This window comes from Alteromonas sp. W364, assembly GCF_031846205.1.
Classification (GTDB): Bacteria; Pseudomonadota; Gammaproteobacteria; order Enterobacterales; family Alteromonadaceae; genus Glaciecola; species Glaciecola blandensis.
In genome coordinates this window covers 57,672-115,342 of record NZ_JAVRID010000004.1, presented here as the reverse complement: position 1 = coordinate 115,342, position 57,671 = coordinate 57,672, and the positions used below count along the sequence as shown (strand labels likewise).

General features: G+C 42.7%; 53 protein-coding genes, 1 tRNA gene and 1 pseudogene (2 of these 55 cut by a window edge). 20 read left to right on the top strand and 35 right to left on the bottom strand.

The window, feature by feature from the left end:
- The 13 genes from RM556_RS07740 to RM556_RS07680 all read right to left on the bottom strand — a co-directional run.
- Positions 1–168, bottom strand: the 5' portion of a protein-coding gene (locus RM556_RS07740) for a GNAT family N-acetyltransferase (protein ID WP_311361593.1). It extends 420 nt beyond the left edge of the window; 168 of the gene's 588 nt are visible here — the first part of the coding sequence; the start codon lies at positions 166–168; its stop codon lies beyond the left edge, outside the window.
- A complete protein-coding gene (gene pseG, locus RM556_RS07735) occupies positions 165–1,304 on the bottom strand; it encodes a UDP-2,4-diacetamido-2,4,6-trideoxy-beta-L-altropyranose hydrolase (RefSeq protein WP_311374329.1) in 1,140 nt (379 codons plus the stop codon). The genes RM556_RS07740 and pseG overlap by 4 nt, the downstream gene beginning before the upstream one ends.
- Before the next feature lie 6 nt (positions 1,305–1,310).
- Positions 1,311–2,426 carry a pseudaminic acid synthase gene (gene pseI / locus RM556_RS07730; protein ID WP_311374328.1) on the bottom strand — a complete coding sequence of 372 codons (1,116 nt, stop codon included), beginning with the start codon at positions 2,424–2,426 and terminating at the stop codon, positions 1,311–1,313.
- A gap of 112 nt (positions 2,427–2,538) precedes the next feature.
- A complete protein-coding gene (locus tag RM556_RS07725) occupies positions 2,539–3,546 on the bottom strand; it encodes a hypothetical protein (protein WP_311374327.1) in 1,008 nt (335 codons plus the stop codon).
- Positions 3,543–4,247 (bottom strand): pseudaminic acid cytidylyltransferase, encoded by a 705-nt coding sequence (gene pseF / locus RM556_RS07720; protein ID WP_311374326.1) that lies wholly within the window; start codon positions 4,245–4,247, stop codon positions 3,543–3,545. Before pseF ends, RM556_RS07725 begins: the two co-directional genes overlap by 4 nt.
- Complete coding sequence (gene pseC, locus RM556_RS07715; protein ID WP_311374325.1) at positions 4,244–5,461, bottom strand: UDP-4-amino-4,6-dideoxy-N-acetyl-beta-L-altrosamine transaminase; 1,218 nt, start codon at positions 5,459–5,461, stop codon at positions 4,244–4,246. The genes pseF and pseC overlap by 4 nt, the downstream gene beginning before the upstream one ends.
- On the bottom strand, positions 5,458–6,456 hold the full coding sequence (gene pseB, locus RM556_RS07710; RefSeq protein WP_311361587.1) for a UDP-N-acetylglucosamine 4,6-dehydratase (inverting): 999 nt from the start codon (positions 6,454–6,456) through the stop codon (positions 5,458–5,460). The genes pseC and pseB overlap by 4 nt, the downstream gene beginning before the upstream one ends.
- A 2-nt stretch (positions 6,457–6,458) precedes the next feature.
- Entirely contained in the window at positions 6,459–10,220 is a 3,762-nt protein-coding gene (locus tag RM556_RS07705) for a 6-hydroxymethylpterin diphosphokinase MptE-like protein (protein WP_311374324.1), read from the bottom strand.
- 12 nt (positions 10,221–10,232) lie between these two features.
- Positions 10,233–10,541, bottom strand: a complete 309-nt coding sequence (locus RM556_RS07700) for a hypothetical protein (protein ID WP_311361585.1) — start codon at positions 10,539–10,541, stop codon at positions 10,233–10,235.
- Entirely contained in the window at positions 10,538–10,966 is a 429-nt protein-coding gene (fliS, locus tag RM556_RS07695) for a flagellar export chaperone FliS (RefSeq protein WP_311361584.1), read from the bottom strand. The genes RM556_RS07700 and fliS overlap by 4 nt, the downstream gene beginning before the upstream one ends.
- Before the next feature lie 143 nt (positions 10,967–11,109).
- Complete coding sequence (fliD, locus tag RM556_RS07690; protein WP_311374323.1) at positions 11,110–12,543, bottom strand: flagellar filament capping protein FliD; 1,434 nt, start codon at positions 12,541–12,543, stop codon at positions 11,110–11,112.
- Positions 12,544–12,558: 15 nt separating this feature from the next.
- Entirely contained in the window at positions 12,559–13,035 is a 477-nt protein-coding gene (locus RM556_RS07685; RefSeq protein WP_311374322.1) for a flagellar protein FlaG, read from the bottom strand.
- Positions 13,036–13,123: 88 nt separating this feature from the next.
- Positions 13,124–13,963 carry a flagellin gene (locus tag RM556_RS07680; RefSeq protein WP_311374321.1) on the bottom strand — a complete coding sequence of 280 codons (840 nt, stop codon included), beginning with the start codon at positions 13,961–13,963 and terminating at the stop codon, positions 13,124–13,126.
- A 256-nt stretch (positions 13,964–14,219) separates the two neighbouring features.
- Between RM556_RS07680 and RM556_RS07675 the strand changes: the two genes are divergently transcribed.
- Positions 14,220–14,525: a hypothetical protein gene (locus RM556_RS07675; protein ID WP_311361580.1), complete on the top strand. Its 306-nt coding sequence runs from the start codon at positions 14,220–14,222 to the stop codon at positions 14,523–14,525.
- Positions 14,526–14,610: 85 nt separating this feature from the next.
- Complete coding sequence (locus RM556_RS07670; protein WP_311374320.1) at positions 14,611–16,590, top strand: S9 family peptidase; 1,980 nt, start codon at positions 14,611–14,613, stop codon at positions 16,588–16,590.
- A 665-nt stretch (positions 16,591–17,255) separates the two neighbouring features.
- Here the strand turns inward: RM556_RS07670 and RM556_RS07665 are convergent.
- The 3 genes from RM556_RS07665 to RM556_RS07655 form a co-directional block, all read right to left on the bottom strand.
- On the bottom strand, positions 17,256–18,086 hold the full coding sequence (locus tag RM556_RS07665) for a flagellin (protein WP_311361578.1): 831 nt from the start codon (positions 18,084–18,086) through the stop codon (positions 17,256–17,258).
- Positions 18,087–18,472: 386 nt separating this feature from the next.
- The gene (locus RM556_RS07660) at positions 18,473–19,300 is read right to left on the bottom strand and encodes a flagellin (RefSeq protein ID WP_311374319.1); all 828 of its coding nucleotides are present in this window, start codon (positions 19,298–19,300) and stop codon (positions 18,473–18,475) included.
- 424 nt (positions 19,301–19,724) lie between these two features.
- A complete protein-coding gene (locus RM556_RS07655; protein ID WP_311361576.1) occupies positions 19,725–20,564 on the bottom strand; it encodes a flagellin in 840 nt (279 codons plus the stop codon).
- Between the two features lie 247 nt (positions 20,565–20,811).
- Here RM556_RS07655 and RM556_RS07650 point away from each other — a divergent pair, with 247 nt between their 5' ends.
- From RM556_RS07650 to RM556_RS07640, 3 genes are all read left to right on the top strand, one after another.
- Positions 20,812–21,936, top strand: coding sequence for a hypothetical protein (locus RM556_RS07650; protein WP_311374318.1), 1,125 nt, complete (start codon positions 20,812–20,814; stop codon positions 21,934–21,936).
- A 142-nt stretch (positions 21,937–22,078) separates the two neighbouring features.
- Entirely contained in the window at positions 22,079–22,732 is a 654-nt protein-coding gene (locus tag RM556_RS07645; protein ID WP_311374317.1) for a methylamine utilization protein, read from the top strand.
- Between the two features lie 4 nt (positions 22,733–22,736).
- Complete coding sequence (locus tag RM556_RS07640) at positions 22,737–23,981, top strand: hypothetical protein (RefSeq protein WP_311374316.1); 1,245 nt, start codon at positions 22,737–22,739, stop codon at positions 23,979–23,981.
- A gap of 21 nt (positions 23,982–24,002) precedes the next feature.
- Here the strand turns inward: RM556_RS07640 and RM556_RS07635 are convergent, their stop codons facing one another.
- Positions 24,003–24,686: a Crp/Fnr family transcriptional regulator gene (locus tag RM556_RS07635; RefSeq protein WP_311374315.1), complete on the bottom strand. Its 684-nt coding sequence runs from the start codon at positions 24,684–24,686 to the stop codon at positions 24,003–24,005.
- A 140-nt stretch (positions 24,687–24,826) separates the two neighbouring features.
- Between RM556_RS07635 and RM556_RS07630 the strand changes: the two genes are divergently transcribed.
- On the top strand, positions 24,827–25,606 hold the full coding sequence (locus tag RM556_RS07630) for a class II aldolase/adducin family protein (RefSeq protein WP_311361571.1): 780 nt from the start codon (positions 24,827–24,829) through the stop codon (positions 25,604–25,606).
- Positions 25,607–25,656: 50 nt separating this feature from the next.
- Positions 25,657–26,577 carry an alpha/beta hydrolase gene (locus RM556_RS07625; protein ID WP_311374314.1) on the top strand — a complete coding sequence of 307 codons (921 nt, stop codon included), beginning with the start codon at positions 25,657–25,659 and terminating at the stop codon, positions 26,575–26,577.
- 25 nt (positions 26,578–26,602) lie between these two features.
- Here RM556_RS07625 and flgL read toward each other — a convergent pair whose 3' ends face one another.
- The 13 genes from flgL to RM556_RS07560 form a co-directional block, all read right to left on the bottom strand.
- The gene (gene flgL / locus RM556_RS07620; protein WP_311361569.1) at positions 26,603–27,832 is read right to left on the bottom strand and encodes a flagellar hook-associated protein FlgL; all 1,230 of its coding nucleotides are present in this window, start codon (positions 27,830–27,832) and stop codon (positions 26,603–26,605) included.
- A 5-nt stretch (positions 27,833–27,837) separates the two neighbouring features.
- Positions 27,838–29,979 carry a flagellar hook-associated protein FlgK gene (gene flgK, locus RM556_RS07615; protein WP_311374313.1) on the bottom strand — a complete coding sequence of 714 codons (2,142 nt, stop codon included), beginning with the start codon at positions 29,977–29,979 and terminating at the stop codon, positions 27,838–27,840.
- Positions 29,976–30,929: a flagellar assembly peptidoglycan hydrolase FlgJ gene (gene flgJ, locus RM556_RS07610; protein WP_311374312.1), complete on the bottom strand. Its 954-nt coding sequence runs from the start codon at positions 30,927–30,929 to the stop codon at positions 29,976–29,978. The genes flgK and flgJ overlap by 4 nt, the downstream gene beginning before the upstream one ends.
- Complete coding sequence (locus tag RM556_RS07605; protein ID WP_409220066.1) at positions 30,929–32,044, bottom strand: flagellar basal body P-ring protein FlgI; 1,116 nt, start codon at positions 32,042–32,044, stop codon at positions 30,929–30,931. The genes flgJ and RM556_RS07605 overlap by 1 nt, the downstream gene beginning before the upstream one ends.
- A 6-nt stretch (positions 32,045–32,050) precedes the next feature.
- Entirely contained in the window at positions 32,051–32,758 is a 708-nt protein-coding gene (flgH, locus tag RM556_RS07600) for a flagellar basal body L-ring protein FlgH (RefSeq protein ID WP_311374311.1), read from the bottom strand.
- Between the two features lie 10 nt (positions 32,759–32,768).
- The gene (flgG, locus tag RM556_RS07595) at positions 32,769–33,557 is read right to left on the bottom strand and encodes a flagellar basal-body rod protein FlgG (RefSeq protein ID WP_195732029.1); all 789 of its coding nucleotides are present in this window, start codon (positions 33,555–33,557) and stop codon (positions 32,769–32,771) included.
- A gap of 38 nt (positions 33,558–33,595) precedes the next feature.
- On the bottom strand, positions 33,596–34,339 hold the full coding sequence (gene flgF / locus RM556_RS07590; protein ID WP_311361744.1) for a flagellar basal-body rod protein FlgF: 744 nt from the start codon (positions 34,337–34,339) through the stop codon (positions 33,596–33,598).
- Positions 34,340–34,913: 574 nt separating this feature from the next.
- Positions 34,914–36,299, bottom strand: a complete 1,386-nt coding sequence (flgE, locus tag RM556_RS07585; RefSeq protein WP_311361565.1) for a flagellar hook protein FlgE — start codon at positions 36,297–36,299, stop codon at positions 34,914–34,916.
- A gap of 15 nt (positions 36,300–36,314) precedes the next feature.
- On the bottom strand, positions 36,315–37,007 hold the full coding sequence (gene flgD / locus RM556_RS07580; RefSeq protein WP_311361564.1) for a flagellar hook assembly protein FlgD: 693 nt from the start codon (positions 37,005–37,007) through the stop codon (positions 36,315–36,317).
- A gap of 32 nt (positions 37,008–37,039) precedes the next feature.
- Positions 37,040–37,462, bottom strand: a complete 423-nt coding sequence (gene flgC / locus RM556_RS07575) for a flagellar basal body rod protein FlgC (RefSeq protein ID WP_311361563.1) — start codon at positions 37,460–37,462, stop codon at positions 37,040–37,042.
- A complete protein-coding gene (gene flgB, locus RM556_RS07570; RefSeq protein ID WP_311374310.1) occupies positions 37,462–37,863 on the bottom strand; it encodes a flagellar basal body rod protein FlgB in 402 nt (133 codons plus the stop codon). Before flgB ends, flgC begins: the two co-directional genes overlap by 1 nt.
- Before the next feature lie 97 nt (positions 37,864–37,960).
- On the bottom strand, positions 37,961–38,791 hold the full coding sequence (locus RM556_RS07565; protein ID WP_311361561.1) for a protein-glutamate O-methyltransferase CheR: 831 nt from the start codon (positions 38,789–38,791) through the stop codon (positions 37,961–37,963).
- 3 nt (positions 38,792–38,794) lie between these two features.
- Positions 38,795–39,730: a chemotaxis protein CheV gene (locus tag RM556_RS07560; protein ID WP_311361560.1), complete on the bottom strand. Its 936-nt coding sequence runs from the start codon at positions 39,728–39,730 to the stop codon at positions 38,795–38,797.
- Between the two features lie 169 nt (positions 39,731–39,899).
- Between RM556_RS07560 and flgA the strand changes: the two genes are divergently transcribed.
- The 4 genes from flgA to RM556_RS07540 all read left to right on the top strand — a co-directional run bounded on the left by flgA (position 39,900) and on the right by RM556_RS07540 (position 42,956).
- A complete protein-coding gene (gene flgA, locus RM556_RS07555; protein WP_311361559.1) occupies positions 39,900–40,607 on the top strand; it encodes a flagellar basal body P-ring formation chaperone FlgA in 708 nt (235 codons plus the stop codon).
- A gap of 161 nt (positions 40,608–40,768) precedes the next feature.
- A complete protein-coding gene (gene flgM, locus RM556_RS07550) occupies positions 40,769–41,104 on the top strand; it encodes a flagellar biosynthesis anti-sigma factor FlgM (RefSeq protein WP_311361558.1) in 336 nt (111 codons plus the stop codon).
- A 7-nt stretch (positions 41,105–41,111) separates the two neighbouring features.
- Positions 41,112–41,543 (top strand): flagellar export chaperone FlgN, encoded by a 432-nt coding sequence (locus RM556_RS07545; RefSeq protein ID WP_311361557.1) that lies wholly within the window; start codon positions 41,112–41,114, stop codon positions 41,541–41,543.
- Positions 41,544–41,618: 75 nt separating this feature from the next.
- Positions 41,619–42,956: a magnesium transporter gene (locus tag RM556_RS07540; RefSeq protein ID WP_311374309.1), complete on the top strand. Its 1,338-nt coding sequence runs from the start codon at positions 41,619–41,621 to the stop codon at positions 42,954–42,956.
- Between the two features lie 18 nt (positions 42,957–42,974).
- Here RM556_RS07540 and RM556_RS07535 read toward each other — a convergent pair whose 3' ends face one another.
- Both RM556_RS07535 and RM556_RS07530 read right to left on the bottom strand, forming a co-directional pair.
- Entirely contained in the window at positions 42,975–44,549 is a 1,575-nt protein-coding gene (locus RM556_RS07535) for a bifunctional GNAT family N-acetyltransferase/carbon-nitrogen hydrolase family protein (RefSeq protein ID WP_311361555.1), read from the bottom strand.
- Between the two features lie 85 nt (positions 44,550–44,634).
- The gene (locus RM556_RS07530; protein WP_311361743.1) at positions 44,635–45,087 is read right to left on the bottom strand and encodes an LPP20 family lipoprotein; all 453 of its coding nucleotides are present in this window, start codon (positions 45,085–45,087) and stop codon (positions 44,635–44,637) included.
- Positions 45,088–45,374: 287 nt separating this feature from the next.
- Between RM556_RS07530 and RM556_RS07525 the strand changes: the two genes are divergently transcribed.
- The 9 genes and pseudogenes from RM556_RS07525 to RM556_RS07485 all read left to right on the top strand — a co-directional run bounded on the left by RM556_RS07525 (position 45,375) and on the right by RM556_RS07485 (position 55,489).
- The gene (locus RM556_RS07525; RefSeq protein WP_311374308.1) at positions 45,375–46,574 is read left to right on the top strand and encodes a flagellar assembly protein FlgT; all 1,200 of its coding nucleotides are present in this window, start codon (positions 45,375–45,377) and stop codon (positions 46,572–46,574) included.
- A 113-nt stretch (positions 46,575–46,687) separates the two neighbouring features.
- Positions 46,688–46,763 (top strand) — tRNA-Arg (locus tag RM556_RS07520).
- Positions 46,764–46,802: 39 nt separating this feature from the next.
- A pseudogene (locus tag RM556_RS07515) lies at positions 46,803–47,018 on the top strand (hypothetical protein); the annotation flags it as partial.
- Positions 47,019–47,993, top strand: a complete 975-nt coding sequence (locus RM556_RS07510; protein WP_311374307.1) for a PfkB family carbohydrate kinase — start codon at positions 47,019–47,021, stop codon at positions 47,991–47,993.
- 100 nt (positions 47,994–48,093) lie between these two features.
- Positions 48,094–48,951, top strand: a complete 858-nt coding sequence (locus tag RM556_RS07505; protein ID WP_311374306.1) for a hypothetical protein — start codon at positions 48,094–48,096, stop codon at positions 48,949–48,951.
- A gap of 532 nt (positions 48,952–49,483) precedes the next feature.
- A complete protein-coding gene (locus RM556_RS07500) occupies positions 49,484–49,897 on the top strand; it encodes a phosphate ABC transporter substrate-binding protein (protein ID WP_311374305.1) in 414 nt (137 codons plus the stop codon).
- Between the two features lie 10 nt (positions 49,898–49,907).
- Positions 49,908–51,026: a topoisomerase IV gene (locus RM556_RS07495; RefSeq protein WP_311374304.1), complete on the top strand. Its 1,119-nt coding sequence runs from the start codon at positions 49,908–49,910 to the stop codon at positions 51,024–51,026.
- Between the two features lie 155 nt (positions 51,027–51,181).
- On the top strand, positions 51,182–52,294 hold the full coding sequence (locus RM556_RS07490; RefSeq protein WP_311361549.1) for a hypothetical protein: 1,113 nt from the start codon (positions 51,182–51,184) through the stop codon (positions 52,292–52,294).
- A gap of 60 nt (positions 52,295–52,354) precedes the next feature.
- The gene (locus RM556_RS07485) at positions 52,355–55,489 is read left to right on the top strand and encodes a PAS domain-containing protein (protein ID WP_311374303.1); all 3,135 of its coding nucleotides are present in this window, start codon (positions 52,355–52,357) and stop codon (positions 55,487–55,489) included.
- Between the two features lie 80 nt (positions 55,490–55,569).
- Here RM556_RS07485 and RM556_RS07480 read toward each other — a convergent pair whose 3' ends face one another.
- The 3 genes from RM556_RS07480 to RM556_RS07470 all read right to left on the bottom strand — a co-directional run.
- On the bottom strand, positions 55,570–56,841 hold the full coding sequence (locus RM556_RS07480; RefSeq protein ID WP_311374302.1) for an FAD-dependent oxidoreductase: 1,272 nt from the start codon (positions 56,839–56,841) through the stop codon (positions 55,570–55,572).
- 180 nt (positions 56,842–57,021) lie between these two features.
- A complete protein-coding gene (locus RM556_RS07475; protein ID WP_311361546.1) occupies positions 57,022–57,234 on the bottom strand; it encodes a DUF2892 domain-containing protein in 213 nt (70 codons plus the stop codon).
- Positions 57,235–57,307: 73 nt separating this feature from the next.
- Positions 57,308–57,671: the final stretch of a DUF1302 family protein gene (locus tag RM556_RS07470; protein ID WP_311361545.1), read on the bottom strand. It continues 1,013 nt past the right edge of the window; 364 of the gene's 1,377 nt are visible here — the last part of the coding sequence; the start codon falls outside the window, past its right edge — the gene reads right to left on this strand; it ends in the stop codon at positions 57,308–57,310.

Below are 57,671 nucleotides of genomic sequence, written 5' to 3'. Positions count from 1 at the left end.
CGCTAAGCCTTCAAACCAAGCCAAATGATCTGACATCGAAATGATGTCTTGTGACTTCATCATACTGCGGATATCTTCACGGTTTCGCCACGCTAACAATTGTACTAAATCTTTTTCTTCAATCGGGCGAAGCACAAGCCCATAACCACTCAATTCATGTTTTATCATTGTTCGTTCGCCACAAACTTAGCTTGCGCGATACACGCGTCAAGTATGTTGTGTATACCAAAGCCTTGCGCTTGTCGCCCTTGCATCTGTTCAATAGCCATCTGCTGCGATTTTTCTAGCGCCTTGTCTTGATCGAACGCAAGTGAAAGCTGTGTTGCTAGGGCTAAGTAATCGTCCCAAGTGACCGGCTCTTTTCGCCAATCAACAGCTTCACACCAGCCTTGCTGGCTTGCCTTTTGCGTCGCCGGGTATTGGTTGTCAGCCACCACTAGCAAAAAGCTTGGAGTGTAACAATGGAGTAGCTCAAATTGACTACCTCCAGCAGCACACACCGCTAACTTGCTATGAAGCATCATATCGGCCATGTCTTGAGCATCATGAACATGCTGCACAGGCATAGAGATATCGAAAGCTTGATCGTGTGATTCTATGCGACCTTGTCTAATACATGCATCCAATTCGCCTGTATTTGCATACGCGGCGCCTGTCACTACTCGCACTGGTATTTCTACTCGCAAGGCACTTAATGCAGCGAGTAAATGTAAGGAGTGGTTTTGTGCATCTGCACCACCAAATGAGACAAGCATAGAATGACGCTCAGAAATAGGGATAGGGGCTAAGTCCAAAAATTCCAGACGCAAAGCTTGATAAGCATCGCCTAACAACAAAAGACTAGTACTCGCATTTTGCTCATAACCGAGTTCTGTGGCAGAAGGCGCGCCATTAATAATAATATTGGCTAGGTGTTGTTGGCCATTGGCTAAGAAGGTATTGATATCATCAAAGTAAGCAAAAGGGAGGTCTGCGGATTTGAGTTTTTTTTGATAATCGTAGTCAAACTGATAGCCATCTAGTACCAAAAATACAGGCTTATTGTTGATGGTATCCTTTCCCTGTTTTGCAGCGAAGAGCCCCTGAATAATATTAATTTCATCATCAATGCTGGCACCATTTGGAATAAGTGCAGTGTTACCCTGCCATTGGTGACGGCTTTGTAAGAAGCGCTGAGTTGACTCGGTACAAACAAATGTAAACTCGATCTGTGCTTCTTGAGCAGCCTGTGCGAGAGCAAAGCACCGCATTAGATGGCCAAGCCCCGCTTGTTGATTACCTTCGACTCGGAATATTAGCTGCATGACGTTTTACGAACCCTGTGTAGAAATCAGTGCCCAGCTTAGCGGAGTCCCTATATGCATATCTTCCTTCGCGATCGAACCCACAACCGTATCAAGATGTTTAGGCGCTAAGCCATGCGCTGGACGAACAATTTTCACATGTTCTCTGCTCAGAGTTTCACCCGCTTTGATTGGTTTGCAGATATAAATAGAACGACGATACTGCTTAGATTTTTCTTCTGCTTGGCTGCCACCATAAGTTACTTTGCCCATGGCTTGATGAACACGTTCAGTTTCAGACACCAATTGAGCCAGTTCGTTTGGTTCCATTGAAAACTCAGCATCTACGCCACCGGCATCTCGTGATAAAACAAAATGCTTTTCAATAACACTTGCACCGAAAGCAACGCTCGCTACAGACACACCAATACCTGCAGTATGGTCAGATAAGCCTACTTGGCAATCGAATGTGGTTCGCATGTTTGGAATGGTGGCTAAATTAGTGTTTTCCGGCAATGCTGGGTAAGTACTCGTGCATTTTAACAAAATAATCTGCTCGCAACCCCCAGATTTAGCTGTTTTTACCGCTTCTTCAATTTCGCTGATCGTTGCCATGCCAGTCGACATAATCATCGGTTTACCTTGCTTCGCGACTTTGCGAATAAGGGGAATATCAGTCAATTCAAATGATGCAATTTTAAAACAAGGTACATTTAAACTTGTTAAAAAATCCACTGCATCTTCGTCGAATGGGGAGCTAAATGCCAGCATCCCCAGACTATTTGCCAGTGCAAAGAGCTCTGCATGCCACTCGTAAGGCGTGGATGCTTTACCATATAAATCAAACAGTTTTTCTCCAGCCCATAAACTGTCTTTTTCCTGAATAACGAAGTCACCGGAGTCAAGGTCTAAGGTCATGCTGCTGGCTGTGTAGGTTTGTAGCTTTATAGCATGTGCCCCTGCTTTTGCTGCTTCGTGCACCATCTTTTTAGCTAAGGCAAAATCTTGGCTATGATTGCCGCTCAACTCAGCAATGATGAAAGGCTTGTGGCCTTTTCCGATGTCTACGAATAAATCGTCATCACCAATACGAATAGTCGCTTGTGCTGCGTTTTCGTGTTGTGTGTCTAATTTGCCCGACATATTACTGGTCCTTTTGCGCTTAGAGAGCTCACTCGAATGACTCTCTTAATGAATTAATAAACTTGACGCTGTTTTACTTTCTAAATGGCCTTTCTTAGTGGCCTATATCTACTCAATAGGTATTTTCTTTTGCACCATCTACACTACCATCAAATATACTCAACACACCCTCGACTAAACTATCGACTTCCGCTGGTTGATGTGACATGTCTGTGGCGTAATCCGGCATTAAGGTTCTAGGGTCAACCGTACCACTGATAATCATACAGGGACAGTTCACCGCAGTGGCCATCCACTGAGGTGCTGATGGCACTGAAATTAGCAAGTCACTGGACTTCAGCATGGCGAGAGTATCTCGCAAGGATTGTGTGCCATCAAACTGAGACCACACCTCAAAACCGGCGAGTTGAAGCGCGTTTTTAAGTGCCTCAGCATAAGGATAACTGCGTTCTGATGTTCTTGCTTCAGTTGCCAGGGCAATCACCTTTTTTTGTTTCCGTTTTTTGGCAAGAGCACGATCTTGAGTAACATCGATGTGCATATCGAGTGTTAAGTCATGCCAACCACAACATGTTTTTAGATAAAATTCAGGATACCCGCCCTCTGGCAAGTAATCCGTTTCCCACCAAGTAGTGTGCCACCGCATCATGCTAAACCAAGTGCTTTGCATATAATGACTCGGATCATTCACAAACGAGGGTTGCAGCGTTTGATTCTGAAATTGATCGATAAGGTCTGCGATAGACATGCCAATATAGTTACCTTGCACCGGCTCGCCAGCATCCTTTAGAAAACGCGCCAAGAAACAAGGCATAAACCAAGTATCCAAGTTGATGATTTTTGTGTAAGCCTCACCTATAATTTGCTCTGCTAAACCTAAGAACGACTCCATGGCTTGAATAATATCTTCCGGCCACTCTCCTTTATCCAAGCCAAAGGTTTTTATGCCCGGTTCAGCCAGTGCCATCATTTCTTTTCCGGCTGCGTAACTTAATACATGAATGTCTGCCTCAGGATGTTTGCGCTTGAGATAGCGAACAGCTGGCAGGCCAATACAGGTGACATCACCGAGTCCTAGCATTCTGATCACTAGAATTTTTTCTTTGTTTTCGCCGCTCATGACTTTGCAGCCTGTGACATCATATATGCTTGATACATCAATTCAGCTCTGTCCCAGTCTTCGGGTGTATCAATGTCTTGCACTAAATGTCTCGGCAATACAACAGGAATACCGTGTTCAGAGAAAATAGCTTTTGGGCTTAAGTAATCTTCGGTAGTGCCCCAATAAAACTGCCCAGCGTCATGATACGCTTCTGGCAAGTCCTGTGAGCGCTTATAAATATCTTCTTGAAATGCTGGGAAAGCGTAGTTTTCTTTTAGGAACAATGCTCGCTGGATCGGAAAAGGAAAGCTAGTGACTGAATATGCGAAGCCCTTACTCGGATCATCAAGTAAACCTTGAAGCCCTTGCTGAAGATACTTTGCTTGTAAAAAAGGTGCCGTTGCATAAATGCAGCAGCAGAATGCGGGTGTCGCGATATTGTCTCGGTACCACTCTATAGCATGGTTTGTCACCGGACGCGTGCCTGTCATATCATCGGAAAGTACATCAGGTCTCATGAAAGGCACTTTTGCACCAAATTGTTTGGCAAGCTCAGCAATCGCTTCATCATCTGTAGATACGATAATGTCATCAAACAGCCCGCTTTCTTGTGCCGCTTTTATTGAATAAGCGATGAGGGGCTGTCCAGCAAATGCTTTTATGTTCTTCTTGGGAATACGCTTACTCCCGCCTCGTGCCGGGATCACTGCTATCTTCACTGCAATATCTCCGTTAAGGTGTCCACTACTTTTTGTTGTTCTTGTTCAGTTAAGCTTGGATAAAGAGGAAGGGTAATGGCTCTATTATAAAACCGTTCAGCACACGGATAATCACCAGCTTTAAAGCCTAAGGATTGATAATAAGGATGCAAATGAATTGGAATGTAATGTACGTTAACGCCAATTCCTTTCAGTTGTAACTGCTCAAAAACGTGTTTTCGTTTAGCGGATATCGCTTCTGCGTTTTCGCAATTCTCATCATCGAGCAATTCAATCATGAATAGATGCCAACCACTTTGATTGCCTTTCTCATTTGTCGTAGTCGTTTGTTTTTCGTCAATTGGCAGGACGACCGGCAGACCTTTTAGCTTCTCAAAATAAAAGTCAGCACACTTTTGTCGCGCTGCAACAAAGCCATCAAGCTTCTTAAGCTGAGAAATACCCAGGGCGGCTTGCATATCACTCAATCGATAGTTGTAGCCTAATGTTAACTGTTGGTAATACCACGGGCCTTGCTGCAGTAGGGCTTCTGGGCTACCTTCAAATAAATCTTGATTCCGCGTGACGCCATGCTTGGCAAATAAAACCAAGCGCTCTGCGAACTCAGCACTATTGGTCATCACTGCGCCACCTTCTGCGGTGGTAATGCTTTTCACTGGATGGAAGCTCAATACGGACATGTCCGAAAACTCACATGAGCCAATTTTTTTACCGTGATAAGAACCGCCCAAACCATGCGCAGCATCCTCAATCAAGACAACATCAGTGTCCTTTAGTAAGCTCGAAATTCGCTGCATATCGCAACTAAATCCTGCAAAATGAACGACGATAATGGCTTTTGGTAAGGCGTTATCCCGTTTAGCTGCGTTCACTCTTTTCGCTAATTTTTCGATATCAATGTTACGCGTGGCAGGGTCCATATCGATAAAATCAACCTTCGCATTGCAATACAAAGCACAATTTGCCGATGCAACAAAGGAATTAGGCGTGCTCCACACAAGATCGCCAGCCTCGACGCCTGCGGCCAGACAAGCTACATGCAAACCAGATGTTGCGCTGTTCACAGCAGTGCAATATTTTGCCCCCGTGTAATCACATAAGGCTTGTTCAAACTCAGGCACTTTGGTGCCCTGCGTCAGAAAATGGTTTTCTAATACATCGACGACAGCGTCAATATCGTCGCTATCAACATGATGCTTGCCGTAAGGGATCATAAGGTTTGCTTGTCCAAATCTTTTAATTCATCAACGCTAAGGAAATGATGATTAGTACCAGAATGATACTCAAATTTATCATCTACTTTTTTGCCTTCTTCACCCAAGCTATTTTTAGCATAACTAACGGTTTTATCGAAGAACTTGATGGCTGGAGTAATCACAAAATGATCATCAAACTCATAAGAATGGTGCGCCATTTCAGCAGGAACCATAATTTCATGTAACTTTTCACCAGGACGAATACCAATAAGCTCATGTTCTCGATGACCACACATCGCTTCGACTAAATCGAGTATTCTGATGGATGGTATTTTTGGAATAAAAATTTCACCACCTTGCATGCGTTGAAAGTTTTTCAATACAAACTCAACGCCTTCATCTAGGGTGATCCAAAATCGGGTCATTTCGTCGTGGGTAACCGGCAATACTTTTTTGCCTTGGGCCAATAGTTGTCGATAAAACGGCACAACTGATCCTCTTGAGCCCACAACATTGCCGTATCTGACAACGGCAAATCGAGGACCATCAGCACCAGCTATGTTATTTGCAGCAACAAATAATTTGTCAGAAGCCAGTTTTGTTGCACCATACAGATTAACAGGGTTGGCTGCCTTGTCTGTAGACAGTGCAATAACGCGGTGTACTTTCGCTTCTATACACGCATCAATCACGTTTTGCGCGCCATTGATATTCGTTTTAATACACTCATTAGGGTTGTATTCTGCAGCGGGCACTTGTTTTAGTGCTGCAGCGTGGATCACATAATCCACACCGCGCATTGCACTGACAAGTCTCGCGGCGTCTCTTACATCGCCAATAAAGTAGCGCATACTTTTATGAGAAAACTCTTGCTGCATCTCAAATTGCTTTAATTCATCGCGACTATATATGATCACTCGCTTCGGGCTGTAGTTAGCGAGAATATGCTGAACATATCGCTTTCCGAATGAGCCAGTCCCACCAGTAATGAGTATCGTTTTATTATCAAACATGCTTATTTTGCCTTTTGGTAAACACCAATATTCTTTTCAACTACCGCGTGCTTTTGCCAATTCTGAAACACTTCTAATGCGCTTAGTTGTCTTGCGATCTTTAAGCCACGAGAACCAACAGAATCGAGCTCTGTCGCATTTTGCGCAGACTCGTCTTTATTGTCATTGCTCGTTTGCCTTGGTATTGCAATATAGTTTTTATAGTCGACAAAGCCATCACAAACGACCTTATCCAATATAATTTGCTCAATATAGGCAAACGCACGGGTTTCGTCATCCGTCGCTGCTGATTGCAATACAGGATCTTTGGAGGCTGCGTCATCAGTTTCTGCATGCTCCAATATCGAATGCAATGCATTTTTCAAGCCAAGCTCAGAAAATTCTAATTTTTGTATAAAAATAAGTTGCTTATCTAAGTCACCAAGGTGGTTAATTGCACTTTCTAAATGAAGCTTAAGCGGTGCAAATGGCACTTCACCTTGCTTATATTGCTCAATGTCACCACTTTCCAATAAGCTGGGTAGCACTTGAAAACCAAGTTGTAAGTGCTCAAAATGTGAAGCAGAAGAAATCCAGTCAGGTTCGTAATCACAAGCGATACAAATCAATATGTTGTTGTGTCTATCGCACGCATGTTCAGACTCGTTCATGGCATGTAGTAACTCGGTGACCGCCTCCCACTGACTGCGACTATTCACCAATATAATCTTATCTGTTGCGTTCTCATCCACATATTGCGGCTCCGACAATATCTGATTGCCGTCAACACATAGCGCTTGCAGTGGATATATTTCAGATAGATCTTGTATTTCTCTATCGACTGCACTTTTAAGTGCACCATCGAAAATAATAAAATGGATATCTTGGCTAGCTTGAGCTGCTTTGATAAAACGCTCTCGGGTTAAGGTAAAACTCGATGAAGTGTCAAATAGTTGCGCTGGATTTGACAACAAAAGTTTGACGTTGCTAAGCAAGTTTTGCCAAATCAATATCGCTTCATTTGCAACTTCTAGAGCGGTTTCTCGATTCTGATGCATAGCGGCTTTACTCAACACAGAATTAATATAATTCATCGAGCCATATAAATAATAAAAGAATAGCGAGTTGCCCTGCTTGTAAGAATAAAATAAAAATTGCTTTTGTTTTTCGACTATCTCAAATATATCGTCTTGATCGTGCAGTTCAAGGTTCAACATCTCGTTTAGCTGACTTAGCTCACCCTGCAGCTTATTCATGTCGTACTTTTCATCAAAGCTTCGATTGAACTGCCCTTCTGGTAGATGACAGAAACAGGTCTGTAATGTTTGTAGCGTTTGAGACTTAAGCTCAGGACTCGTCATTAATAAGATATTATCAATATCTAATGGAGATGTGCCTTCAATACGCGCACCATCGCTAGTGTTGTAACAATCTACAGCCTGGGACGCTAAGGCTTGTTCAATGATTGTTTTAGCTAACTTGAACTCATGTTTGGTATTCACCACTGAACGGAAGTTGCCCGGTACCAGCAGGCCCGTATTATTTGCTTCGGCATACTTGTACATCTCTTTGCCTTTCTCATCGTAGTAACCAGACTGCGCTGAGTGATGCTGAGTGCTGTCTACAAACCCCATGTCCACACCAAACAAATAGAATTGATGGAATCCAAGCCTTAAGAACAAGTTAATAGCGAAGTTACTGACCGTTGGAAAAGCAAAGGCCAATGACTCAGCTTTGTCTTCGCCAATCACGTTTAGCGCTGAAACTGTCGCTGACTCGCCTTCCTTAAAGGCAATCATCACATCTTTGTACAAGTCACAGGTATCGGGATGAATTCCGTTACAGCTGAGCAGCGTTATTTTCTTCAGGTAGGCGGGATCATTGACTCGGCACGCCCAATCATAGGTAGCCCTGTTCAATTCAATTTCAGCATGAAAATCGGGAACAATATTATTACGATGTAGCACCTGTAATGAGGTTCCGCATGAAATCACAATCGCCTGATCTTGTAGCTCTCGAATTGTTTCCAAGCTGTAGTCTAAAGATGGCCCATTTCCTACAAACAAAATTGGTAATTCTTTCTCTTCTGCATTCAGATATTGGCTTGGTTTCGCTTTTAAAAACGGCACATTTTTACGTAAGGCTTCTTTGGTGTGTTCAATAGCAAAACACGCATGATCGAAATATTCGCCCATGGAGACAACGATTTGAAGCTGTTCACGAAGCTGCACGATGGCGGCATTCAACGACGCATTGTAATACCCTTGGTAGAAAAATGTTTGGCTCAGAACATAGGGGCCAATATTGTAAAATTGACCTAATAGATCTCTAAATAAGTTAGTCCCATCATCGCCTATGTTGATGTACAGATTGGCGCCCTGCGCATCAATTTTTTGTAAAATGCCAGCCCAATCAATTGCGTATAACGAAGCATAAAAATAGTCACGGTTAGGCTCACAAATGAAAAGTTTCTCGACTTCTCGATTATCTAACAGACTTTCTAGCTCGTAGCCTGCACCTAATCCAAACAAAATAAGTGACTTTATTGTGTCTGGCAACATACCGGCTTCGTCTTCAGCTTTCGCCAACAAACGTTCGGTTTTCTTGACCATCCGGTAGTGCAAATAGTGTTTTAGCTTTTGGCCGTTGTACCCTAAAATCAATCCGTCTTTATTCGGATTCTTTTCAAAGCTTTGGTAGTTCTCCAAACCATCTTGCTTGGGTTCTGGCCCATAAAAACACGCACCGTTAAAGTGATTGAGCAAATTAATTTCATGCGCTTTATTCTCAACCACTGACCATGAGACAGGTTGATAGCTTTCAAACTCGGCATGAATGTTCGGGTAATACTGTTTGAATGCCGCCAGATTTTTTACAAATTGAGGATGTTGACAATCGCTTGCGACAAGTTCCTCAACATTCTGGCTTAAGGCCCAAGCTTGGGTGTATTGCTGAAATGATTCTTTGCGGCCAAACGAACCTTGCTGCCTACTAAGCGCTTCCCATGTTGATGAGCGAATTGCATGCATTGCAGTATCGAAAGCAGGTGCATAATAGTGTTGATATACCAAAGCCTGTTTTACAGGGAAATGCGTTTTCAGTTCATTTAAATCTTGTACTAACGTGCTGGCGTCTTTGCCCAATTGAAAATACAAACCAATATCATGCTCTTGTATGAGTTCAAGCAACATGCGCCAATCTTTCACCATACAAGCACTTTTAAAGTACTGTGCTTCTGGTTCATAAATAATAATGTGCTTTACAGGGGCCTTAGCGTTCAGCAAATAATTGACTAAGAAGTCGACATGTTGACCTAGACCCAAGCCCAAAATGACTAAGACGTCAGATTGACTTGCGTGAGCATCAACAAATTGTGCGTTTGTTCTTAGCTCTTGGAGTAACATTGATGTACTCTTTTGCTCAGCTTCTTCCTGCTCACTCTGACTGCCAGAAAATGGAGGGCGCCTATCCTCTGAGAAAGATAAAATAGCCGAATGTTGCGCAAAATGTTGACATTGACGGAGTATTTCAGCACCTGGTTGCTCACCATAAAGTGTGCGACCTAGTCCAAAATCGACAATATTGTACTCTTCATTTTTATTACAAAATATAGAAATATTGTCACTGCGTATGGCGTCTAGTTCACCATTTAAGCTTGGAATATGGCGTGCAAAAGCAAGCCTATTTTGTTGAATTGTTTCAGAGATATAAGCAGCTGAACGTTGCTCAATGGCTTCTTGTTGTTGCTCATTTTGATGTATATGGACACGGATATCGTTCAACATAATGTTTGGGTATCACTTATATTTTTTGACCGCTTTCATACCCCTGACTAAACCACTCAATTCACTTAATGAGTCGGTGAATAAGTTCTTTATTGTTGCTTGAAGTCGGTTGTTCACAGATAATTCAGCATTTGCAAATGCTTTGCGCTCATCAGTCGACAGTGATTGTAAGTGTGTTTGGATGAACTCATCTCGCTGAGTCACTTTCAGACGAAGATTTTTATCATCTAACTCTTTAGCCGCTAACAACACACATATCGACTCATTGATTTCGCTAAGGCGCTCTGGCGTTAGCTCGTGATTCAATTCAATTTTACTCACACTGATTGGCGTTTTTGACGTTGAGCTTCGTATGCCTCTTGCTTTGCTTCTTCGGGGATACTCAGCCATGCTGTCTTAATCGGTAACAGCAGGTTAATCACTTCATCCATTATCTGCAAGCTGTTTTGCATGTTCGCGTCGACCAGACGTTGCACCATATAATCATATAGGGCATACAAGTTATCAGCGACTTCGCCACCAATATCTAAGTCTAAAGTATCGCGAAGATTGATTAAAATTGCGCTGACTCTCGATAGATGCTCAGACTTGCCGGCTAGATCTTTTCTCTCCATGCAGCCTTTCGCATAGGCCATACGGTCGAGAGCGCCTTGCATAAGCATCAAGGTCAAACGGTGAGGATCGGCGGTGGCGACGTCTTGTTTCAGACTGCCTTTTTTGTATGCGTTAATGCCTTTAAGGGCCATGCAATATGATCTCCAAATATGGGTGATACTCTACTATTTCTAATTTTTTGATGACGCCTCGAATGTGAAAACTTACCTTTCGAGGAGGCTAGTAGATTTATCAATTACTAAACGTAATGTTGCTATCCATTTACCGAACTTGCTTACAAAGAAGCAAGTAAGGCCGAACTGGTTTGCTGTAAACGCGCGACCGTTTGGTCTAAATTTAGATAACGTCCACGCAATGTTTCTTCAAAACTGACCAAACGTAATTCGAAAGCCGCTCGGTCATCGAGCAATTGATCTCGTTGATCTTTTGCTGATGTTTCTCTATCGGCAAGAACACCATTTGACTTAGTGTATTGATCGAGAAAGTCATATAATTTATTTGCGATGCCATCGTCAGCGGTGAATAGCTTAGACACTTCATCGAAGTTATCTTCTAATGCGTCACTTAACCGACTCTCACCGGTACCCAAACCAAAATCAGAGCTGCCAATTTCAAGCTTTCCATCACTGGTCAATTCAATACCAATCTGGAAAAGGCCACCCAAGGCTGATTCAGATACTGTGCCACTCAAAATATTACCTAGGCCAGCCTGTATGCCGCGCACCGTAAAGTCGCCTGCTAGAGCGCCATCCTCCTCCAACGAGGATTCACCGTAGCGGGTCAGTGTTTGGATTTCATCATTCAAAGAGTTATAACTCTCCACAAATGCTCGGATCTTTTCGTCTAAGGCTTCTTCATCAAAACCGATGACAAGAGATGACGACTGAAATACATCATTCGCGTTCTTTTCAGAAACAGCTTTCGCAGTAAACGTAACGTTTTGAATGGTGTTTTCGAACTTATTCGTGTCGCTTTGCACTGTAATACCATCGATGATGGCCTGTGCATTTTCAGCGACACGTGTTGGTGTTAATAAGGCAGTCGACTCAGTTGAATTTGTTGTGGCTAGTCTGTTCAAACCCACAAGATCATTATCATTGATAATATTCAAGTCGTTGCCTTGCCCTGTCACAGAAGAATTTATGACCAACTTAACACCACCCGAGTCGGTCCCGGTGTTGATGATGTTGGCAGTGATACCAAAGTTGTCTTCGGCATCGTTAATTTGTTCACGCAATTCCGCGAGGGTGGTACCTGCAGCGATATTAAGTGTAAACGTTTCACCCGCATCACCTACTCGAAAAGTTAGAGACCCGTCTGCATCAGCAACAGAATCGCTCGATGATGCAAATGCTGCATTCTCTGTTTCAATTCTCGTGCCGCTTGCCAAGCGCTCAACGGTAATATCGTACTCACCGGTTAAAGCCGAGTTGGATGCTTCTGCAGTAAAAGGTTCGGTGTCTTCTGATGGGTTTCTGATTGTGGGTTCGCGACCAGTTAACGATTGATCTTTTCGAAGATCGTCAACAGTGTCTTTGAATTCAGATAATTTAGATTTGATTTGTCCGAGACTTGAAATCTCGGACTCAATGGTTTCTTCACGGGCATCCAAGCGAGCTGCTTTTGGGGCGCGCTCCGCCTCTAGTAGTTGTGCTACTAATCCTTCGAGATCCAGTCCAGAACCGACCCCTAATGATGAAATGCCCATAATGTTACCTCATGTTTAAGCCTGCCCTCTCAGTAGAATACCTGCACTACTGCCAAATTCAGACTGTAATTCGTTAATCCGCTCTGCAAATTTTAGCACTTCCTCGGAAGGAATTTGCCGTATCACATCTCCAGATACCGCATCCTTAACCGTCACTACTGATTTATCGGTTGCTTCATCTATAGAGAATGCTAATTGCGTGTTTCTATTTTGCAGAAACTCACTAATATCACCCAGCGCTTGTTCAACCTCAACAACGCTTTCCTCTCGTTGTTTAGTATCGGCCTCACTGGAAATACCTTTAGCAATTTGCTGAGCTTCTGTGCTCAATACTCCACTACTTTGCTTAGTCGCAATATTAGCGTTCTGTGCGTCAGATTTTGCCTCTTCAGAATCATTAACCTGAGAGACACGCTCGAATACCGGCAATTCTGTCGGTTTCGTATACTGACTTGCAACATTGTTGCCAGCTTGCGGGATTATTGTGTCCATTTTCAATACCTCCAACTATTAAGTGAGGAGCGGTTGCACTCAAAACACAAGTGAACCGCCCGTTCAACGCAACTAAAAATCTGTTTTATTAGCCCAATAAAGCAAGTGCAGATTGCGGTCTCTGGTTTGCTTGGCTCAATACTGAAATTGATGCCTGTTGGATAATCTGATTGCGCGTCAATTCAGCGGTTTCAGTCGCAAAGTCAGTATCTCTGATTTGGCTTCTTGCACCGGCTAAATTTTCCGAAATGTTGCTTAAGTTTCGAATAGTAGACTCAAAACGATTTTGCAAAGCACCTAAGTCAGCACGCACACCACCTACAGCTGAAATAGCAGTATCAATGCTGGTCAAGGCTGCTGACGCATTTGCAAAGGTATCCACAGTCAAGGAACCAATACCTAGGCCAGTAGCGCTGAAGCCACTAGCACCAGTAATGTTGCCTGCTGACAAGTTAATACTGATGGTTTGACCGCTATTCGCACCCACTAAAAACGCAGCAGAATAGCTAGCGTTCAAGAGACTCACATTGTTGAATTTGGTGTCTGTTGCAATACGAGAAATCTCTGTTTTTAAAGCAGATACTTCTTTTTGTAGTGCGAGACGGTCAGACGAAGAATTGATTCCGTTCTGTGCTTGCACTGCTAATTGTCGGATTCGTTGTAAAGAGTTGGTCGTCTCGGCTAATGCGCCTTCAGCTGTTTGTGCTAAAGAAATCGCATCGTTTGAATTTCTCACCGCTTGATTCAAGCCTTCAAGTTGGCTTGTAATCCGATCAGAAATTTGCAGGCCTGCAGCATCATCAGCAGCACTGTTGATACGAAAACCTGACGACAATCTTTCGAATGATTTATTTAAAGCTTGCCCAGAGTCAAATAACTGACGTTGAGCGTTTAGCGCAGATACATTGGTGTTTACAAAAATTGACATAATACCTCCAATCAAAACAGAGCGAGTGTATGAAACTCTGTTTCGAACCTATATTCATGCTATCTTGGTTCACTAGGCCTTGATAGCTACCTCTTGTTGTTCTGGCTCGACACGAAACCAAAAAAACTTTAAATTACCCCTCGACTAACTGTATCGGCGCAGACTTGAAGAACTTTAGTAAAAAAATCAAAAAAAAATACAAAAAAACTAAACAATTGTTTTTCAACAACTTTAAATCAGAATCTGGCGACTAATAATGGAATACATCACCCTTATCATTGTGTTTATCATGGCTTGTATCAGCCTTTTTTCGTACTTGAAGGTGAGTCGCAACTCGCTTAACAAGAAACAATGGTTTCACTTATCAGTGGTCTGGGCGGTCGTATTTGGTTTGTTTGCAATATTCAGCGCTATCTTTATGCTTGTTGCATTATTCAGTGTTATTACGGGCGAATGGGATACACAGTTTTTGTTATCAAAATTGCCTGTATTTGTAACCACTATCCTCAGCTATCGTGCCTTTGCTTATTTTAAAAGTAACTTTAAAAACGCCGCTTATTAGTTAGATAGCCACCCGCTAATGTTCACAAAAGACGGGAATATTGATAAGCTCTAAGGCTAATTTCTACAAGGATGTAAGAATAAAGATGAAAACATTAATCACGTCTGTTTTACTCATTATCACGTTATTTTCACTGGCGAATTTATCGCATGCCAATCCACATTTGGATACTTTCGGAAGACTGCCTTTTGTAAAAGATATACAACTGTCTCCAGACGGCAAACACATTGCCTATCTGCGTGAGGTTAATCACGAATACATAGTGGTTGTGCAAAGCTTAGTGAATCCTAAACAACAACCGCGCACGCTTAAAATAAGTGACAACAGAATGCGCGACATTAATTGGGTGGGTGATAAGAAATTATTGTTTACCTCTTCTGGCACGCTATATTCTGGCGGTGATTTTGAAACCTTTACACTCTATCGCACAGGCATCATGGATATAGACGACGGCAGTGTCGTGTGGCCGTTTGATTCCGCTAAGTTCAAATACAACGTAAGCGGACCAAAACTCGAAAGTAAGATGTCGAAGGACACATCTCATATCATCATGTCTTACTACTATCGGCTTGGTGCTGATGCCACCTCTTCAGAACAAAAAAGAACTGCACGCAAAGAACGGAAACTCATGAATGCAGTCTTTAAAATAAATATTGAAGATGGCTCACGGGATAGAGTGTTTAGTAAATCCGATATTATGGATTTTACCGTTGATGATCAAGGCGATATCGTCATGTACAAAAAGTACGATAAAAGGTCAGATACAAGCATGAACATGTATCTTGTGCCAAATACTAATGACTATGAAGCTTTATACATTAAAGAGGGCGAAGAGCTTAGTTTGTTTGATTATTCTGTCATAAAGCTAAGCCCTAACAGAAAAGCCATCTATTATTATGGCCTCAAAGATGATGATATTGGAGTACTGTTGGAGGGGCGTATAGAAGGCAATAAAGTGGTTGAATCCAAAATTATCTCTGAAAACCAAATCTATGACCTCGATTATATCCTAGTCGATTACAACACCACCGAATTGATAGGCTATGACGTCGAAAGAGATTACAATGAAGCATCCTTTTTCGATGTTACGCACGCGCAAGCCTATGCCGACCTAGTGGCCACATTTCCTGATGCCGAAGTCAATATCAACTCATCAAACCGGGAAAACACAAAATTTGTAGCCTCAATTACAGGCGACCAAAATCCGGAGGAATACTTCTTATATGACACCCAAGAAGGCAGTTTAGCCTTTCTTGGAAGTGGTTTCCCTTTGCCGCAGGATGCTCAATTACAAAAAGTAAGACGACATACCTATAAAGCAAGTGATGATCTCCCTTTATTTGCTTACTTAACCTTGCCAAAAGCAAACGAAGCGAAAAAACACAAACTCATCGTACTGGTCCATGGTGGGCCTGCATCAAGAGACTCCAAGATATTTAGTTGGGAAAGACAATTTTTCGCTGCAATGGGCTACGCCGTTTTTCAGCCTAACTTTCGAGGATCTGAGGGTTTTGGGCGAGCATTTAAAGAAGCTGGATATGGAGAATGGGGTAAACGCATGCAAAGCGATATAGACGAGGGCGTCAATAGCTTGATTGCTGCAGGCATTGTTGACCCTAAACATGTTTGTATTGTAGGTGCCAGTTATGGTGGATATGCGGCTATGTATGCAGCAACAGCTAAACCAGATATGTATCAATGTGCGGTGTCATTTGGTGGTATAAGTGAGCTTAGTAATATTTTCTACCATGAGGAGCAACAAAAAAACACAATTAGTTATTGGACCAACAGTATCGGTGAACGCAGTGCATTAGAAGAATTAAAGAAACACTCACCACTGTTCATGGCAACTGAAAAAACCTCTCCTATCTTGTTACTTCATGGCTCTGAAGACACCGTAGTACCCTCTTTTCAATCCGATAAAATGCATAAGCGTTTAATTGAGTTAGGCCATAAGGATACTCAATATATTGAAATCGAAGGTGAAGATCATTGGATGTCCTCCGGAAACAGTCGCCGTATTTATTTAGAGAACGCTATCCGCTTTATTGAAAAAAACATTTAAAAGAAAGGTAACTCTACAAAAGTTGGCACACGGTATGCTTTAAAAAACATGTTATTTGTTGTTTTAAAGTGTGTGTCAATATCTCGTGCCGAGGTAATTACTAGCTAATCATCAGGATGATTGGTTAGAAAGGAAAAAAGGTCGAGCCATAGGGCGGCCCGACCAACTTGCTCACGTTAGGAGTTGGAGCAAAGCAGTTTCGTCGGCTTGCAGGATTGTAGAACAAGTTACTGGCCTCTCAACCAAAACTTCTATACTCTCAGTCCTGTCGGTCGACATTTTACCTCTGTTGATGCGCTTAAGATTATCGTATTGACTCGCCTTACGGCTGCCATCCTTGGCAATAGAGAGCCTCTCAACGCTTTCCAATTTATTATACAAGCTAATCACTAAAACCTTTTCTATGAGTGATTACTTGATACTTTTTCTATCTATTCCACTGTCTATCATGCGTCATTGTTTATTCGGTGCCTGGCTTCATTATGACGGATCTAACATCTAAACTTTGCCGCCATGGTGAATAGTTGCCGCTACAATCACACCAAGTATTATTACTTCCAGCTTTTAACGCTTAGCTCAACAGACTTAAGTACAAACCAGCCTTAACAACAAGCTTTACCAATAATAAACAACATAATAACTCTAACATTGGAATTACCTTTTTATTAACCCTGCAGTAAGCTCAATGCAGCTTGAGGACGCTGATTTGCTTGCCCCAAAATAGTTGTACTAGCCTGCTGTATAATCTGCGAGCGAGTTAGCTCGGCTGTTTCCTTTGCAAAGTCAGTGTCTCTGATACGAGATCTTGCTGACGAAACATTTTCTGAAATATTAGCTAAGTTTCTGATTGTAGACTGAAAACGGTTCTGTATTGCTCCCAAGTCCGCACGCTTGTCATCGACAATTTCAATTGCTCTATCGATTTGTGCTAATGCTGCCGATGCTTGTCCAGGGGTAGCAACACTTAATGAAGCACTACCGAATAAACCTAAAGTACCAAAACCATTCACTCTTGAAATATTCACGTTTATAGTTTGGCCAGCGTTCGCTCCAACTAAAAATGCAGAAGAAAAGCTACCAGAAAGTACGTTAACACCGGCGAACTGTGTCGTCGTTGCCACTCGGCTCATTTCAAACTTAAGTGCTGATACTTCTTTTTGAAGCGCTAATCGGTCAGACGGATCGTTGATACCGTTCTGTGATTGAATCGCTAGAACGCGAATTCGCTGCAAGGCATTAGTCGTTTCTTGCAATGCGCCCTCTACTGTTTGAGCAAGAGAAATACCATCATTGGCATTACGGACGGCTTGGTCTAAACCTTGTATTTGCGAGGTCATGCGGTCTGAAATTTGTAGGCCTGCCGCGTCATCTTTCGCGCTATTGATTCGGAAGCCCGAAGACAAACGCTCAAAAGATGTATTTAAACTTGATGAAGTGTTGATTAACTGCCTTTGGGCATTAATAGCTGACACATTAGTATTGACGAATAAACTCATGATAATCTCCTAACGATTTTCGATAATTATTAAAATAAAACAACAGCGCTTTTTATTATTATTTTTTGCGCAAAATTAATTTTTGGCACACTTAGTGCTTTAATCTAGTCAAGTCATGGACTGACTTATTGTCATCTAGCAGTCACTCGCCGGATGAAGCAATTGCTGTAACAGAGCGAAAGCTCTTGCTGACAGACAGGTATGGTGGTCCAGACCTCTATACCTCTCACTACCTCCTGGCATCGTTCCTGTCAGTCAGCAGTTCCCCAATTCATCCTGGGGCGGCATATCAGTGTTTTTCACCCACACTCATCCCTCACGAGTGTGATATAACTTCCTAAAAATTATTTTCATTTTGTTGACAGCCTAGCGCTATCCGCTTTTCGCTACTGCAATAACTGCAGGGCTTGCTGCGGCCGCTGATTTGCCTGCCCTAACACGGTAACACTGGCTTGTTGCGTTATCTGCCACCGCGTCAATTCAGCCGTTTCTTCCGCAAAATCTGTGTCTCGAACACGAGACCTAGCTTGCGAGGCGTTCTCAACCACATTTGCCAAATTGCGTACGCTAGATTGAAAGCGATTTTGCAATGCTCCTAAATCGGCACGCTTTGCATCTATAATCGAAATTGCACTATCCATAAAACCAAGTGTTGCAGAGGCTTGCGCCGCATCACTGACCGACACTTCATTGCTGCCAAACAGCCCTTGTGTGCCGAATCCACCAGGTCGAGACAAATTGATGGCAATGTATTGCCCTGAATTCGCGCCGATTAAAAATATGGACGAAAAGTTGCCGTTTAAAATGTCTACGCCAGCAAATTGAGTCGTCGATGAAATTCTATCGATTTCCGATTTCAGTGCAGACACTTCTTTTTGTAATGACACTCTATCGTTGGAGGAATTAATCCCATTTTGAGATTGGATCGCTAGTACTCGAATACGTTGTAATGCGTTGGTAATCTCTTGCATTGCACCTTCAGCGGTTTGAGCAAGTGAAATACCGTCGTTAGCATTGCGTACAGCTTGGGTCAATCCGTTCACTTGAGTTGAGATGCGGTCACTAATTTGCAAACCTGCAGCATCATCTTTTGAACTGTTGATCCGAAAACCAGAAGATAAGCGTTCAAATGCGGTATCTAGTCGCGTTGACGCAGTAAAAATCTGGCGCTGTGCTTCTAACGAAGACACATTCGTATTGACGAATAAACTCACGATTTTTCTCCTAACGATTTTTAATGAACATCGGCGAACCTCTTTGGGTGCTACTCGTCATTCATCGTATTTTTCAGCGTCGACTATTGCTTTTATTATGTGTCTATTGTGTTGGCGAACGCTCTTTGGCATTTGTCTCAACATCGCTGTACAGAGTATTTATTGTTTTTATCTCCGTGCTTGAAATACTTATCGTGCAGATACGCAAAAACCTTTAGTGATTAAACTAAATAAATTGAAATTATTTTTGAAGGGAAAAACCAAATCTTATTAAGCCATTGTATTTATTAGCTAAATAAGCGGCCAGGCAATGCCTGGCCATTCGCTCTGGTGTGTCGAGAGTGAGCGGACTCTCTGCTGTTTGGATGGTGACGCTAGATACTACCTCCTGGCTTCATTCCCCAAACAGTAGGGTCAGTTAGGCTTAACCAAGAAGCTGAAGAGCGGCCTGAGGACGCTGATTAGCCTGTGATAGTATGGTTGTGCTTGCCTGCTGAATAATCTGGTTACGAGTCAACTCTGCTGTCTCTGACGCGAAATCTGTATCACGGATCTGCGCTCTCGCTCCAGATACGTTTTCAGAGATGTTAGTCAGGTTACGAATTGTTGATTGGAAACGGTTAGTTAATGCACCGAGGTCAGCTCTTACGCCACCCACAGCTGAGATTGCATTATCAATTGCAACAAGGGCTGCAGAAGCACCCGCGAAAGTTGCAACAGAAAGGTCGCCAATGTTCAAACCAGTCGCTGAGAAACCATCAATACCCTGTAGATTAGGACCTGAAAGGTTTACAGAGATAGTTTGTCCGCTGTTTGCGCCTACTAAGAATGCTGCTGAGAAGTTATTAGTTAACAAATCAACTTTGTTAAACTGAGTATCAGTCGCGATTCTAGAAATTTCAGTTTTAAGTGCTGATACTTCTTTTTGAAGGGCAAGACGGTCAGCAGAAGAGTTAATACCATTCTGTGATTGAACTGCTAGTTGACGAATTCTTTGTAATGAGTTTGTAGTCTCAGACAGCGCACCTTCTGCAGTTTGCGTTAATGAAATAGCATCATTAGCGTTACGTACAGCTTGGTTTAAGCCATTGATTTGGGTTGTCATGCGGTCCGATATTTGCAAACCTGCAGCATCATCAGATGCACGGTTAATACGGAAGCCCGAAGATAAGCGTTCGAATGAAGTATTCAAACTGCTAGATGAATTCATTAATTGACGTTGAGCGTTCAACGCCGATTGGTTTGTATTTACGAACAAGGACATAAGTCTCTCCTACACTCTCAGTCCAGCGGCATGCTGGTCGCCGGACGTGACTCCGGTGGTTTAATAACAACTTGTAGAACAATAACTATACTAGTGATAAGTTAATGTACTGGCTCTCTCGTAAATGTTTATCGACAAGCGACAAATTCCCTTTAACTAAATATTGCTTTTTTTTGCTATTAGCGGCAAAAAATTGCCGCCCTATTCATCAAAAGCATAGAAAAACTGATATAAAACAATGAGTAAAATGAAGAAATTTAATTTAATTTCCCTAAAAAAAATTTTTAACGCCGATACTCATGATGCGTTTACTGATTTGCAGTGCGTAAACAACACGCTTTTGCTTTGTTTTAGGCGTGGAAGTGATCATCACAGCAAAGAGGGTATGATCGTTTTACAAAAGCGAACACTGTCGGGCAAACTCCTTGATGAGTATGTGTTTTCGCTCGCTAATACAGACTTACGAGACCCTCGAATTCACGTGGTTAATGGAAAGCTTCGTTACGTGAGTGCTTATGCGAAGAGGTATTTACACAGCACTGTTTGTGCGAATACCGAAAAGAACGAAATACAGCAACAAGAGTCTGTTCACCATATCAGTGAAAATGTCTTTTGGGAGTGCCTCGTTGACGCAGGTAATTATCACTCGATAGACCAGGCACAAGACATGGTAGTTGGTCAAAATTGGAAATATAAAGGGCGTTTTGCTGAGCCCTACCATTGGTGTTGGCGAACAAGGTGGTATAAAAATATAGCTTACAGCCTTGCCTACAAACGCAGCGAAAACAGCCTGTTTCTCTATCAAGGTGAAGGTTTGGAAGTTTTCAAACACCTCACACCTCCAGTGCTCTCATTGGAAGAGCATGGATTGGCTTATCCCAATGAGAGCGATTTAATTTTTTTACCCAACAATAAGGTGCTTGCGATTACGCGCAGAGATGCTGATAGCTTTACGACTCAACTTGGCATGAGTGACATTAACGAAGAAGGCACGATAGCGAAGTGGGAATGGCAAGCACTATCCGTTTATCTTGCTAGCCCCTGCTTGTACCTATTAGATCAAAATCGAGTTTTAGTTGCTGCTCGCTATGAGCATTCTGTATTAACGCCGTTGACCGAAGCTCACAAGAGTTTGTTGCAGTATTTTGGGAGCGACGTTGAAAGAGATGCGTATGTTGAGGGTAGTTTAAAAACGGGTTTATTCATATTGAATATAAACACCCAGCAACTCGACTTTACATTACCTTTGCCAAGTGCAGGAGACAACGGATATCCCGGAATCACTTCGGCAGAAAATAAGTTGTTTATCACTTATTACTCCAGTGCAGATCAGTGCAGAACTCAGGTATATTTGTGTGAAGTCGATATCTAAATGATACAAATGAATTATAATTCTCAAAATCATCGATTTGTTGAATAGATTTGTACTTTTTCCTAGGTCTATCTAACTCGGTGTATTAAGGTCTTCCGATATTTGAACCTTGACCTCTGATTTTACAGGACGCGCGAAATACATGTTCAACAAAAAAACGACTTATCTTATTTTACTGTTACTCAGTTCCTTATGCTTCGACAGCAATGCTTTAGAAGTGACCGTCATTGATCATCAAGGAAAGCCCGTCAGAAATGTCGTGGTAGAGTGGCACCTGAATGAATCCGCAAAACAAAAACGTCCTAGCAATTTAAGCACCCCAACGGCAATCATGGATCAAATTGAGGAACAGTTTAGCCCTCATATATTAACTGTCGAAAAGGGCACTTCTGTTAGCTTTCCCAATTCAGATAATATAAAGCATCATGTGTATTCGTTTTCCGAAGCCAAGTCATTTGAGCAGGGCCTATATGCAGGTAAACAGGCACCACCGATTGTTTTTGAAAACGCCGGAGTGGTTGACCTTGGCTGCAATATTCACGACTGGATGCTGGGCTATATTTATGTTGCTGATACTCCGTTCTTCAGCAAAACAAATGAAAACGGTATCGCGCAACTTCAAAACACACTCGAAAACAAACACGTGAAAAGTGTCACTATTTGGCACCCTCGCATGCAGGAAAATGAGATACGTATTGAACAGAAATTCACAGGCGATAAAATGCGTTTTGAGCTATCCAAACCAATACGTGAGGATGCCGAGGGTTATGAGGATCTTAGTATTGATGGTTACTAACTGAGTGTCTATCAATCTCCCCAAAAGAGTCATCAGCGCTTTTTTGCTGTTTTTTTTGGCATCAAGCCCTTCCATCGTGACCGCAGAGGTTCATCACCAAGTTTCAGGATTGATACAAACTGGCATTGTCTACAGTAATTCTCAAAGCAGTTTTCTCAATAGTGGCACTGGTATCACTCGTTACGATACTAGTGGACTAAAATGGAACCAAGGTGTCGTACAAATTGAGTCTGACTTCAGCGCAGGTTTTACAAGCACCGTGATATTAAATTCCTACTCCGACGGTGATCAAAAACTAGGCCCATCACAGGCATTTGTAAAATATCAGCCAATTCGCCGCTCAGACCTGAAATACCGAATTCGACTGGGTATGTTTTATCCTGAGTTGTCAGTTGAAAACACCGATATTGCTTGGCTATCACCTGATACTTACACACAATCTGCTATCAACTCTTGGTTCGGAGAGGAGTTACGGATTTTTGGCATTGAAGCATCGCTATTTAAAAGTGGTCGAAGACAATCAAGTCCATGGAGTTGGGATGCCAAACTCGGCGCTTATAAGGGAAATGATCCGCTGGGTAGTGTGATTGCTTGGCGAGGTTTTGCCACTCATGACCGCCAAAGTTTATTTGATGAAAGGCTTGAGTTTGCACCCTATCCGTCCGTTATAAGTGCAGAGGTAATCAATCATCCAGCATGGGTTGAAGCATTCAGCGAATTAGATTCCAGAGTGGGTGCATACCTTGGTGTTCACATTAGCTACCTTCGCCAAACACAGTTCAAATACTACTATTACGATAACTTTGCCGACCCTAATGTCGTCAACAGCTTGCGCCTATACGCGTGGAGAACCAAATTTCACTCCCTAGCTCTACAACATCAGCTCAATAAATCAATGAGCATAAAAGCCCAATTGCTCGGCGGTAGTACTTTGATGGGCGACAACTTTGTGCATGTTAATTATTTAGCAGGCTTTGCTCAAGTTACGAAAAAAATTGGGCAGAATACGAAGGTCACTGGTCGTTTAGATATTTTCGATGTAGACGAACGAGATGATATCCCCGAAGACAACAATAATAGCCATGGTTACGCATTTACCTTCACCGCCAAACAGCAGCTCTCTGATTCATTCACCGCTGGCCTTGAGTTTCATTTCAACAAAAACCGCGCAGCCAATAGAGCTCAACTAAATATCCGCCAAGGTCAAATCGAACGACATGCTCTCTTGATTGGCGAATTTCGATTTTAAATGAACACAAAATACCTGCTTTTATAAATCACTTTGCAAACGCAATGCTTCTAAATTCAATAGCTTTATCTTACCGTACTTCACTTCAATCAGTTTTTCGCGCTGCAAGGCTTGTAATAATTTATTGATTGTTTGTCTCGATGTATTCAGTAAACGAGCTAAGGACTCTTGCGAAACCTGTATTTCATCCTGCTGACTAGCTGCGTTCCACCCATTAGAAAGCATCACTAAACGCTTCATTAATTGACTTCTTAAAGACAAGCCACTGGTTTCGTCTAAGATCGCAAATACCGTTCGAATGCGCTCACATAACTGTTTCATAAAGTGAGGGTAAAGCTCAGGATGTGCAAGCAACAAACGATGAAAAGATTGGCTTGGGATCATGAGTAACTGAGAATCCGACTCAGCAAATGAGTCATGTGTTCGAGGCAAGCCATCAAACATAGAGATTTCACCAAACCATGTTCCGGCAGTAAGCCAGGTGAGCACCATCTCTTTACCTTCACGATTCACGTTGCTGATTTTAATTTTGCCCTCAAGCACACAATACATGCCATCAGCCTCTGCATCTTTAGCTAGCAGTTGTTCCCCTCTTGCAATGTGTTTTAATTTACACAGATCAAGAAGTTGCTTGATGGTGGAGGCTGGCAACATCGCAAACCATGGGTTCTTCATCAGTAAAGGTTTGTATTGCTCATAATTCATGGGCAGACCTTGTCTCATTTACGTGTTTCTTAATAACCATAAGAAAAACACCGAATTGTCAAATTGGCGACAGTGTAGCGTGTATAACTACGCTAATCTAGCGTTAACCTATTATTAACATTATGCCCAACGGAGTGACTATGCCACCACTTGATTTATCAGCTGGAATCCCCTCAGTAAAAGACAAAGTAAGCGAAGCTGAATGGCAGACGCGTGTTGATCTCGCTGCTGCTTATCGAATTGTTGCCCACTATGGCTGGGATGATTTAGTCTTTACACATATTTCAGCTCGCGTTCCAGGACCTGAACATCACTTTTTGATCAATCCATACGGAATGATGTTCGACGAAGTCACTGCGTCAAGTTTGGTCAAAGTCGATATCCATGGTAATAAAGTGATGGAAAGTGATTTCGATATTAATCCCGCTGGTTTTATTATTCATAGCGCGGTGCACGAGAATCGAGAAGATGCACAGTGCGTCATGCACTTGCATACAACGGAAGGCATTGCTGTATCAACTTTAAAAGACGGCTTACAAGCTTACAGTCAACAATCTCTTTTTGCTTTATCGTCCCTGTCCTATCACGAATATGAGGGCGTTGCGCTAAATCCTGAGGAAAAAGCACGCCTAGTCGCAGACTTAGGCAATACCAATTTTATGATTTTACGAAATCATGGTTTGTTAACGTGCGGGCAAAGTATTGCCGATGCATTTACCTTTATGTTTTTATTACAACGGTCTTGTGAAATTCAACTTCAGGCGCAGGCGACTGGGCAAGAAATGATAAAAATTCCAGACCCAATTTTGGCAGGTATTCAAAAGCAAGCAGCAGAAGTAACCCGTTCGGCCGGAGGCTCATTAGCTTGGCCTGGCATACTAAGAAAGCTTAATCGTGTTAACCCTGGCTACGATGAATAAGATTTTGCCTATAGTAACCAGCAAGATAACTAAATAATTAAGGGAACAAAATGCCTACTAGCAGTATTGAAGAATATCGGGAACAAGCGCAATTTATCCGAGTAGATAATCACAATATTGCTTGTTGGCAATCTATACCGACAGCCTTAGACGAAAACCAACACAAAGAAACAATTGTGTTCATTCATGGCTTTCCTAGTGCATCTTGGGATTGGCACCACCTATGGCTAAAGCTTGCTGATCGTTATCACCTACTCGCATTCGATATGTTGGGTTTTGGTCTGTCTGATAAGCCACTTCCTCATCAATATAGCTTACAAGAACAAGCTAATATCGCATTCTCTGTGCTGGCACACCATCAAGTAAGTGACTGCCATATTTTAGCCCACGATTATGGTAATTCTGTGGCCCAAGAGATCTTAACGCGAGCGTTTGAAAGACAAGAAGATCCTAACTTTCGCCCAAGTATTCATAGCATGTGCTTTCTCAATGGTGGTTTATTTGCGGAGAGCCATCGGCCTCTTTTCATGCAAAAACTATTGAAAAGCTCGCTAGGTCCTTTGATCTGTCGCTTCATGTCTAAAGATAGTTTAATGAAAAGCTTTTTAAAAATTTTTGGGGATAAAACACCCCCATCAAATTATGAAATAGAAGTGTTGTGGGAATTACTAGAATATAAAAAAGGAACGCAAGTATTGCACGACTTATTGTCCTATATCGACGAACGCAGTCAGCATCGCACACGATGGGTGCAAGCAATGCAGCAAACGCGAGTTCCTTTGCATTTTATTAACGGTGTTCAGGATCCGATTTCTGGACTGCACATGCTTGAGCAATATCAAGAGTTGATGCCAAATCCACAAACTACCGCATTAGATGTTGGTCACTATCCGCAATTGGAAGCACCGAACCTCGTCTTAGATGCGTTTACCGCTTTCATTGAACAACACCAGTATAGTAAGGCCTGCTGATCTTTGCTGTATGAGTTTTGCTAAGTTAATTTATATAGTTGAATAAACTTAAGTTGCTCACTCTTGGGAAAGACTGGAACGCTGCCTCCAAGGCGGTTTCTTGTTTAGCAAACTCAGTTGACGCTTTCGCGTAGTCAACATCTTCTATGCTCGAACGTGCCGACGCCAAGGCTATTTCGCTATCTAAATTGGATTCTTTGATCGCTTGTGCAATGTTTAACCTGGCCCCTATAGAAGAGCTTTCTAGGGACATTTTTTCAAGGCCATTATCCAAGCCTACTAGCGTATTATCAATGGCATTCACAAAGTCTGTTTCAGAGATATCGTCAGAAGTCAGTGCAATAAACATATCGTTCAAGGTTTCTGCTAAGTTCTTTTTCTCTGGACGATTTAAGCTAATCTCCATAGAGTCACCAGCGCCGCCGTCAAAATTAATTTCAAGTCCTTCGAAACGTATCGTCTCCCCGGATACAAAACTCTGTGTTGATATAATATCGCCCGTGCCAATATTCGTTACATTAACCTGATCGCCAGCGGCCGATACTTCAATACGATACTGGTTATTTAGAGGATTAACGGGATCGAAGTTCGCTTTATGAAACTTATCAAACGTTCCTTGTTCGTCTACTCTGGCTGTTTCAACGTTCACACCACTTGTTGCAGTAATATCGAAATTCAAACGAGCAAACACTTCCTGAAAAATACTCTTGCCTGAGGAGGTGCTTTGGATCTTCACACTGTCAGAGATTTGAATCTGATTCTCACCATCATCACCTTTGAATGATACTTTGTTGCCGCTTGCGCTTGGATTGAATTCAAACGCTTGCGAAGACGACTGGTACCCAGCAAAAATATATTCACCACTGGCATTTCGGGTATTCATTAAATCCAAGACTTGATTGCGAATTTGTTCAATCTCTGCGCCAATAGCCTTCCTGTCTTCTGATGCCAAAATACCGTTCCCTGACTGCACAGTAAGCACTCTTGCTCGATTCACGACATCATTGATGCTTCGTAAAGCAGTTTCCTGTAATTCCAGCGCATTCGTTGTGAGGTCATTATTGCGATTATATTGCGTAATTTTGTCTAACTCTTCGGTTAAACGAATGACTTGTGCAGCACCCACGGGATCATCACTTGGACGCAACAACTTTTTGCCGCTAGCAAGTTGTTGTTGAATATCCACAAGGTTGCCTTGGTTCGCATCAATATTTCGCAAGTTTTGATTATAAATAAGGTTTGTTGTTACGCGCATAATTACTACCTAGCTGCTGCTAAAATGGTGTCAAAAAGATCTTGAGCGGTGCTTAAGATTCTCGCGGCGGCTGCATATGATTGTTGAAACTGGATCAAATTTGCCGCCTCTTCATCAAGGCTCACGCCCGACGTCGATTCAAACCAATCTGAAGATTGTGTTTGCAACACTTTCGCTGCTTCTAATTCGATCTGTCCGTTGGCAGTTTTGGCACCAATACTACCAACGATGTTTGCGTAAGCTTCATTGAATGTGGCTTTATTTCCATTACTTCCAACGCTTTGACGAACAGTGTCGGCTTGTTGTAAACCCGCAAGCGATACGGCATTTCGGTTGTCAGCAAAGCCATCAGTGTTAAAACCAATATCAAAACTATCACCCGCTTTTGGGCGGCCTTGAAGACTAAAGTCATAACCCGGATAGTCTTCTAAACCGGCAAAATCAGCAGGCCATGTGCCGCTGTCTTTGGCTTGTTGTAATAGGTTGTTAAGGTCACTAGCGCCAGTAACGGTTGCAATCACATTCGGTGGCACAGCGTTGTCTAATACTTCAAAATCGCTTTCTGATGTAAAGCGCACAACAGCTGGAGCGCCAACGCTTGCGCCATTATCTGCCGCACTTTGTATGCCTCCCGTGCCATTGAAACCAGAAGCTAAAGTATTGGTCAGGGAATTATCAACCAAAGAATTTGTGATATTGACTTGTAAAATTGTAGCATCGCCCAAGTTTGCTTGGTTTGTATCGACTCTCAGTGGCTTGGCGAATGCTAAGTCTTCTCCTCTCGTTGTCTGCAGGGATAAGTCATTCGCAGCGGTTCGTAATGGTTGAAATAAGAATTGATCACCTACGCCATATCCTGCTCCGCTGGAGAACTCAATTTCGATGCCGCCCATAATGGCATTGTAGGTACCCGACTCGGCGGTAACCGTCAACGTTTGTGTGATTGGGTTCCCATCTGAGTCCGTTTGTTCAGTGCCATCAGTATTCAAAGCATTCACTTGCACATCAAAAGTAGGAGGTGATCCTGCAGGGCTAGTCAATACTTCAATACGATAGTCCGTCTTGGTGATATCACCACCTGCGCCAGGTGTGAAACGTCCTTGGATACCTAAACTTAAATCAGAGTTATCAGGATAGTTAATACCTCGGAACTCTGGCAAAGCAAAAATATCACCACCCAATTGACCATCTAAGTCCATACCTTGGCGGTTAGTGCTGTTAAAAGTATCTGCTAAGGCAATTGATAGCTTGCCCAAATCACGTTGAGCAGGCTCTAAGACCTGCTCTCTATAACGAAACAAACCTCCTAAAGCGCCACCCATTTTTTGCTCTTCAACATTCAAAGTCGTATTGCGCTTTGGCGCTTCAAACCCAGTAGAGAGTTGCAATTGAGCGCTAGTAAAATCAGGTTCACCATCAAGGGCGAGTACATTAAAAGTACCATCTGCCAGCACCAATGACTCACCTGAACTGAGGTTAACCACAATGCCCAAATCACTATTTGGACTTGTGCGTGTCTCTATAGACATGTATTCCGCTAACTTGCGGATAGCCAAGTCACGCTCGTTCATCAAAGTAGATGGTGTATCAACGTTGCTACTATTACCCACAACTTGAATTGCTTCGTTGAGTTGCCCAATTTGTTTGATTAGCGCATTGGCGTTATTGACGCTGTCCTCAATTTGTTGCTCAACCTCTCGCTCTTTCACTGTCATAAAGTCGCCAAGCGTATTGATGCGATTAACTAAGCCTTGAGCTTCGCCCAATACAGAATCACGAGAGGTAATATTAGTCGCATCGTCAGCCGCAGTTTGCACTGATGCAAAGAAACGCGTTAACGCGCTTGAAATTGAATTGGCTTCGCTAGCCAACACGTTGTCGAGACCTTCAGCGCGGTCAAAGAAAGCTTGTGATTCACCTACACTAGTAATATCCCTGCGCAATTGGTTAGCCGCAAATTGATTTAAAACACGATCAGTGAATCCTCTATCAACGCCACCGGTGAGTTCTGACTTAAATTCAGTGCGCTCGCGGACATAGCCTTCGGTATTGATATTGGCGATATTGTTACTGGTCGTGTTAAGCAAGCGGTTGCTCGCGTTAACACCGGTTTTGGCTATTGAGAATAAATCGGCCGTTTTGATCATGGTAGTAATTCACCCAAGATATTACCGTTAAAGACCGACATGACTTTTTCAGCATACTGAGGATCAGTGGCATAACCCGCCTCTTGCAATGCTTTAAAATAATCTTGTGGTGTTTCGGTTTGTTGTACTGCTTTTTCGTATCGAGGATTCGACTTAATAAAGTCGACATAGTCGCGCATTGAATCATCGAAAGAACCATAACTACGGAATGACGCCTGTTGCTTTTCAGGCATGTTGTTAACAAACTCTAAGGTGTCTACATTTGCTTTTTCACCTTCCCAACGACGGTCAGCTTTAATACCAAACAAGTTGTGGCTATTCTCACCACCCATTTTGTGAATGAGACTCTTACCCCAACCTGTTTCTAAGGCAGCTTGCGCGATCATTGCTTTAGGATCTAAGTTCAACTCTTTTGCGGCTTCAACCGCATGAGGGTAAAGCGCTTTAACGAACTCTTCAGGAGACGCAAAGGCTGATTGTTTGAATGCAGCAGGTGATACGTTTTCATTGTTTACGCCAAGCACTCTGTCTTGCGCATTCTGTACTGCGGCAACATTGTGCTTATTCAGTATGGATAGATCGCCATCGGACCGCACAGCACCTGCGGGCATCACGCCCTCACCGGGGCTCATTTGTTGAATAATGATATCGGCCAGACCGATACTCCCGTTCGCAGACAGATCGGTTGCTAATTGCTTGTCATGCATTTCACGATAAAACTTTACTTGTTCGGAACTAAATGGGCTGTCTTTATCTGCTAGCGCATCTTGTGCCTTTCGCATTGACTTCAACATCATTTGAACAAATATCGCTTCAAACTGTTTTGCCGCCTCCTCAAGCGCACCGGAGTCGCCCGATTGAGCAGCTTCACGCAACTTATTCACACTACCCATATCGTGGTAGTTTCGTGACATTTCCAGTTGTGATTTAGTGCCAGCGCTTAAGTCCATTAGATAATTACCAATTCACCTTGGAGCGCGCCCGCTTGACGCAGGGCTTCAAGGATTGCCATCAGATCGCCAGGTGCAGCACCGATTTCATTCACGGCACGAACCAATTCATCAAGGCTCACACCAGGGTCAAACAAGAACATACGACTGTCATCCAATTGCACATCAACAATGGATTGCGGCGTAATGACGGTATTACCATTCGCTAGCGCGTTTGGTTGATCAACTTGGGCATTTTCTGAAATCGTGACCGTTAAGCCACCATGCGTGATGGCTGCAGGCAATAGTTTTACATCTTCACCTATGACAATAGTGCCGGTACGACTGTTAATTACCACCCTCGCAGGTGCCGCTGCTGGCTGGAATTCAAAATTTTCAATGGTAGCCAAAAAGCTGACTCGTTGAGCTTGATCACGCGGCGCTGACACCCTCACAGAAGCAGCATCCATTGGCATTGCAATGGCAGTACCTTTGCTCGGATCGCCACCTAAACGCATGTTAATCACATCAGCAAGGGCTTGTGCCGTGCTGAAATCGGGCGTATTCAAGTTCAAAGTAAGATAATCATTCTGCATCAAACCAGAAGGAACCGCTCTTTCCACCACAGCTCCGTTGGCGATACGTCCTACGGTTGGCGTATTCGATACAATCCGAGAACCATCGTTGCCCTCTGCGCCAAAACCACTGACAACTAAGCTACCTTGTGCAACCGCATAAATTTCACCATCCAAACCACGTAGAAAGGTTTGCAACAAAGTTCCGCCATTCAGGCTAGATGCCTCGCCGACCGAAGATACCGTAACATCAATATTTTGACCCGGTTTAGAAAACGCAGGAAGCGTTGCATGGACTGCTACCGCAGCCACATTTTTGATTTTTGGTTTTACGCTACTATCCAATGAAATACCAAAATTGGATAGCATGGTGCGAAAACTCTGTTCGGTAAATGGACTGGTTTCGCCAGTACCCGGCAAACCGACAACTAAGCCATAACCCACTAATTGGTTGGATCGCACGCCCTGCACGCTGGCGAGATCTTTAATTCGTTGTGCTTGCGCTTGAAACGGCGAAAGCAAGAGACTTAGCATGAGTGCTACAGTGATAAACTTCATCATAATTTCCTAAAGTGGCCACCAAGTTGAAGAGAAAAATTTCGTCAACCAACCTTTTTCCTGCGCTTGCGCAAAGGATCCTTTGCCGCTGTACTGAATGCGAGCATTGGCTATTTTGGTTGATTCGATTTCATTGGTAGGCGAAATATCGGCGGCGCGAATAACCCCGGTAAGACGAATATATTCGTCCCCGTTATTAAGGGTTAGCCACTTCTCACCACGAATAATCAGGTTTTGATTTGGGAGCACTTCCACAACAGTGACGGAGATATTGCCAGACAAGCTATTGCTCTGATTCGCTTGTGCGTCACCAGTAAATTCATTCGAGGAGTCTAATCCCAGCTGCAAGGATTCTTTACCTATATTGATGGCATTCCCACCAAGACCAATAATAGGTTGCACATCGACTGTTGACTCTTTGCTTGAGGTTGTCCCTGCGGATTTAGTGGCATTTGTGTTTTCACTCAATTGAACAGTGATAATGTCACCCACGCGACGAGCTTTAACATCAGAGTACAAGCTGTTTGCCATTCCCTTCATGAACAAGCTACCATCTTCAACAATTTCGTCGCGTGTCAAACTCGGCACGGCTGGCGCGTAATAAGGATCATTCGCGGTAACCGGTTGTACTTCGGTAGACTGACAAGCGCTCAAGGCAATCACAACTGTGATAAGCACTGCGATGAGTTTGAGCGAACGTAAAGATAATAGAGTCATGAATTTATTCCTAAAGCTGCTGAATAACTTGGCCAAGCATTTGATCGACAGAAGAAATCACTTTAGAGTTCATCTCGTACAAACGTTGGCTTTCAATGAGATTCACTAGTTCTTCCGTCACATTCACGTTTGATGTTTCCAAGGTTCCTTGGGCTAATGTTCCCAGCCCTTCAAGACCTGGAACACCTTGAATTGGCGCCCCTGAAACAGCAGTTTCAACGTAAAGGTTTTGACCAATTGGTTGTAAACCAACAGGGTTGATGAAATCGGCTAGGTTCAGCTGACCTAAGACTTGAGGCTCAGCCTGACCACGCAATTGCGCAGACACTTCACCGTCTTGCGAAATTGTCACTTGCTGCGCATCTGGCGGCAAAGTCACGACAGGCTGCAGCACGAAACCCGCACCAGGTGTCACGATATTACCTTGGTCATTCAGCGTGAACTGACCATTTCGGGTATACGCTAAGGTGCCATCAGGTTGCTGAATCTCGAAGAAACCACGACCTTGTATAGAGATATCTAAAGCATTGTCAGTGGTTAATAGATTGCCTTGAGTATGCGATTTTTGGGTCGCAACGACCTTAGAACCTGCGCCAAGCATCAAGCCTGAGGGAAGTTCGGTATCCGCCGACGAACGACCACCCGGTTGATTAATGTTCTGATAGAGCAAGTCTTCGAATACCGCACGGTCCTTCTTGAAACCTACGGTGCTGGCATTTGCCAAGTTATTCGATACAACTGATACATCAGTTTGTGCTGCATCTAGTCCTGTTTTACTTATCCATAATGCTGGGTGCATAACAACCTCCGCGAAAAAACAATTCGCTTTTTAAAAAATTAAATAATTCTGAGTAAGGTATTCGAGCTAGTAACCATTTGGTCAGCTTTCTTCATTAGCTTTACTTGCATCTCATAGTGACGCTGTAAGCTAATCATGCTGACCATCTCTTCAACCGCATTGACATTTGAACCTTCGAGCATGCCCGAACCAACACCAACGTTTATATCCTGAGGGGCAATACCACCTTCTTTCAAATCAAATAAACCATCGTTTCGGCGCTTCATGGTATCCAATGCAGGGTTAACCATTTTTAAGCGGCCTATTTCGTCAATTTGATCCGGTGGTGCTCCTTGCAAACGGCCAGAAATGCGGCCATCGCCTGAAATAGTGAGATTAGTTATGGGTACAGGTAAAAATAGCGGACCATTTTCGCCCAATACCAAATTACCTTTTGAGTCTTGTAAAGCACCATCCACCGTCATCGTTAATGAGCCACTACGAGTATAGGCCTCTTCGCCCTGTGGTGTTTGCACGCTCAGCCAGCCTGAGCCTTGAACTGCCACATCAAGTGGACGCCCAGTGGTAATTAAAGGGCCACTTTCGTAATCATTGCTAGGACTTTCAGTCATGCTAAATACGCGAGTAGGCAAACCTTCGCCGTAAGCAGGCATCGCTCTCGCTTGCTCTAGCTGGGCTTTAAAACCCGTGGTCTGCGCATTTGCCAAATTGTTGGCACGTACTGAAGTCGCAAGAAGGTCTTGTTTCGCGCCACTTGCAGCGATATACAGCATTTTATCCATAGCATTCGACTCTTTTTTGACGTAACTAAAATTGAATACTGAGATGTTTGCAAAGACAATGCCAAACACGCGCGCTCGCCTTCAGGCGAACGTTAACTCGTAGCTCAAGCTCGCTGATAATCCGCAGTTCAAGCACACTAACAGCCTTCAGCCTTTGCTCGAATAAAAGTCGCTGCGAGCCCATCCTTGGGACGCTTGACAATCGGCGTCCTGCCGATTGACACTTTTATTCGAGCAAAGACTTACGGCTTTTTGTTAGCGTGCTTGAGCTGCAGGTGAGCGCTTCACCTATAAAGTGCGGTACCTAAATCAACAAAAAGCGGATGAATCTTAGGGACTTGAAAGTGTCACTCGACATGGATGTCGAGTGCCAAGCGACCCATGGATGGGCTTGAAGCGTCTTTCAAGGCCCTAAGGTTTTTCCGCTGTTGGTTTAGCTACCGCACTCTTTACAAAATGTCGCACGCGGCTTTTATTCGGGCAACGGCTGACGGCTGTTAGTGTGCTTAGGCTACGGTTTATTTGGAGGCACAAAAAAAAGCGGCAATTGCCGCTTTTTTTAATTTATTCGGTATTATCGAATATTCAGAATTGTCTGGTTCAACTGGTTGTTTACTTCAAGTGCTCTTGAGTTTGCTTGGAAGTTCCGTTGAGCAATAATCATATCGATTAGCTCAGTGGTTAAGTTCACGTTAGCTTGCTCAAGTGCTGACGAATTAATGTCACCGTAAGTACCTGTTGTAGCCTCGCCAGCTAGAGCCTCACCAGAAAGAATACTTTCTTTCCATTGCGTACCCGATTGTTGTGTTAAGCCTTGTTCGTTAGAGAAGCGCACAAGTGCAACTCTTACGATAGGTTCAGAAGTACCATTAGAGAACGTTGCTCTCACTAGACCATCTGCACCAATATCAATACCGGTTAATCGCCCTACTGGCAAACCATCTTGTTCAAGTGAGGTTACTTCAAATGCAGACGCAAACTGTGTTGGCTCATTTGGTGTCGCACTGTTTCTATCCAAGTTAAAATCGATAGTGATTTGTTGGTTTGGATCGGAACCGTTACTAAGTATCGTTGGACCTAGCGCTTCTGTTCTGAATTTAGAATCTGGCTGTGGCAGGCCGTCGGCAGATTGGATACCGATGAAATCACCGCCCTCACTAAATTGTATTTTAGCAGTCGTTACTGCATTGCCGGTATTACCACCGATTGTGTTGACCGCAGTAGCAGGATCTGAATCTGAACCATCCGAGTTTACGGCATCAATCAGCTGATCATCGACTGCTGTTGCCACATACCATTCGTTTACTACACCTGGATCATTGTCCTTAATAAAGTAATAAGTCATAACATGACTGTCACCCAATGAGTCATATACAGTAACTGAGGTTGCTGCATTATAAGTTAAGGGATCTGTTGGGTCGAAATCTGCAGCCACCTTAGCTTGGTCGCCTGCTGGCAAGTTAAAGCGAACGTCAACTTCTGTTGTTTGTTGTGGCGAACCTGACGAATCTGGAATTCTCACTGGTACCGTCGTACTCAAAGCAACTGACGCTGATGTTCCATCAGTGTTTACCGGGAAACCTAACAAGTTGTCGCCTTGTGAGTTAACGACAAAGTTATTGGAATCTAATTTAAATTGGCCAGCTCGAGTGAATGAGAAGTCACGAGAAGTAATTTCTGGCACTGTTGCGAAGAAGCCGTTACCGGTTATTGCCAAATCCAAAGAGTTATTGGTAAAGGTTAAACTACCTTGTGAAAATTGTTGGGCTACTTCTTGTGTAAGCGCACCATCACCTACTTTTGTTTTACCTGACGCCAAGAGTGATGCTGCATAAACATCTCCGAATTCAGCGCGTGATTCTTTAAAACCAACCGTGTTTACGTTTGCAATGTTGTTGGCTGTCGTATCTAAGTCTTTTTGTGAAGCTGAGACTCCGCTTAGTGCGATATTGAATGACATGGGAAAAAACTCCTATTAACTACCGATTTGGATAACGTCATCAAGCTTGATGCTAACGTCACCATCTAAATTAAGAATGACACCTTGGCTTGAAGCGGCCAAGCTCACACTATCTACGTGTCGATTGATTGCAGTGGCAAGTGATGTCGGCTCACCGAAAACATCGCCTTGTACTTGAACGGCATAATCACCAGGCGGCAATGGATTGCCGTTTTGATCTGTACCATCCCAATTAAATTCAATGTTACCAGCAGCAAGGGTACCGACGTCCATCGTTCTAACGACTTCGCCTTGGGCATTTTGAATGGCTATTTTGGTATTCTGAGAGGTTTGTTCATTAATGATAACCCCAGTAATTCCTTCACCTTGGTTGGCAACATGGCCAATATTACCGGTAACAAGTACGTCTTGACCTATCAAGCTGGAAGCTTGAAGAGCTTGGTTGGATGTCATTGAAGAAGAGAATGATTCAAACTTTTCATTCAACTGTGAAATACCATCTGCTGTTGTAAATGACGTCATCTGGGCAACCAATTGGTCATTGTCGACCGGTTTAGTGGGATCCTGGTTGGCTAATTGTTCGGTTAGCAGAGCAAAGAAATCTTCTTGCTTTAGGTTCTGCTCTGAGCCATCCGACACTTTGACTGGCTCAGGTTGCCAATACAAATCGTTATTTAAGCCCGTTGTATTGCGTTCTAATGTATTCATAAAATTTCCTCGCTAAAACGTTTAGCTTAAACTTACTGGCCTTGACCTAATTGCAATACACGTCGGAAAATTCTTTTCGTGGTATCTGCGATTTGAACATTTGTTTCATAGCCTTTTGAGGCTGACATCATATCTGCCATTTCTTCAACAATATTGACGTTGGGACGATAGATATAACCATTCTCATCCGCCATAGGGTTATTTGGTGCATACTCCACATTCAGCGGCTTTGTGCTTTCAACCACCCCTAACACTTTGACACCTGCGCCTTTTGTCATGTCGTTAGATGCTTGATCCAATGCTGCGGCAAAGACCGGATGACGAGCTTTATATGTATCTTCGTAACTGCTGCTGACCGAGTTAGCGTTAGCAATGTTACTTGCCGTGGTATTCAAGCGGACACTTTCTGCCCCCATACCCGTACTCGCAATTTTCATAATATTAAATAAACTCATTAACCTTGACCTCCGCCACCTAGCGCTTTTTTCATGCCTTTAATCTTTCCGTTCAGGAGCATAATACCGGCCTGATAGCGCATACCATTGTCGAGAAAGTTATTACGTTCAACTTGCGCGTCGACAGTATTGCCATCACCAGTATCAGGTTGGTCCGGAACTCTGAATTCAATTTCCGCTTGCATTTGCGAGCGGCCAGATAAATGTTTGTCGTGGGTTTTTACAAGGCTACCTTGGTCATATTGCGCACTTTTCATCGCCTTATTAAAGTCGATATCTCGTGCTTTATAACCCGGTGTGTTAGCGTTTGCGAGGTTGCCAGAAATGACTTCCATACGATCACTTCGTATCGAAAGCACTTTTTGATGGAAGCCTACAAGTCTGTCTAAACTAATCGCCATAATAATTACTCACACATTCTTTCATGCCAGTGTTCAGCAAATGATGTGCCAATCAGTAATTATTTTTGTAGGAAAGTGATATTTTTATTGAAGTGTTTTACGCAGACTTACGGTAATAAAGGCCTGAAGGCTGAGTTAACATTTTGAAATGAGCACTCGCACCTCCTAGTGACTCGGATGCCCCCAAGATCAAACTGCCTTCAGACTGCAAAGAAGCGGAAATATTTTGCAGTATCCGTTTTTTTTGTTCGCTATCGAAGTAAATCAGCACATTACGGCAAAAGACCACATCGAACTTCCCAAGGGAGGCAAAACTGGTCGTCAGATTGAATTGCTTAAAGTCCACCCACTTTCGAATAGCAGATACGACACTCATCGTTTTGTTATCATGATGCTCAAAGTATTTTCGTTTCACATCATCCTCTAGGCCACGACTTAAGGAGAGCTCGTCATATGTTGCCGCCTTCGCTTGAGCAACCACAGTATTAGACAAGTCAGTCCCAAGAATTTGGATCCCACCTTGAAAGGCAGATGGATAGGACTTCTTGAATTCCGCAATGGTAATGGCGATGGAGTATGCTTCTTGCCCGGTTGAGCTTGCCGCACTCCAAATTCGCAAGCGATTTTGCTTTTTGGCCAACTCGGGCAAAATAGTGTTTTTCAGGATACTGAAGGGATACTTATCTCTAAACCAAAGTGTCTCGTTAGTGGTCATCGCTTCGATTGCTGACTGAGTTAGGCCAGAGTCACTTTGTCGCATGATTTTTTCAATCAATTGATCAATATCGGTCAGCCCATGACGATGTAAAAGAGGCACCATACGGCTGCGAACTAAATATTGTTTCGAGCCTCCTAAAACAATGCCACTTTTTGTGTGTAAAAAGTGGCAGAATTTTTCGTACAAGGCTGGTGAAAGGTCTTTATTCACACATTATTTCGCTTTTAGCTCAGTACCTAACCATTTTTCAACTGCGCTTGCTAATTCATCAGGGTGGAATTTGGCTATGAAATCGTCTGCGCCCACTTTCTTAACCATTGCCTGATTAAAGACACCACTTAGCGAAGTATGCAAAACCACATGCAAACGTGCCAACTCTGGGTCATTTTTAATTTCAGCCGTTAGCGTGTACCCATCCATTTCTGGCATCTCTATGTCAGAAACCAATACGCCCACTTTATCAGTCACATCACCGGTTTCACTGGCTAACTTTTTCAACATCTTCAGCGCTTCCAGACCGTTTTTAGCTACTTCGATCTCCAAACCTAGCGCTGTCAAAGCTTTCTTGACCTGGTTTCTGGCTACAGATGAATCATCCGCAATGAAAATAATCTTACCTTCACTTGAGCTCACATCTAAGGTATCAGCTAAGTCTTGGCTAATATCAGTGTTCAATGGTGAAATTTCATTGAGGATTTTTTCTACATCCAAAATTTCAATCAGCTCATTCTCAACTTCCGTAACGGCAGTTAAATAGCTTGCTTTACCTGTGCCTTGTGGCGGCGGCATAATGGCGTCCCAGTTTGTATTAATAATACGCTCGACGGAGCCCACTAAGAATCCTTGCACTGAACGATTATATTCAGCAATGATAATGAAGCCTGACTCTAGGTTTTCAATCTTTCGACCACCCGTCGCCATACTCAAATCGATAATGGAAATAGTTTGTCCACGAATGTGCGCAACCCCTCTTACAAGAGAGTTCAATTTGGGTATTTGAGTAAGAGGAGGACATTGCAAGACTTCACGTACTTTAAATACGTTGATCCCGAAACGCTGTCTACCATTCAGACGAAACAAAAGCAGTTCAAGTCGGTTTTGCCCAACAAGCTGCGTTCGTTGGTTTACAGAATCCATAATACTGGACATTCATTACCTCCAATTTCATTTTAGGCATGATTGTTGCCTTGTGTAATATACCGTATTACCAGCGCACGTTTAAGAGAAAAATGTGCCGGACTTTTGACACTTATATTGTCACCATACTAAGTGCCAAAGTTAGCATGCTGGAAAGCAACATAAGCATAGGTATAAACAGATGCAAATTAACATAAGTAACTCGTTATCGACCACTACTGGCATTGGCTTGACATTATTTTTCACGCTTTTTGCAAGTTTTTCCAAAGCGTCGGTACATCAAAGCATACAGCATCAAGCCGAACTATATGTGCAACAAAATGCAATTATAGACAATAGTGCCGATTTAACCATTAAAGCGGCGAAAATTGATGAACGTATTCATATACCACAGTGCCAGACACCTTTTGCATTTGAAGCCTCGCAATCGAGCCTGAAGCAATCGAATGTCTCGGTCAAAGTAACTTGTCCTAATTCAAGTTGGTATTTATTTACCTCAGTGCAGGTACAACAAACTAAACCGGTTGTTGTGATGTCGGAAACCATGAGTCCAGGCTCACTTTTAAGTGAACAAAATCTGTATATTGCCGATATCCCTATTAACAGGCTCAGAGGGTCGACATATACGAACCCTGATCATTTAATTGGCGCGCGTCTTAAAAGAAGAGTCCGCCCCGGTCAGATAATCAATAACGCTATGCTTTGCTTTGTATGTAAAGGCGACAAGGTGACAATTATGGCGCAAACGAAGGGTTTGCAGCTGAAAGTGTCAGGCATTGCTCAGCAAGATGGCAACTTGGGTGATACCATTCGCGTGCAAAATGCACAGTCTAAAAAGACGGTTTCTGCGACGGTTTCTAGTACAAGTGAAGTGAGTATTCATATTTAGTAGTGATAAAAAATTGACACTTTTATCTTATGAGCTTGAAAGAAAGGGAATTAATTACGTAAAAACAAGCAGAAAATGTGTTTTTAATTCACTTTTTTGCTAAAGTAAACCACATGAACGCCGATAACATGACTGAGGTGTTATAGGTTCTGGAAAAAATTATGACTATTAATAACGTAAATAACAATGCAAACAAACCGCAAATTGACGGGCAGAAGTTGTCACAACAACAGACGCAAGGTCAAGCTGCGACCACAGGAAACGCAACGCAAACTGCCGCACCAGCTGCAGCACCGCGTGGTGATTCTGTGTCACTAACACAGTCAGCACAGCAATTGTCTCAGGTACAGAAAAAAGGTACCGAAGCCCCTGTTAATCAGGAAAAAGTGGACAAACTAAAGAAAGCAATCGCTGAAGGTGAGTACAAAATCAACCCAGAAGTATTAGCGCAGAAAATCGCTAAATTGGAATCTCAAATATTCGGTTCTGGAGCGTAAATAAAATATGATGCCTAGTCTATTGAGCGCAATTGATAAGCAATTCGAACAACTGACTTCTCTCAAAGCCTTGCTTGAGAATGAGCTGCATCTGATTAGCTCCAGAGAACCCGAAACATTGATGGGTTTATTGAAAGAAAAAGAAGAGCTATTAAATCAAATAGAGTCTGAAGACGCATCTATCGCAAGCCTATTTGAAAAAGCAAAAGCAAACGAAGAAAACGTGGAAGAAGCAGTCGCTGCAATGAACAAATGCAACGCAATCATCCATGAATGTAAATATCTCACCCAAATCAACGCTAAATCGGTTGAACAGGGTCAGCTAAGACTGACACACCTGCGCAATTTGATGATGGAGCTTAGAGCTCGTGAATCAATGACCTACGACCGCAGCGGAAAACCAACAGGCGACGGATCATCTAAAGGATTCACAGCTTAACCCCTTTTTTTGATTTACAAATGCCACTAGTTTCCATAGCATGGCGGTGTTCTCACGGCAGCCTATTGAGCAATTATGTCTGATCAAATTCCTAGTTTAATCGAAGAAATCGTTAAAGCCGACGCGCTCGAAGATAATGCCGAGTTGATCAATACCATTGCATCTACCGATTCTGAAAGCCTTGCATTGCTATTGGAATCATTGCCCGTAGAACAAAGGGTAAATAGCTGGGAGCAAATCCCCAGCCATAAAAAACTAGATGTATTAGTCGACATGCGCGCTGACCCGCGCTCCCCACTTATCGACGCTACCCCAATTGATAAATGGGAAAACATTTTTCAAGATGTTGATTCCGAGCAACTACTAGAAATTTGCGACAGTCTGCCAAACAACCTAGTTGATATTGCCGTCTCGGCAATGGGTAAGCAACAGCGCCAATTCTTTCAAGATGCGAGTCAATTCAAAGACAATCAAATTGGTCACTGGTTAAACCATGATGTATTGGTGTTGCCACTCAATGCCAAAGTCAGTGACGCCTTACGTTTGATACGCCGCGAAGTACCTGAATCAACCGAATGTATCTTTTTAGTCAACAGAACTGGGCAGTTTTCTTCAGCCGTGAAGTTTGATCGGCTTTTTCGTGCGCCAGAACATATTCCATTGGTCGACTTATCGGTTGAATTCATCAGTGTAATTAAGGCAGAACAAGATGCAGTGCAAGCTGCTAGAGTCGTTCAGAACAGCGGATTTATTTCGTTACCCGTGTTGGATGATACCAATAAGCTATTGGGCCGCGTTGATATTGTCACTGCTTGTGAATTAGTGAATGAAGATTATGAACGACAAGTCATGTCATCTGCAGGTATGGACGAAAACGAGGATTTGTTCTCTAGTGTGAGAAAGAGTGCAAAAAAGCGTGCTATTTGGCTGGGTATCAATTTGGTCACCGCTTTTCTAGCCTCATGGTTCATTGGCTTGTTTGAGGCGACTCTTCAAGAGGTAGTGGCATTGGCTGTATTGATGCCAGTAGTTGCAAGTATGGGCGGAATAGCGGGCAGTCAAACACTCACCCTAATCGTTCGTGGCCTAGCGCTAGGGCAAGTCACTGACAGTAACCGCAAAGCGTTACTAGAAAAAGAATTGAAGGTAGGTTTGTTGAATGGTGTCATTTGGGCAATTGTGGTTGGTGCAATTGCTTACTTGTGGTTCGATAGTAGTTTACTTGGCATCGTGATTTCTATTGCCATTCTATTGAATATAGCAATGGCAGCATTAACCGGCGTGTTGCTACCTATCGTATTGAATAAGTTAAAGATAGACCCTGCGTTATCAGGGTCTGTCATTCTTACAACGGTAACCGACATCGTTGGCTTTGTGGCTTTCTTAGGGTTAGGTAGCTTGTTACTGCTCTAAGCTCGCCTTAATTAGCCGTTAAGACTTGCCACTGTCGTACGCATTTTTACCGATCCAATCGACTCGGTATAAATCGCGTCGACGGTCTAAATAATTGCGTACCGAGCCCTCATTTTTCAACTTCGTGAGCTTGTTATAATCTAAATCGACTATTAAGGTCATTTCAGTGTTAGGCGTGGTTTCCGACACAATTGCGTCATGTGGGAAAGCAAAATCCGAGGGCGAAAATACAGCCGTTTGTCCGTATTGAATATCAACGTTGTCTACTTTAGGCAAGTTACCCACACTACCAGCAATGGCAACGTAACATTCATTCTCTATCGCTCTAGCTTGCGCACAACGACGAACTCTCAGGTAACCATTCTTAGTGTCAGTCCAAAATGGCACAAACAACACCTGCATATCTTGCTCATTTAAAATACGCGCAAGCTCTGGGAACTCAACGTCGTAACAAATCAGCACACCTATTTTACCAAAATCAGTGTCGAACACCTTAAGCTCATCCCCGCCTTTCATGATCCAATCAGACTTTTCATGAGGTGTAGGATGCAGCTTCGACTGTGCTTCTAATGAGCCATCACGATGACAAACATAACTCACGTTATATAGCTCATCATCTTCAATGACAGGCACTGAACCAGCGATAATATTAATATTATAGGTGATCGCAAGCTTAGAAATGGCAGTGATGATTTCATCGGTGTAGGTCGCTAGATGCCAAATTGCATCAATTGAACTATCTGAGTCAGCTAAGCCCATTAGCGGCGCATTGAAAAACTCAGGAAACAATGCAACATCACACGAGTAATCAGATAAGGCATCGACGAAGTATTCTACTTGCTGAAGCAATTCACCAACATTTTCAAAGTAACGCATTTGCCATTGAACACATCCAATACGCGCTGACTCTTTAACACCATTAATAATAGATGGCTTCTCTGCATCGTAGTATATGTTGTGCCACTGCAATAACGTTGCATAGCCACGTGACGCTTTATCTTCCGGTAAATAGGCCTTTAAAATTTGCTTCACTTCGAAGCCATTAGAAATTTGAAAGGTCAGGATAGGATCGAAAATGTCCTTTGATTTAACTTTCTCAATATATTCGTATGGAGTTAGTTCGCTAGAATACTTTGAATAATTAGGAATGCGACCACCGGCCATAATAGACTGAAGGTTCAGGTTGCGACAAATCTCTTTGCGCGCCTCATACAAACGTCGGCCTAAACGCAAGCCTCGGTAGTCATTCGATACGAATATATCAACGCCATAAAGAACATCACCTTTGGGATCGTGCGTGGTTAAGTAAGCATCACCGGTAATTTGATCGTAAGTGTGCTTGTCACCAAATTTGTCATAGTCAACAATCACAGCAAATGCTGCGGCAACAACTTTACCCTTATCTTCTATGCATATTTGTCCATCGGGGAAGGTATTGAGTTGGGCTTGGTATTCGCGTAATTTCCAAGCGCCACCAACGTGTTGATACACGTCATCCATTAACTCTTTAATGTCGTCGAAATCGTCGAGCGTTAAATGGCGAAGTTCTAATAGGTGTTCACCCTCACCTGCATGACTCATGTCTTGACTCATAAAATCCCAAATTAGCTTATAGAAGCTCTTATGTTAGAGCAAATTGTGCTGAACTCAAGGTTTGTTAGAAGTCTGCTTGCTCAAATCAATAGTAAGTGACCTTTCGTATTTTTTTCGGCTTGGCTGTTGAAAGGTAGATGTCATAGACTCGTGACATGTCTAGCTCTAATTCCGTTGCGTATGTGTCTTCACCTACGGGGTAACTCTTTACAACACGAGCGCCTCGAATAACGCCTTCCACCGAGCTTTTTAACTGGTTGTTTGTCAGGATCAAATTTGCTAACTCTTGCTCACCGTCAACTTTTTGGCCATAAACTTGTTCCGCCAATTCGCGGTAGGCGTCAAGTTTTGATGCCTTTATCGCCATCAGTGTTTTGGTAGAATCATCCGACGCCAGTTGTGCATCTATTGGTGCATAACCCACAGCACTGAGCACAGGATAAGATTCAGGCTCAATCGTTTCCCATTCCACATGCTTGGTAAACATTGAGCTACAGCCCGACAAAGCGGCGACAGCGAAAAGCATCATCGCGCTCATTAGAAGCTGTTTTTTATTTGGTAAATAGTTCGTATACTCTTGCATGGTTGTTTCCTACTGCCTTGCTTTGTTGTTTTAGCAGAGTCTATCTAGTAGCTTTTCTTAATAGACGCTGTATTCATATGCTTCGTTATTGAGACACTAAGCAATAAGCGAACCAACTATTTCAGATTAAACCTTCAAATCCTCTAAATGTGCCTTATGGCATATAACTTGTATAGCCAAAGCAATAACACTGTTTTTTGACAGTATCAGTTTAGTCTTAGTTGTCTTGCAGAGACTCATAAATGCAATGCAACCTTGAACAGCATAACGTTGAGCACATTGATATGAAAACACCTTGGTACACTATTTTTGGGTTTGTTCTTTTGTCACTTAGTTTTAGCCACACAGCTAAGGCGGCCTGGTTCTCAGCCACTGGGCAAGCAGCTATTCTAAACGGTGATAAAGTGGCTGCTAGAGAACAGGCAACAGAAGAAGCAATTAAGCAAGCCTTATTGTTTGCTGGCGCATCTGTGCGAAGCGTACAACAAATGACGAACGGCCTACTGATGGATGATCATTTAGAGATTCGCTCTAGTGGTGAGGTAAATACGATTGAGCTTATTGAAGAGGTATATGAAGATGGCTATGTCACCGTATCTATTCGCGCAGATATCTTTTCACAAGAATCACAATGCAGCGCAGCCGATTATACCAAGCGTATTGCAACTACATATTTCCCTTTACGCTACGGTGCACAAGCTGCGGATGGCCAGCTACATACTTTCGGTGAAGCGGCAGCAATGAAGCTTCAGGAGACATTTGCGGCTATCACAACAAGTCTTACCGTCTCTGATGTAGAACCGTATATTCTAAATTGGCATACGACAAATCAAGCAATGCAGGCCGTCAGACTGGCAGAAAAAACGGATGTTCAGTATGTATTAGCAATTACCATTGATGACATTAGCGTAGAGCGCAATCAATCGAATGCGTTTACGTTTTGGAAGGGTGAACAAGCGGTGCGAAACCTTGCCTATAGCATCACGCTATTGAACGGTGCTTCAGGTGAAACCTTGATGAGTAAGCAATATCGACTATCAGAAGCTTGGGAGTTTGATCGAACGAAGACCGTTGACGTGCATTCCGATCAATTTTGGCGAAGTCGTTTCGGTCGTGCTGTTTTAGAGAGCATGCAGCAAGCAGCAGTCGACTTAGAAGAATTTGCCATGTGCGAGCCAACTATGGGCAGAATTTTGGCTGTAGCAAATAACCAACTACAAATTAACCTTGGTGAAAACCAACAAGTGAAAGCTGGAGACCAACTTACCTTATTTAGTGTAAAACAAATTCAGGACAACTTTGGTCAACAATATAAGCAGTTTGTGTTACACCCTACTCCTCTTGTTGTGACACAAGTATTTGCTGAAACAGCCACGGTCACTAGCCGAGACCGAAGCCTTTTAGGTAATATTCAAGCAAATGATTTTGTTGCTAGGCAATAATCGTCGATTGATTTGACGCTTCATTTATTCTGTAAGCTCAGCAGCACAATGTCGGTAAAACGCACCGACTTGTTTTGATTCATAAAGTAGCACAAAATAAGGCTTTGCCCCTCCACCCCTTAGTTTAACTGGATAAAACGAGGACCTCCTAAGTCTTTGATACAGGTTCAAGTCCTGTAGGGGTGGCCAGTTTTTGTTTATCGTAACCTATAACTTACTAAACAAGCCGATGTTATATTTGTCGGTTTGGGTAATATCGGTGTAAACTCCCCTCCAATCAACGACGACTTTATTGATGTAAATGTAGATGACGCAAAAGAACTCGTTAAACTAGGCGCAGTAGGCGAACTTATTGGCTGGGTCTATAACAAAAAACGTGAATTGCTCGACTGTGGCATAATTACCAATAAATATACAGCAGAGCATCTGCTAGAGATGAAGTAAATGACTGAACACACAAACAAACCGAAAGCTGCAGTATTTGGTGAAGCTCTATTTGACCTCATAGAACAAACTGAAGGCATTCTGCATTCTCATATTGGTGGCTCCCCTTTTAACGTAGCGCAAAGCTTTGCACGCCAAAACATAGATATCAGCTACTTATCGCCTATTTCAAACGATATTTACGGTACACGTTTAAAGCAGTTTGCCAGCAAAGAAGGCATTACGCTTCCTGAGAATAACCGTTCAGATTTACCTACTTCCTTAGCGTTAGTATACAAAGACGAGCACGGTCAGCCTGACTATTGCCTTTATCGTAAACACATTGCCGATTTAGACATTGATGCAGCTACTTTGCAATCGGTCATCCCTGAAGATATCGAATTGTTTCATACTGGTTCGTTAGCACTTGTGCCGAGTATGGTAGACGTATTAGAGCCTTGCTTTACAGTATTAAAACAGCGTGATGTCTGCGTCAGTATCGACATTAACATGCGAAAAGGTGTAGAGGCCGATAACGAAAGCTACGTAAAAGCGGTAACATCATTAGCGAACTACGCTGATATTATAAAAGTAAGTGATGAAGATTTACTTGCGCTCGGCTCAACAGTAGCGCCGCTTGATGGTGCAAGAGACCTACTTGCACAAACAAATGCCAGTATGGTTTTGTTGACCCTTGGCGAACACGGTGCCACTTTAATCACCAACAAGTTTGAAGTCACCAAACCCGTTTTTTCCCCGACACCTTTCGTCGATGCAGTAGGTGCTGGAGATACTTTCTTCTCAGCGTTTCTCGCTCAGTTGTTACGGCAAGGACAAATAAAACAACCTTGGTCAGATGAGGCTCTTGAATACACTTTGCAGTTCGCGCTAATGGCGGCAACTCTAAACGTCGAGAAAAACGGATGTAACCCACCAACTCAAATAGATGTTGAGCACGCAATGAAAGCGAGAGCTTTACAACTTAAAGCAATCTAAGCACGCGTATGCAACAGGTAATCATGTAGCATTTGACTATGCAAACATGTGCAGGGAAATCGAAGAGACGCAGTGTTCTGGATAATCCCAGGGGTATCAGATGAAATATATTATAATATTGTGTATAACAATGACCTTGGGACTTAGTGTTTACATTTTTTCGAATGATGACAAACCCCTGGATGAAGGATTAGACACATCGAAGCCGAGTCAAGTAATTCAGAATCCGTTAGAAGTCGAACAAAGGGCGAATAAGACCACCTTAAACGTTGACGAAGTAGCTACAAAACCTGACTATAAACCGACCAACTTCAATAGTCTTATCGCTGAATATGATTTTCCCACTAAGGAAAAATACACTCTTTTTAACCAACTGCTTTTTGGTGCTTTGGAGTTTAGTACTGAAAGAGAATTTAAAAGTTTAAAGAATAACGGATTCCCTTCAATTGAGGACGTAAAATACGTTCTTCAAAATAACCCTGATTATATGAGCCAAAAATTATTTAGCGAATTGGAAAACCACCCTATATTGGACTCAAGTGCTGACTTAAATTTTGATGCTGTAGCATCTCTCAATTTGTTGGAGGCTATAGTCAATTTAGAAAGAACGATAAGATTTTTTATTCCTTCATACACCAGAGGACAGCCTTTTCCAAGAGGTGAAGACTGGCCTGAGGGAAAAAGACCACAACAAGTCAAAGAGGCTGCAAAGCTATTAATCTTAGCCCAAGCGTCTGTTCGCAACGAATCAGGTATTGGTTTATTAGCGAGGGCGAGATTCGATGAACTTAATTTTTATGGTCAAAGCGAAGAGTCACTTATTAAATTAGTATTTGATAAGGTATCTGATGCGCAAATAAAACTCGAAATAAATTCTTTAGATAAATACATAATTGAACATTATCCGAAATATAATAATTTATATGAAGAAATGGTGAAAGAAAAAGCGGAGCTGTAGCAGATATGTTCTGATGCCTTCAAAGTCGGTGGCACCATATGGATTTTGGGAATAGCTCTCTAAAAAAGGAGCTGGAAGTAAATGTTTGAGTTAGCGTGCTACCGAATCGCTAAATATCCTTACAACCAAAGTGATCGTTTACTTATCAGTGAAGCTTGCTTTCTGCATACACCGCCATTTTGCTGAGTATACACCCACCCCTAAGTCTTTGTTACAGGTCAGAGTTATGTAATATTGGTCAGCAATAATCAGTTCAAAAACGCGTATAAAGTACTTCCTATAATTAGTCATTTTCATACCCCCCTACTACTTATTCATACCCTATCTTCGTTTACTTTTATTTCAGTGGCCTTTAGTCTCTTCGGCCTTAGCTATTGAAGGCATCAGACAAGTCGTTAAATAGGTATTTCTAACGATACGGAAAAGGTGGCGATATTAATAACTAAATGCACCCGCAGTGACATTCACGGAAAGACAGATGTGATTGTGACAGGTTGCAAGTAATTACACTCAACTCAAGGAAATAGACAACATGAAGCGTATTATTGGCACTTTCATATTTGGTGCCTTATTCAGTTCTCAAGTTTTCGCAGGCTACGCAGTAGTCGTGCACCCTGAAAACACATCTGAAATTGACTATCAATTAGTGAAACGCATTTTTCTAGGCAAAGAAACTGCCTTCTCGAACGGTGAAGTCGCTACAGTATTAACCCATTCTCCAGACTCCGCGCTACGTGTGGAATTTGACGAAGCAGTTCTGCAGCGCAGAACCGCTGCTGTTGACGCCGACTGGTCAAAGCTCGTATTTACAGGTCGAGGCACCATGCCAAAGACTGTGAGCTCAGATCAAGAAATGATCGAATTAATTCTACAAAACAAAAACGCAATTGGCTTCATCGATACGTCTTCTGTCAACAGTGACGTGAAAGTCGTGAAAATAGACTAAGGAGATTGTCATGAAAAAATCATTAATAGTAGCAATGCTGAGTACAGCAGTTGCCCTTCCAGCACACGCTGACATCCGCATAAACGGTTTTGCCAATTTAGTGGGTGGTGTTACCGGGAGTGAAGAATCACTTTACGGATACGACGACACATTTAATTTTAGTGAAGAAAGCCTTTTTGCTCTTCAGGCAAGTGGCAGCATTAACGAAAGAATGTCAGCAACGGTTCAAATTCTAGCACGTGGAGCAGACGACTATTCTCCAAACTTTGAATGGGCTTATGTATCATACAGAATGACTAACAGAGCAACATTCTCAGCAGGTCGATTCCGTCTACCGCTATTCAAATACTCTGACTCTTTGGATATTGGTTACTCACACCATTGGGTATCAGTACCTCAAGCAGTTTATGATGTACCATTTAACAACATCGACGGATTCCGTTTAGATTATTCTGACTTCGTTGGAGATTGGGAAATCAAGTTAGGTGGCGCGGTCGGTGCATTCGAGAATGAAGTATCTGGCGGTGTTATCACTGGCGACAATACTTATATGGTTAATGCTGAATTGTCTAATGACTGGTTCAGTGTTCGTGCTGTATATGGTGGTACTGAAGCAACCTTCTCACAAGCACAATTAGATGCAGTTGTAGGACAAATTGGTCAAGCCAACGCTGGTTTTGCTGACTTCCTTGCAATTGATGAAGATACAGCAAACTTTGTTGGTGTCGGTTTCAACATTGACCGCTTCAACTGGTTCTTATCTGGTGAGTATACCAACATCGAGATTGCTGATTCTTACACGCCAACTGATGAAGCTATGTTCGTTACCGCTGGTTTCAGAGCAGGTAAGTGGACGCCTTCATTAACATACTCTGTGTTTGAAGGGGATGAAGTGAAGGGTGTTGAAGAGCTAGCAGCCTTAGGTCAGCCTTTAGAGGCGGCGTTAACACCGGCTGTATTAGGTATTAATGCACAATTTGCTCAAAACTATCAAGTTGCCACGGCAACGATTCGCTATGACTACGCAGCAAACTTTGCAGTGAAATTAGAATTCAGCCAGTACACAGATGACTTGGTTGAAGCTAGAGACGCTTCACTCGCTAGATTTGCAATCAACTACGTATTCTAAGTTAGTGAATGAAAGCCAGCCCACTTGTTGTGGGCTTCTACTTCCTATTAGGATTGACCTAAAACTCCTGGTCAATCCTAATTTTCTGGTTTGCAAAGCATCCCAGCGATACAATTTTTTGACCAACGCATGTATTTGTTGGAATGAGTCAGTCTATGGATAATATGATAAAAAACGCATTGAAATACACGATCGGAATAGTTGCTTTTTTAACAGCTCTTGCGCTTTATTTTTTCTTCATGATGAGCAAGAACCTTAGTCATCAAGACCAAAGCACGAACGCAGCTACGGTCGACGTTGCAAGCGAAACACCGCGTGCCCAAGAACAATTACAATGCGATACTGATTCAAATGAAAATGCCCTATCAAGTCTTAAACAAGACCTTAATATTGCCCGTGACGACTACAGTGCTTGCTCTGCCTCACTGAATCAAACAGAACGAAATATCTCTAGATTGCAAAGCCAACTTGAAACATTAAGATCATCATCACAAGACGATAGCAGTGAATTACAAGCCCAGCTGCAAAGTGAGTTGCAAAGCGCGAAAGAAAGCGTAGACACGCTTCAAGCTCAAATGCTCACACTAGAAGAAGAAAAGCAGGCACTAGAAGAAGAGAAACAACAACTCATTAGCGCTAGCAATAGCGGTGATACAGAAGATGAGAAGCTAGCCAAGGTTCAATCCGACCTAGCCGACAAGAACAATGAAAACCGCAAACTGTCATCGAGTATCAAATCGCTCGAGCGTAAACTTGCCGATACTGAAGAAAGACTTCAGCAAAGCCAAGAACTTGCAGCAGCGAAATCACAACTAGAATCCGAGTTAGCGACACTCAATCAAGAAAAGATTGGACTCCTAGCGAAAATTACTGAACTAGAAGCTGAAGACGAAAACAGTTCAAGCGGTGTATCAGGCCCTCTTGCAATAGAGAAATTTGAAACACTCCCTGTGCTCTGTGACCAACATCGTTCAGCAACACAAATATGTGTTAGCTCATTTGAAATGGTGACAAAATTCAACTTCCGTCCTAATGGCTTCATCTCTTTGCGATTAGTTGGCCCGGATGGTGACACCATTGAGCGCGATTCAATTGCTGCACAAGAAGTAAACCTTTACAGCTTTACTTTTGATGATGAGATCCTTGATGCTGGTGAATATACAATTGAATTGAAAATTGATGATGTTTTCAATCAATTTAATTCTGCACAAACCTTTAGTTTGAGCTTACCTGCGGATCTCATAAACAAACTTAACTCTGGTCAGTAGAGGAAGCCATCATGCCGATTATCGTTTATCTAGACCATGCAGAAGCTTAGGATATTACAAATGGACTTACGTTTTTTCACCTCACAAAAATTGCTTTCGCTGTGTATTTTAGCACTCGTTCTTGTTCCTGATTCCTCTGCATATGCGTTCAGCGGCTTTGTTCAAGAGCAAAGCGCAAGCACCGTTTCTGCGTTAATCTACGCACTATTGTTCGTTATTACCGTCTTGTTAATCACTCCAGTTATCCAGTTTTATTTTGCAGCGCTTAAACGTGTCAGTATGGAAAAAGAGCGAAAAGCACTGCACCAAGCCATGCGTGAGAAGAACACGGGCGCTGTCTATGTTGATACTCACGGCAAAATCGTATTTGCCAATACAATGGTCAAAAACCTGTTCAAAGAAAATAACGATGTTATTGGCAAAAACATAGATGAATATTTAGAGTTCACCTACAGCTCGAAGCTGTTTAGTAAAGAAGATGGCGCACCTATCACCATCAATACGAAAGTCATAAAGGGTAACTCACCTATCACCTTGTCGGTTGGCGAAATGCTCCTTTCTGGAAAGGAAGAAGTCCGTCTTATCACTATGTGTGCGCCAAGCTCAAGTTCTGACAGCTTGCAAGGCTATGAACACTTAATCAGTGAACTTGAAGAATATAAAACCGCTCTGGCGGGCGCTGAAGGCGACATTAACAAAATTTTGCAACTTTCACCTGTCGGAATCGGTAAGTTAAACAAAGACCATCAAATTATTGGTGCGAACAAAAGCCTAATTAAACGCCTCAAATACAGTGAAGAAGAACTGAAGAAAGGCAATTTTTACAAACTATTTAGTAATTCAAAACAAGCAGAATTAGCCTCAACGCAGCTTAAAGAACAAAAGCTATTACGTGATTTTCACGTAAAACTTGTCGGTAAAAATGGTAAAGAATATCCGGGTGAGATCACCATCGACCCTATTGATGATGGTAAAGGTGAGTATTTATTCTGGATAATTAATCGCTCAGATGAACAGTTCCAATATGAGAAGTTTGAAGCACTGTTACAAAACAGTCAGTCTCCTGCTGCAATTGTTACAAGTGAAGGCATGACTAAGGCAAACCGTCCTGCCTGCCAATTTTTCAATGTTGCATCTGATGACATGCTGCGCGGTGTGTTCCCATACGCAGAGAAGTACAATGATAGTGATACTAAAGCTGAGGAATTGGCTTCAATGTTTCAAACTGCTCGCACAAACGGCGGTGCAGCTTCTGCTACGTGGTCATTTGAAATCAATGACAGAAAACGTCCATGTCAGATCAAGCTGATCCCGATATTTAAAGACAACCAATTCGATTCAGTCTTGTTCCTATGGACAGATATGACTGAATTGCAAATAAAAAGCGACAGCTTAATCGAAAGTGAAGCCAAGTTAAAAGAAGCATTATCTACGCTCGACGACAAACAGAGTGAACTCGGCAAGCTACAAGAACAAATAAGCTCTTTCTCTGTTGAACGAGATAATATCGCTTCGCAATTGTCTATTGCACACAGCGAAAACAAAATGTTGCGCGAAAACGTAGAGCAATTAGTTTTAGAAAAAGAAAACTCATCTAGTGGCAAAGAAGCGCTGCAAGCTGAAATCGACACCTTAGCTCTACAATTGAAAGATGCTGAGCTTCGTGAAGCCTCTTTGAACAAAGAGCACAATACCTTTACGCAACGTATTGCCTCACTCGAAAAGCAGCACGGTGAAGCCTCTGAAGCATTATCAGCAACGAAAACTGAGTGCGCTGAACAACGTGATGAGCTAGAGCGACGCGATCAAGAGTTAAGAAGTTTACAAAATGCACATAATGAGCAAGAAGCCCTCTTCGAGAAAGCGACGTCTGAATTGACGTCACTGAAAAGCGATGTGCAATCAAAAACTGAAAAGCTGGATGAATTTGAAGACCTGATCTTCAACCTCAAAAGAGAAAAAGAGAAGACCCAAGATGAGGTTAGTCAGTTAACCGTAAAAGTCTCTGAGCAGCGTGACATTATTGAAAAAGCAAAGCAAAGTCATTTGGAAGTGCATCAAGATAGCTCTAACGCATTAAGTGAGTTGAGAGCTCAACTAGACACATTAACAAAATCATCTGAAGAAAAACAACAGGCTCTACTGAGCGAGCGAGAACAACTTCAAGATGAACTCAGCAGCACTCAGCGAGCGCTACAAAAAGCAAATCAATCACTGGAAGAAGGTCAGCAACTATCGCAACAGAGAGCGTCTGAGGGTGACGTACAATCTTCTATTATTGAAAAGCTAAAAGCGCAAATCGTAGAGCTTGAAAATGAAGCATCTAGCCAAAGAAAAGAGCTATCGGCAGTGAATGAAAAACTTGCTGAAGAGATCGCAAATGAACACAACAAAGCCGAGACGCTTGAAGCCAGTGTTCAAGAGTCAAACGAAGAAATTGAAGCGCTGAAGCAACAAATTCAAGCGCAATTGGATACTATTGCCAACTTTGAAAAGCAAAGCTCTCATGACAACGCCGAGCGTCAATCTAGCCAAGCAGATTTACAAAGCAAGTTGATTGAAGCAAACGATACGATGCATTCATTGCAAAGTGAGATTGATAGAAAAGAAGGTCAGCACCAACAATTGAGTCAAGAGCTCGAAGCACAAAAGAAACGTGCAAGTGAGTACGAAGAAAGCGTAGCAAAAGCTGAGCAGACTCAAAAAGAACTTCAGACCAAGCTATCACAGGCGCAAAAACAGCTAGAGCAAGCATCTGCCAGCAGTTCAAGTGGATCAACAGGCAATGCAAAAGCCGACAATGTTATACAATTAAACAGACCCGATGTTGAGGCCACAGAATTACCGAGTAAACCTAGTACATGGTTTGATTTAACGACGTATTGGTCAACTCAATCTGCAGGGACGTCACTCACTGATGCTCTACTGCGTTTATTTGATAACATCGATCAACTGATAAAGTACGGTGACGAAGCAACCGGTGATGGCAGCGCTCAGCAACTTATTTCACTTGCTCAGAAGCTAGTAACACTGTCGAAAAGTATCAATGCCGAGCCACTCATTGACTTAGCACAAAGCATTGAGTTTGATTGTAGTCAAGGGCTTGATGATAATGCTCTATTGCGTTGGTACCCTACTCGCTTGGGACTGCAGCGCAGTTTACGCGTAGTCTACGACCACATTCAGCGTATTTAAGTGCGAAGATTCGCTTCGACTCACTTGAAGTCAAAAAAGCTACGCTGGCATAAGAAGCCAGCGTACCTAGTCAGTCTGCCCTACTCAAGTCGCTCAATACCCAAGGCTTTTAGCACGTATTTTTCATAGACAGGCTCACTTGTGCCCGTTTTCATCTTACGCATAAAGTATTTCTCAAACGCAATTTTTGCTAAATGGACCCACTTTCCCTTTTTGAACCAAGTAATGTTTCTAGGAGGAATTTGCGGCATTGCGACAAAAGCTGCACCGGTATCCCCCATATCAGCCAAACAGATGGCGTGCCAAGTCCCTTTACTCGTAGGTTCTTTATCTTCAATAATAATGGCTTTTAGATTGTGCGCAATTGCTGTCATCATCGTTTCAATCATATACCCTGTTTTCGGCGTTCCTGTAGGCACTGGTGTCGTTTCCACTGGCGGGATAGCTACGCACACACCGCCAGAGAATATATTCGGGTATTTGGGGCTACGTTGGAATTCATCAGTGATAACAAAGCCTTTGGGGTTGCACAACCCTTCTACATTTGCAACAGCATCAATACCAGCAAAAGGAGGGATCAACATAGCGTGATGGAAGCCAAGTTCATGAGTAAAGTCCGTTTCGCCCTTTCGGTTTAGTTCCGACACATACATCAAGCCGTCATCTACTTTATCCACTTGAGCATTGCATACCCACTTAATATCTTTGCTGCGTAAGTCTGATTCAAGCAGTGATTTCGAATCTCCTACACCGCCTAAACCTAAGTGACCAATATAGGGTTCGCTGGTGACAAAATGAATCGGGACCTTGTGCCTTATTTTTGCGTCGCGCAAAGCCTTGTCTAAAATAAAGGCATATTCGTAAGCTGGGCCAAAACAACTGGCTCCTTGAAACGCACCGACAACGACAGGACCTGGATTTTTTATGAGTGCTTGAACATCAAGGTAGCATTGCTTGGCATGTTCTAATGTGCAAATCGACTGCGTGAACCCCGATGGACCCGCACCTTCAATATTTGCAAACGCCAACTTTGGTCCCGTGGCAATAATTAAATAATCATAATCAACAATATCGTCATCAGCCGTTTTTAACTGACTATTTTGGGCATCAATTTCAGTGACTCTGGCACATTTAAAGCCGATATTTTTTTTAGACAGGTATTTTTCAATGGGAATAGTAATCGCTTCTGGCTCTCGCCAGCCAACTGCAACCCATGGATTTGAAGGGACGAATCGAAAGTCTGGTCGTTCGTTGACCACCAGCACTTCGTGGTCCTTACCCAATATTTCTTTTGCTTCATAAGCTGCGGGCATGCCGCCTGTTCCTGCACCTAACACAACAACCTTAGCCATAGTGATATCCTTTTGTAGTCACTCGTATTAAAAATACTGATTTGTTACAAGAGTGTTAACAAAAGACGTGCCAAGTTAGTTTATATGCTATCCAACTGTTTTAATTGAATATTTTAATTTTAGCATTGAAAGAACTAAATGAGCCAATGTCATAATTGACAAGGCTCAGTCAACTCTGTCTTACATATTTGCGAGCTCTTTCTCGCTTTTAAAGCCAAAGACTTTTTTCAATATGATGGTTGCTGGACAAAAGCCCGTAAAACTTTGTTGAAAAAGGTTGGCGCCAATAAACACTGTGAACCATACGAAATTAGGGTGCACCCATACGGTGAGTGCGACAGACAACAACACCATGAACCCTGCAAATGCAGTCAATGCTCTTTCAGCAGACATAAAAAACTCCTCAATATAAGTGGGATTGTTAAAGCTGACCACGCCTATCGGAAACAACTTTCAACTAGCCCTATTAGTAAAAATATCTAAAACGAATAAATGCATTACTTGCATCTTCAAACTGCCCAAAGAAGGTATATGCTTTATCGCCGTAAAAAAGATTTAACCCTGCTGACAGGCGCCAGCTATCCACCGGGCTATAGTCGCTTGTCAGCTTAAAGTAACCATCATCATCAGACGTAGAATAGAAATGAAAGGCATTAATGCTTAGCGTTTGCTGCAACGCTCGGTAAGTCAGTCGTTGAGTTAACCAGATGCGCGTGCGACTTGTCTCAAACTCTGGGGTTAGAGAGCTTTGTAATTGTTCATCGTAGTCTTGAGTACGTTCTGCATACCACTGAACGCTTCCAGTCAAGTTAGTCACTAGCTCTTGCTCA

Coding starts and splice junctions, on each gene's coding strand:
- pseG (WP_311374329.1), bottom strand. CDS start 1,304: ATGCAGCTAATATTCCGAGTCGAAGGTAATCAACAAGCGGGGCTTGGC.
- pseI (WP_311374328.1), bottom strand. CDS start 2,426: ATGTCGGGCAAATTAGACACACAACACGAAAACGCAGCACAAGCGACT.
- RM556_RS07725 (WP_311374327.1), bottom strand. CDS start 3,546: ATGAGCGGCGAAAACAAAGAAAAAATTCTAGTGATCAGAATGCTAGGA.
- pseC (WP_311374325.1), bottom strand. CDS start 5,461: ATGATCCCTTACGGCAAGCATCATGTTGATAGCGACGATATTGACGCT.
- pseB (WP_311361587.1), bottom strand. CDS start 6,456: ATGTTTGATAATAAAACGATACTCATTACTGGTGGGACTGGCTCATTC.
- RM556_RS07705 (WP_311374324.1), bottom strand. CDS start 10,220: ATGTTGAACGATATCCGTGTCCATATACATCAAAATGAGCAACAACAA.
- fliS (WP_311361584.1), bottom strand. CDS start 10,966: ATGGCCCTTAAAGGCATTAACGCATACAAAAAAGGCAGTCTGAAACAA.
- fliD (WP_311374323.1), bottom strand. CDS start 12,543: ATGGGCATTTCATCATTAGGGGTCGGTTCTGGACTGGATCTCGAAGGA.
- RM556_RS07685 (WP_311374322.1), bottom strand. CDS start 13,035: ATGGACACAATAATCCCGCAAGCTGGCAACAATGTTGCAAGTCAGTAT.
- RM556_RS07680 (WP_311374321.1), bottom strand. CDS start 13,963: ATGTCAATTTTTGTAAACACCAATGTATCTGCGCTAAACGCTCAACGT.
- RM556_RS07675 (WP_311361580.1), top strand. CDS start 14,220: ATGGAATACATCACCCTTATCATTGTGTTTATCATGGCTTGTATCAGC.
- RM556_RS07670 (WP_311374320.1), top strand. CDS start 14,611: ATGAAAACATTAATCACGTCTGTTTTACTCATTATCACGTTATTTTCA.
- RM556_RS07665 (WP_311361578.1), bottom strand. CDS start 18,086: ATGAGTTTATTCGTCAATACTAATGTGTCAGCTATTAATGCCCAAAGG.
- RM556_RS07655 (WP_311361576.1), bottom strand. CDS start 20,564: ATGTCCTTGTTCGTAAATACAAACCAATCGGCGTTGAACGCTCAACGT.
- RM556_RS07650 (WP_311374318.1), top strand. CDS start 20,812: ATGAAGAAATTTAATTTAATTTCCCTAAAAAAAATTTTTAACGCCGAT.
- RM556_RS07645 (WP_311374317.1), top strand. CDS start 22,079: ATGTTCAACAAAAAAACGACTTATCTTATTTTACTGTTACTCAGTTCC.
- RM556_RS07635 (WP_311374315.1), bottom strand. CDS start 24,686: ATGAATTATGAGCAATACAAACCTTTACTGATGAAGAACCCATGGTTT.
- RM556_RS07630 (WP_311361571.1), top strand. CDS start 24,827: ATGCCACCACTTGATTTATCAGCTGGAATCCCCTCAGTAAAAGACAAA.
- RM556_RS07625 (WP_311374314.1), top strand. CDS start 25,657: ATGCCTACTAGCAGTATTGAAGAATATCGGGAACAAGCGCAATTTATC.
- flgL (WP_311361569.1), bottom strand. CDS start 27,832: ATGCGCGTAACAACAAACCTTATTTATAATCAAAACTTGCGAAATATT.
- flgK (WP_311374313.1), bottom strand. CDS start 29,979: ATGATCAAAACGGCCGATTTATTCTCAATAGCCAAAACCGGTGTTAAC.
- flgJ (WP_311374312.1), bottom strand. CDS start 30,929: ATGGACTTAAGCGCTGGCACTAAATCACAACTGGAAATGTCACGAAAC.
- RM556_RS07605 (WP_409220066.1), bottom strand. CDS start 32,044: ATGATGAAGTTTATCACTGTAGCACTCATGCTAAGTCTCTTGCTTTCG.
- flgH (WP_311374311.1), bottom strand. CDS start 32,758: ATGACTCTATTATCTTTACGTTCGCTCAAACTCATCGCAGTGCTTATC.
- flgG (WP_195732029.1), bottom strand. CDS start 33,557: ATGCACCCAGCATTATGGATAAGTAAAACAGGACTAGATGCAGCACAA.
- flgF (WP_311361744.1), bottom strand. CDS start 34,339: ATGGATAAAATGCTGTATATCGCTGCAAGTGGCGCGAAACAAGACCTT.
- flgE (WP_311361565.1), bottom strand. CDS start 36,299: ATGTCATTCAATATCGCACTAAGCGGAGTCTCAGCTTCACAAAAAGAC.
- flgD (WP_311361564.1), bottom strand. CDS start 37,007: ATGAATACATTAGAACGCAATACAACGGGCTTAAATAACGATTTGTAT.
- flgC (WP_311361563.1), bottom strand. CDS start 37,462: ATGAGTTTATTTAATATTATGAAAATTGCGAGTACGGGTATGGGGGCA.
- flgB (WP_311374310.1), bottom strand. CDS start 37,863: ATGGCGATTAGTTTAGACAGACTTGTAGGCTTCCATCAAAAAGTGCTT.
- RM556_RS07560 (WP_311361560.1), bottom strand. CDS start 39,730: ATGTCCAGTATTATGGATTCTGTAAACCAACGAACGCAGCTTGTTGGG.
- flgA (WP_311361559.1), top strand. CDS start 39,900: ATGCAAATTAACATAAGTAACTCGTTATCGACCACTACTGGCATTGGC.
- flgM (WP_311361558.1), top strand. CDS start 40,769: ATGACTATTAATAACGTAAATAACAATGCAAACAAACCGCAAATTGAC.
- RM556_RS07545 (WP_311361557.1), top strand. CDS start 41,112: ATGATGCCTAGTCTATTGAGCGCAATTGATAAGCAATTCGAACAACTG.
- RM556_RS07540 (WP_311374309.1), top strand. CDS start 41,619: ATGTCTGATCAAATTCCTAGTTTAATCGAAGAAATCGTTAAAGCCGAC.
- RM556_RS07535 (WP_311361555.1), bottom strand. CDS start 44,549: ATGAGTCAAGACATGAGTCATGCAGGTGAGGGTGAACACCTATTAGAA.
- RM556_RS07530 (WP_311361743.1), bottom strand. CDS start 45,087: ATGAGCGCGATGATGCTTTTCGCTGTCGCCGCTTTGTCGGGCTGTAGC.
- RM556_RS07525 (WP_311374308.1), top strand. CDS start 45,375: ATGCAATGCAACCTTGAACAGCATAACGTTGAGCACATTGATATGAAA.
- RM556_RS07510 (WP_311374307.1), top strand. CDS start 47,019: ATGACTGAACACACAAACAAACCGAAAGCTGCAGTATTTGGTGAAGCT.
- RM556_RS07505 (WP_311374306.1), top strand. CDS start 48,094: ATGAAATATATTATAATATTGTGTATAACAATGACCTTGGGACTTAGT.
- RM556_RS07500 (WP_311374305.1), top strand. CDS start 49,484: ATGAAGCGTATTATTGGCACTTTCATATTTGGTGCCTTATTCAGTTCT.
- RM556_RS07495 (WP_311374304.1), top strand. CDS start 49,908: ATGAAAAAATCATTAATAGTAGCAATGCTGAGTACAGCAGTTGCCCTT.
- RM556_RS07490 (WP_311361549.1), top strand. CDS start 51,182: ATGGATAATATGATAAAAAACGCATTGAAATACACGATCGGAATAGTT.
- RM556_RS07485 (WP_311374303.1), top strand. CDS start 52,355: ATGGACTTACGTTTTTTCACCTCACAAAAATTGCTTTCGCTGTGTATT.
- RM556_RS07480 (WP_311374302.1), bottom strand. CDS start 56,841: ATGGCTAAGGTTGTTGTGTTAGGTGCAGGAACAGGCGGCATGCCCGCA.
- RM556_RS07475 (WP_311361546.1), bottom strand. CDS start 57,234: ATGTCTGCTGAAAGAGCATTGACTGCATTTGCAGGGTTCATGGTGTTG.